Here is a 53414-nt window from a genome sequence, read left to right as displayed (position 1 = left end):
TGTTATCGGAGATGCCGTCGCTGGCGCCAATTTCGCGCGATCCGAGCCGCTTGCCGCGCACGCTCATATCCGCGCAAACGAGGAGAGCAAGGGATGAAGCTTCTGACGGCAAACCGGCTGATCGACGGCGAAGTCGTCTGGCTGGCGGCGGACGGCCGCTGGGCCGAGGACATCACCGAAGCCGAGATCGCCCGCGACGAGGAAGCCATCGAACGCCTGGAAAAGACCGGCCGCGAGGCCGCCGCGCGGAACGAGGTTGTCGACGTCAACCTCATCGATGTCGAGTTCGTCGACGGCGCCATCCACCCCATCCGCCTGCGCGAGCGCATCCGCGCGGCCGGGCCTTCCATCCATCCCGATCTTGGCAAGCAGGCGCGCCGCCGCGTGCTCGCGCCGGTCTGAAGAACATCAGGGAAGACCATGTATCGCTACGACGAGTTCGACCACGCCTTCGTCAAGGCCCGCGTCGCCGAGTTCCGCGACCAGGTGGAACGGCGGCTTTCCGGTGAGCTTACGGAAGACCAGTTCAAGCCGCTCAGGCTGATGAACGGCGTCTACCTGCAGCTCCACGCCTACATGCTGCGGATCGCCATCCCCTACGGCACGCTGTCATCGCGCCAGATGCGCATGCTGGGCCATATCGCCCGCACCTACGACAAGGGCTACGGCCACTTCACCACGCGCCAGAACCTGCAGTTCCACTGGCCGGCGCTCAAGGATATCCCGCAGATCCTGGAGGATCTCGCCACCGTCGAGATGCACGCCATCCAGACCAGCGGCAACTGCATCCGCAATGTTACGGCCGACCATTTCGCCGGCGCGGCCGCCGACGAGGTGGCCGACCCGCGCCCTTATGCCGAGATCCTGCGGCAGTGGTCGTCCCTGCACCCGGAATTCTCCTATCTCCCGCGCAAGTTCAAGATCGCGGTGACGGGGGCGGAGCGTGATCGCGCGGCGGTTCAGGTGCATGACATCGGCCTGCACCTCAGGAAGGATGCCTCGGGCCGGCTTGGCTTCACGGTCTATGTCGGCGGCGGGCTCGGCCGCACGCCCATGATCGGCAAGAAGATCCGCGACTTCCTGCCGGAGGAAGACCTCCTGTCATACACCACCGCTATCCTGCGCGTGTACAACCTCCATGGCCGCCGCGACAACAAGTACAAGGCGCGTATCAAGATCCTGGTGCACGAGACCGGCACCGAAGAATTGGCCGCCCAGGTGGAGAAGGAATTCGAGGCGCTGAAGGAAAGCGAACTGAAGCTGCCCGAGGCCGATATCCAGGCCATCGACGCCTACTTCGCGCCGCCCGCCCTGCCGGCGCGGCCCGAGGGTGATGCGGCACTTAAGGCTGCAACGGCCACCGACAGCGGCTTTGCCGACTGGCTGCGACGCAACCTCAACACGCACAAGAACCCGGACTATGCCTCCGTCACGATCTCGCTGAAGGGCATCGGCGAGGTGCCGGGCGATGCGTCGGCCGACCAAATGGACGCCGTGGCCGATCTCGCCGAGCGTTACGGCTTCGATGAAATCCGTGTCAGCCACGAGCAGAACCTCATCCTGCCGCACGTGGCGCGCGCCGACCTGAAGGCGGTGTTCGACCGGCTGGTGGAGATCGGCCTTGCCACCTCCAACGCCGGCCTCGTCACCGACATTATCGCCTGCCCGGGCCTCGACTACTGCGCGCTTGCCAACGCCCGCTCCATTCCGGTGGCCCAACAGATCTCCACCCGCTTCGCGAGCCAAGCGCGGCAGGAGGAAATCGGCGATCTCAAGATCAAGATTTCCGGCTGCATCAACGCCTGCGGCCACCACCATGTCGGCCATATCGGCATTCTCGGCGTCGAGAAGAAGGGCGCCGAGCTCTACCAGGTCACGCTCGGCGGCTCCGGCGACGAGAACACGTCGATCGGCGAGATCGTCGGCCGCGGCTTTGGGCCGGATGAGATCGTCGACGCGGTGGACACCATTGTCGAGACCTATCTGGCGCATCGCCAGGACAAGAATGAACCCTTCCTCGCCGCTTATCGCCGGCTTGGTTCCGCACCCTTCAAGGAGGCTCTTTATGGGCGCGAAGCCAAGGCTGCTTGAGCACGAGATGGACGCGCTGGAAATCGCGGCGTCGCTTGAAGCACGCTTCGGCCATCTCGATGCCGAGGCGATCATCGCGGTCGCCGTCGAGCGCTTCCGCAATGCTGGCGGGATCGCCACCGTTTCCTCGTTCGGAGCGGATTCGGCCGCCCTGCTGCACATGGTCGCGCGTCTCGACAACAGTCTTCCCGTACTGTTCCTCGACACGGGTCAGCATTTCGGGGAGACGCTGGAATACCGCGATCAGCTGGCGGACGATCTGGGTCTGAAGAACCTGCGTATCCTGCACCCCCGATCGGAGGCGCTCGCCGCAACGGACCCGGACGGCATCCTGCACAAGTCGAACACGGACCTGTGCTGCGAGATTCGCAAGGTGGAGCCGATGGCGCGCGCGGTCGAGCCCTATGCCGCATGGTTCACCGGCCGCAAGCGCCACCAGGCCGACACGCGCGCCGAGATGCCGGTGTTCGAGGCTGTCGGTCCGCGCATCCGTATCAACCCGCTCGCGCGCTGGACCACCGCCGACCAGGCCGCCTATATGCGTGCCCACGACCTTCGGGAAAACCCGCTGGTCGCCTACGGCTACCTGTCCATCGGCTGCTTCCCCTGCACCGAGCCGGTGAAGCCCGGCGAGGACGACCGCAGCGGCCGCTGGGCCGGCACCGCAAAGACCGAGTGCGGCATCCACCTGCCGGGGTTCGAGGCCCTGACCTCCTCCGCCGCTTAGGAACAAGACCATGAGTACAAGTGAAACGATAGCGATGACGAGGCTGTGGACCGAGGATGGCTTCCGCGACGACGATTGGAAGCGCGTCGAGGAAGCCGAGGCGCTGGCCGGCAACGGCAACCATATCCTGCCTCTGGAGGCTTTCCTCGCGCTCGAGCCGGCGGCGAGGGAAGATGCACTCCCCCGCCTCGGCGTCGAAATGCTGCCGGGAGAGACGGTGGATCCGCTTTTGCCCTTCCTCGACCGCCTGCCGCTGGTTGCATTGGCCTTTCCGGCCTTCAACGACGGGCGCAGCTATTCCAAGGCTGAGCTCCTGCGCACACGCCATGGTTACCGCGGCGAGCTGCGCGCCACGGGTGACGTGTTGATCGACCAGATCCCGCATATGCTGCGCTGCGGCTTCTCGAGCTTCGAGGTGACGAACGAAACTGCGCTTGCCCGCCTCGAAGCCGGCCGGCGCGGCGGCATTCCGCTCTACTACCAGCCGACCGCCACCGCCTCTCGCCCTGGTAAATACGCCTGGCGCCGGCTGGCTGGCTGAGCTCAGCCCCCGCAAATACGCCCCTTTCGCATTATATTTTGCCCCGAGGGGTGCATCTGGCGTGAATATGGGTATAATCCGCGCCTCTCCGAGTCGTCCGTTCCGGCGGCTTTAGATGCCGCCATCGCGCCCGCTCCCGGCGCCGATCGGATTCGGCCCTCGAAACGCCAACTGAAAGAAGGAAGAACATTGCAGGTTATTGTCCGCGACAACAATGTCGACCAAGCCCTCAAAGTGCTGAAGAAGAAGATGCAGCGCGAGGGTGTTTTCCGCGAGATGAAGGCTCGCCGCTCCTACGAGAAGCCGTCGGAAAAGCGTGCTCGTCAGCGCGCCGAAGCCATCCGCCGCGCCCGTAAGCTGGCGCGCAAGCAGGCTCAGCGCGAAGGTCTTCTGCCCGCCAAGAAGAAGCGCGCCGCTTAAGGCACCGTGCACTGCAGCGGCAGCCTCCAGCCTATTTGCTGCTGACGAAAATTTCCTTGCTTGACAGGTTAACGCTTGCTGGGCTTCCGCCCGGCAGCGGAGTGCTTGCCTCGGCGCTTTGGCTCTTTATCGCCGTCCTCTGCCCGATGCAGCTTGCCGAGGAGTTGCAGGAGCAGCGTCGGTAGCTCCCGATCCAGTTCGAAGCCCGGCAGATGGCGGAGAAACCGCAGATTTTCGACGGTATGAATCTGCTGGCGGATCTGCCTTGCCGCCTGCGATACATCGGCGCTCTTGTTGTTGCTCCGAGGCATCCGTGTCCTCTTGCAATCCTTCTTCCAGCTGGAGGGTAACACCGGCTGGCGAAAATCGTTCCGAAACAACAGGGTAAGCCAGGAAATGCCGTCGGCTAAGGTTAAAATTAGTTAAAATTCGACCGATCGGCGTGCAGCTGCCCCGCCGAGAGCGCACTCTCCCTCTTGCGTCAACTTTTAGTTAATTACGCTTGTAACAGGTCTGTTAACCGTAATTTGACGTTTCCAACACCATTGTTCCCCTGGGCAGCGGATTATCCGCGTGGATGGGGCGAGCAATGAATAAATCCCGCATCGTCATATTGGGGGTGGCCGTCGTCGCGGCCATCGGCGCGGGTTATATGGCCAAGAACCTGACGGCCCCGACACAACAGGTGGTTGTCGATACGGCGCCCGAGCCGCAAATCGATCTCGTCGACGTTATGGTGACTGCTCAGGACGTGCCGATGGGCGAGATGCTGGGCAGTGCCGTGCGCTGGCAGGCTTGGCCGACCGACGCCTTGAATGACAATTTCATCACCCGTGCCGAAGAACCGGACGCCGTGGAGAATCTGCGCAACTCCGTCGCGCGGCTGAACCTCTTTGCAGGCGAGCCCGTCAGGCGCAGCAGGCTCATCGGCGAAGGCCAGAGCTTCATGGCGGCGATCCTGCCGCCGGGAAAGCGGGCGGTGGCAACCCAGATCGCCGCCGACACCTCGGCCGGCGGCTTCATCCTGCCCAACGACCGCGTCGACGTCATCATGACGCGACGCTCCGAGGAAGCATCGGCTGCAGGCGGTTTCGTTACCGAAACGATCCTTGAGAATATTCGGGTTCTGGCAATCGACCAAACCATCCAGGAGGACGAGGAAGGGCGCCGCGTCAAGGTCGGCGAGACGGCCACACTCGAGCTCTCGCCCGAGCAAGCGGAGGTCATCACCGTCGCCCAGCAGATGGCGGACCGCCTTACCCTCGCATTGCGCTCCGTCGCCGATGCCAACGAGGACATCGGCGACAACGGGCTTTACCTCGTCAACGGGCTGGGCCGGGGCAACACCGTGCGCCTCATAAAGTCGGGTGAAGTGTCCGTCGTAGGTACCCGCAAATGAGCAGGAGCGAGAGCATGCCTATCAGCATCGACCGGCGGGCCACGAAAGGCGGCGTCGGGCTGTCCGCCGTCCTTGCAGCGCTCGCCTGTACGATGTTATCCGCAGCGATGCCCGCGGTCGTTTCCACCGCAGCCGCGCAAGCCACGGTCGGTATCGACGGCACGCGCGCCACACAGCGCGTCAAGCTCGGCCTCAACAAGTCCCTGGTCGTCGACCTGCCGCGCGACGCCTACGACATCCTTGTCGCCAACCCGGCCGTCGCCGACGCCATTACCCGCACGGCGCGGCGCATCTATCTGTTCGGCAAGCAGGTAGGAGAGACGAACATCTTCGTCTTCGGCCCGAGCGGCGAGCAGATCGCCAGCCTCGACGTCGCCGTCGAGCGCGATGTCGCCGGCCTTGAAGACTATCTGAAGCGCTATATCCCCAATTCCGACATCACCGTCGAGCTCATCAATGACAATGTGGTGCTCACCGGAACGGTGGAGACACCGCTCGATGCCTCGCGCGCCGCACAGCTTGCGCAGATCTTCGTCACCGGCGGCGAGGCGACCACGGGTCAGTATTCCCAGACGGCTGCCGCACCGACGGACGGGGGCGGCGTGACCATCAACAACCCGGACAGCCGGCGCCAGCAGAGCCAGATCGTCAACATGTTGCAGATCGTCGGCGAGGATCAGGTGACGCTGAAGGTCACCGTCGCCGAGGTCAGCCGCTCGGTGATGAAGCAGCTCGGCGTGAATATGATCGGCTCCGGCAATGTCGACGGGATAAGCTGGGGCGCCATCAGCGAAAACTCCTACGGGCTCGGCAAGCCCCTTTCTTCGTCGGGCTTGTCGCTCGCCGGATCGACACTCGCCGGATATCTCAATGCCATGGAGCAGTCGGGTGTCATGAAGACGCTTGCGGAGCCGACACTTACGGCGGTTTCCGGCGAAAAAGCCACGTTCAGGGTAGGCGGGGAATTCAACATCGTGACGGGACGGTCGAGCGCCGTCTCCGAAGAGAACCAAGACGGCCAACTAACCTACGACATAGAGCGCCTGGAATATGGCATCGGTCTCGAATTCCAGCCGACCGTCCTTTCGCCTGGCCGCATCAGCCTGAAGATGAGGACCTCGGTCTCCGAGCCGACAACCCAGGGATCGGCCACGCTTGAAGGTTCGGTGTCTCGGAGGCTTCCGGGAATGACCATGATTTCCATCCGCAAGCGCCTCGCCGACACCACGGTCGAGCTTCCTTCCGGTGGCTCCATGATGATCGCCGGGCTCGTACAGGATGACGTGCGGCAGGCCATCAACGGCCTGCCTGGCCTCTCCAAGCTGCCTGTTCTCGGCACGCTCTTCCGCAGTCGCGATTTCGTGCGCAACGAGACGGAGCTGGTCATCATCGTGACGCCCTATCTGGCGCGACCGACGGCGCGCATGGCGCTTGCCAAGCCGGATGACAATTTCAACCCGCCCAGCGACGGCGCGGGCATCTTTCTCGGCCGCGTCAACCGCGTCTACGGGACGATGAAGACCAACCTTCCCGACGGCCGCTACCACGGCGTCGTCGGCTACATCTACAAGTGATCGGAGGCCGGCTGCCATGTTCGATTTGCGGGTGAAGAGGGGGCTTTTGCCGCTGGTCGTCATCGCCGTGGCAGGCGTGCTCTCCGGCTGTGCCAAGCGCGATTCCGTCGTCGTGGGCGCGGTGCCGGACGACTACCGCACCAGGCACCCCATCGTGATCGAGGAAAAGGACGAGGTGCTGGATCTTCCCGTCGGCGCCTCCTCCCACCGCATGACGTGGCAGCAGAAGGCGGCGCTTGGAGGGTTCCTCGACCGCTACGAGGACAGCGGCGGCGCCGTGGTGACGATGCTAATCCCAGAAGGCGCGGCCAATTCCGCCGCCGCGCAAAGCGTCTCAAACGACTTTGCGGCCCTTCTGCACAGATACGGCGTGCCGAAGGGGCATGTTCAGATCCTGGCTTACCAGGCCGGGCCGAGCGAGACGCCGCCGATCCGCCTCGCCTATCCGGTGGTAAAGGCCACCGTCGGCCCGTGCGGACGCTGGCCGGAGGATCTGATGGACACCACGGAGAACCGAAACTACGCCAATTTCGGCTGCTCCTACCAAAACAACCTGGCCGCCCAGGTGGCCAATCCGGCCGATTTCCTCGGCCCCCGCAAGATGACGCCGATCGATGCGGAAAACAGGGATTCGGCCATCGGCGACTACAAGGCACGCGAGGTGGACGACAATTTCCGGGCGCGATCTGAAATCGACTACTAATCGCCTAATCGAGGGCACACGGATATGAGTAGCCTAGCCTACGAGACGAGCCATCCGGAGACGACGGCGGCGGAAGCCGACGCGGTGCTGCAGTCCCTGCGCCCGGTGCCGCGCATCTCCATCCAGGCCTTCTGCGAAACAGAGGCCGTGGCGAACCCGATCGAGCGCGCCGGCGAGGACCGGCGCATGGCCAAGGCCCATCTCAAGGTGCATATGGGCGGCCTTTCCACGGCGGTCGAGTTCTACCAGACAGCGGCCACGCCCAACCTGATCATCCTGGAATCGCGAGGCGAACCCAAGGACCTCCTGGCCTCGCTCACGGAGCTGGCAGAGGTTTGCGACGCGAGCACCAAGGTGGTGATCGTCGGCCACTACAACGACGTATGGCTCTACCGCGAGCTCACCCGCGCCGGCGTCTCCGAATATGTCGTGGCGCCCATCTCCATGGCCGACATCGTCAGTGTCATCGCCGGCATCTTCGTCGATCCGGAGGCAGAGCCGGTCGGCCGTTCGATCGCCTTCGTCGGCGCCAAGGGCGGCGTCGGCTCCTCCACGCTGGCGCACAATCTGGCCTGGACCATGTCGGCGCTGTTCGAGGGCGAGGTCGTCGTCGCCGACCTGGATCTGCCCTTCGGCACGGCCAACATCAATTTCGACCAGGATCCGGCGCAGGGGATCGCCGAGGCTGTCTTCTCTCCCGAGAGGATCGACGAAGTCTATCTCGACCGTCTTCTGGCACAGTGTGCCGAGCGCCTGTCGCTGCTCGCGGCTCCCTCGACGCTGGACCGTACCTACGATTTCGACGCCGAAGCCTTCGCCCAGATTATCGACACCGCGCAGCGCACGGCTCCGCTGGTGGTTCTCGACGTGCCACATCTGTGGACGAGCTGGTCACAGACCACGCTGGCGCGCGCCGATGAGGTGGTCATCACCGCGACGCCGGAGCTGGCCAACCTGCGCAATACAAAGAACCTTGTCGACACTTTAGCCAAGCTGCGCCCTAACGACGGGCCGCCAAAGCTCGTCATCAATCAGGCGAACGTGCCGAAGCGGCCGGAGATCAGCGCCGACGATTTCGCCGAGCCGCTCGGCATTGCGCCGCTGGCCGTCATTCCGTTCGAGCCGCAACTCTTCGGCAACGCCGCCAACAACGGGCGCATGCTGGGTGAAATGGACCACAATCACCCCATCGTGCAGACGATGAACGACATCGCCTACATCCTCACTGGCCGGCGCGAGATCAAAGTGAAGAAGAAGTCCGGCCTTGCCGGACTGCTCGACCGCCTGCACCTGAAGACGTAAAGCAAAACGGCAAAGGCACATGTTCGGCAAGAGAAGCTCCAACAGCACGGTCGGCGGATCGAGGGGACCGGTAGCGCCGGTTCCGCCCTCCCGTCCCGCCGAGGATGGCGACGCGCTGCTTGCGCCGGAGCGCCCGGAGCCGTCTGCCGTGCTTGCCACCGGCATCGATGGGCTTGCGAAACCGTCGCCGGGGCCGGTGCAGCCTGCTGCAACGCCGGCGCCGCGCGCACCGATGGCGCGCAGCGAAAGCTACTACGACACGAAAAGCCAGGTCTTCTCCGCACTGATAGACACCATCGACCTGTCGCAGCTCGCCAAGCTCGATGCCGACAGCGCGCGCGAAGAAATCCGCGATATCGTCAACGATATCATCGCCATAAAGAACTTCGCGATGTCGATCTCCGAGCAGGAAGAGCTGCTCGAGGACATCTGCAACGATGTGCTCGGCTTTGGCCCGCTGGAGCCGCTTCTGGCGCGCGACGAGATCGCCGACATCATGGTGAACGGCGCCAGAAAGGTCTATATCGAGGTGGACGGCAAGGTCGAACAGACCAACGTCCGCTTCCGCGACAACCAGCAGCTCTTGAACATCTGCCAGCGCATCGTCAGCCAGGTTGGCCGGCGTGTCGACGAGTCGAGCCCCATCTGCGATGCGCGCCTGCCCGACGGCTCGCGTGTTAACGTCATCGCCCCGCCACTGGCCATCGACGGCGCTTCGCTCACCATCCGCAAGTTCAAAAAGGACAAGCTGACGCTCGATCAGCTCGTCCGCTACGGCGCCATCTCGCCGGAGGGGGCGGAGGTCCTGAAGATCATGGGCCGCGTGCGCTGCAATATCGTCATCTCCGGAGGCACGGGCTCGGGCAAGACGACGCTTCTGAACTGCCTCACCAACTATATCGACCGCGACGAGCGCATAATCACCTGCGAGGATTCGGCCGAGCTGCAACTGCAGCAGCCGCACGTGGTGCGGCTGGAGACCCGCCCGCCTAACCTGGAAGGCGAGGGCGAAGTGACCATGCGCGACCTCGTCAGGAACTGCCTGCGCATGCGCCCCGAGCGCATCATCGTCGGTGAGGTGCGCGGGCCTGAGGTGTTCGATCTTTTGCAGGCGATGAACACCGGCCATGACGGCTCCATGGGCACCATCCACGCCAACAGCCCGCGCGAATGCTTGAACCGCATGGAGTCCATGGTGGCGATGGGGGGCTTTTCCCTGCCGCAAAAGACGGTGCGAGAGATCATTGTCGGCTCCGTCGACGTCATCATCCAGGCTGCGCGCCTGCGCGATGGCTCACGCCGCATCACGCACATCACGGAAGTGGTGGGCATGGAAGGCGATGTCATCATCACCCAAGATCTCGTTCTTTACGACATGAAGGGCGAGGATTCGGCCGGCCGTATCCATGGCCAGCACATATCCACCGGCATCGGACGGCCCGCCTTCTGGGATCGCGCCCGCTATTACGGCGAAGAGACGCGCCTGGCCGCCGCCCTGGAAGCCATGGAAAAGGCGGCCAGCTGATGTTCGGCCTGGACATCGCTACCCTGGCCTTCATTGTGCTCGCTACCTTCAGCGCGGGAGCGGTCGCCTATGCGCTGATGTTCACCGCCATCTCCAACGAGAAAAAGGCCGGTCGCAGACTGGAATCGGTGAAGAAGGCGGAGACCGATCGCGGCGCGGTCAGAGTTTCGCGCGACCGCTTGGCGGAGGCCGCGAAGCGGCGCAAGTCGGTCCAGGATTCGCTCAAGGATCTGGAGAACAAGCAGAAGAACCGCGACCGTTACACCACCCGGCCACCCATGAAGACCCGGCTGCGACAGGCCGGCCTGGCGATGAGCATCGAGCGGTTCTACCTCCTGTCTGCTGTCAGCGGACTGCTTCTCACATTCGTTGTCTTTCTGCTCGGCGCGCCGATGCTGGCGCTGCCTGGCGCTCTTCTGGTCGGTGCCCTCGGCCTGCCCCGGTGGATTGTCGCCTTCATACGCAAGCGCCGGGTCAAGGCGTTTCTGGCCGAGTTTCCCAACGCGCTCGATGTCATCGTGCGCGCGGTCAAGTCGGGCCTGCCGCTCAACGACGCGGTGCGCATGATCGCCGCCGAGGCCCAGGAGCCGGTGCGCACCGAGTTCCGCCGCATCGTCGAATCCCAGCAGCTTGGCCTACCCATGGCGGAAGCCACCATGCGCATGACCGAGACCATGCCCTGCCCCGAGGCGGGCTTCTTCGGCATCGTTATTCAGATCCAGAGCCAGGCCGGCGGCAACCTGTCGGAGGCGCTGGGCAATCTCTCGCGCGTCCTGCGCGACCGCAAGAAGATGAAGGCCAAGGTGCAGGCGCTTTCCATGGAGGCCAAGGCCTCCGCCGTCATCATCGGCGCCCTGCCCATCATCGTCGCCTTTCTCGTCTATCTTACGAGCCCCGGCTACATCATGCCGCTGTTCACCACCAGCACCGGCCATCTGATCCTCGGCGTCTCGGCGCTGTGGATGAGCATCGGCATCTTCGTGATGCGTCAGATGATGAATTTCGAGGTGTAAGCGATGGCGGACAATGTCGTCGACGCGATCACCGACCCCAGCTTCCTGATCGCTCTGCTGGTCTCCATCGCCGTGTTCGCTACCGTGTTCACGCTGCTGCCGGTGGTGGGCAGCGACAATCTGCGCTCGCGCATGAAGTCCGTCGCGCTGGAGCGCGAGGAACTGAGGGCCAGGCAGCGCGCACGCCTGGCCGCCGAGGCCGAGGCCAAGCGGCGTGGCGGCTTGCGCCAGACCGATGCATCGTCCATGCGCAGCATCGTCGACCGCCTGGACCTGCGCCGCGCCCTAGCCGACGAAGCGACGCTCGCCAAGCTACGGACGGCCGGCTTTCGCGGCCAAAACCCGCTGACAAAGTTCCTTTTCTTCCGCCTCATGTTGCCCTTCGTCGGCGTGGCGCTTGCCGGCTTCTATGTCTTCGTGCTGGGCGCGCTCGCCGAGCAGCCGCTTTTCATCAAGGTCTTCGTGTGCATCCTGGCCGCCTATGCCGGCTTCTACGCGCCGGTGCTCTACGTCTCCAACAAGGCGTCGAAACGCAAGCAGTCCATCCAGATGGCCTGGCCGGACGCGCTGGACCTCCTCCTGATCTGCGTGGAGTCCGGCATGTCGGTGGAGGCTGCCTTCCACCGCGTATCCCAGGAGATCGGCGCCCAGTCGGTGGCATTGGCCGAGGAATTCGTGCTCACCAATGCCGAGCTCTCCTTCCTGCAGGAACGTCGGCAGGCCTATGAGAACCTCGCCGCCCGCACGGGGCTGGAATCAGTGAAGAGTGTCTCGCAGGCGCTCATCCAGGCCGAGCGCTATGGCACGCCGGTGGGCCATGCGCTGCGCGTGCTCGCCGAAGAGAGCCGTGAGGCGCGCATGAACGCTGCGGAAAAGAAGGCCGCCGCCCTGCCGCCTAAGCTGACAGTGCCTATGATCCTGTTCTTCCTGCCGGTCCTCTTCGCCATCATTCTGGGCCCTGCCGGCATCCAGCTTTCCCAGAACGGGCTTGTCAATTAGAGCATGATCCCGAAAAGTGCGTCCTTCAGGCCGCTGCTCAGCCGGGATCGTGCGCGGCGCAATCCGCGCAATCGCCACTGATCTCGATAGTGGTCTTGACCGGCTTGAAGCGATGGGCGCGCACCCACTCACCCAGCCTCTCCTCCACTGCCGTATCGGAGAACTCGTCCACCTTTCCGCATGTCCGGCAGATGGCGAAGGCAGTCATCTCGTGCCTGTGTCCGTGGGGCTGGCAGCAGGCAACGAAGGCATTGATGCTCTCCAGCCGGTGGACGAGGCCGAACTCCTGCAATTTTCCGAGCGCGCGGTAGACCTGCAGCGGCGCGCGAAAGCCATCGTCGCGCAGCCTGTCGAGGATGGTGTAGGCGCTGAGCGGCGCTTCGGCCTTGTCCAAGGCTTTCAGCACCAGGGTCTGGTTCTTCGTCAGGTCGGGATGGGAAGTCATGAAGTCTCACCCGTTTGACCGGTGCCGCGCCGTTCCGGCAACCGCACGAGGCTCAAGAGAAAGAGAACGAGCGCCGCGACCACGATCGACGGTCCCGACGGCGTATCGAAATTGAGCGAAGCCGACAGCCCGCCGACCACCGCCAATACGCCGGCCAGCGAGGCGGCGATCGCCATGCCCTCGGGCGTGGCGGCGAAGCGGCGTCCGGCCGCCGCCGGTATGATGAGAAGCGAGGTGATCAGAAGGATACCGACGATCTTCATGGCGATAGCGATGATGGCGGCCATCAGGAGCATGAAGATGAAGCGCGCCCGCTCCGGCCGCAGGCCCTCGGCCTCGGCGATCTCGGTGTTGACGGTGGCCGCCAGGAGCGGCCGCCATAGCCAGGCGAGCACGCCGAGCACCAGAGCGCCGCCACCATAGATCATGGCGATGTCGAAGCGCGAGACGGCCAGGATATCGCCAAAGAGAAAGCCCATGAGGTCGATCCTGATCCAGCTCATGAAAGCGACCATGACCAGCCCCAGCGCCAGCGTGGAGTGGGAAAGGATGCCGAGCAGTGCGTCGGTCGACAGAGCGCCCCGCCGTTGCAGGAAGAGGAGCGCCACCGAGGCCAGCGTGGCGACGATGAAGACGCCGGCCATCAGGTTGATCTGGAACAGGAAGGCGAGCGCGACGCCGAGCAGGGCGGAATGAGCCATCGTATCGCCGAAATAGGCCATGCGCCGCCATACGACGAAACAGCCGAGCGGTCCCACCGTCAGCGCCAGGCCGATGCCGGCCACCATCGCCCGCGTGAAAAAGTCATCCAGCATCGTGCTTTTCCTTCGCCCCCTCAGGGTGATCGTGCACGTGATGCTCGGCGACCGTGCCGTCGGCCAGGCGCACGCGCCCGTCAGGTAGGTGCGTGTGATCGTGATGGTGGTGGTAGATCGCCAGGGTGTCACCCGCGCGCGCGCCGAACAGCCGCACATATTCCGGGCTTTTCAACACGTTCTCCGGCGTTCCGCGGCAGCACACGTGGCCGTTCAGACAGATGACTGTATCCGTCTCGGCCATCACCACGTGCAGGTCGTGGGAGATCAGAAGGATGCCGCATCCAGTGCGGTCGCGGATTTCGCGGATGAGCTGGTAAAGCGCGATCTCGCCGGAGAAATCTACTCCTTGCACCGGCTCGTCGAGCACCAGAAGATCCGGCTTGCGCACGAGCGCACGGGCCAACAGCGCGCGCTGGAACTCGCCGCCAGACAACGTCTGCACCTCGGCGCCCGCCAAGTGCGCGATTCCCGCCGCCTTCAGCGCATCTTCCATCTCGCCGCGTTCCAGCGGCCCGGTAAGCCGCATCAGCCGCTCGACGCTGAGCGGCAGCGTCCAGTCGATCGTCACCTTCTGAGGCACATAGCCGACCTTGAGCGCCGGCGCGCGCCGCACCGTGCCTTCGTCCGGCGCAGTGACGCCGATGGCGGCTTTCACAGTCGTGCTCTTGCCGGAGCCGTTCGGGCCGATAAGGGTGACGATCTCGCCGCGCCGCACGGTAAGGTCCACCCCGCGCACAAGCCAGCGCCCGCCGCGACGAACGCCGGCATTCTTCATCTCGACCAGCGGCTCGGCATCTCCGGCGGTAGATTGCAGCATTTCTTTTCCCGCACCTTCTTGCCAATGCATATGGCACACGTTATAGCGTTACGCAATCGGAATGTAATACCATAACATTCCCAAACCTCTTTCAAAGACTGCACAATGAGGGAAACCTGGATGATGAAGAAATCCCGCCTGCTCCTTCTCGCATCGGCGCTTGCCACTGTGTTCGCGGCTGCCCATGCCAACGCGGCCGAAGGCGTCGTCGCTTCCGTCAAGCCAGTGCATTCGCTGGTCGCCGCGGTGATGCAGGGCATCGGCGAGCCGCAGCTTCTGGTCAAGGGCGCCGGCTCCCCTCACACCTATACCATGCGCCCCTCTGAGGCCGGCACGCTGGAGGAGGCGAAGGTCGTTTTCTGGGTCGGCCCCGGCCTGGAGACTTTTTTGGAAAAGCCGCTGGAATCGCTTGCCGGCGACGCCATGACGGTCGAACTCTCCGAGGTGCCCGGCCTCACCCTGCTCGAGCCGCGCGAAGGCGGCGCCTTCGAGGCACACGCCCATGACGAGGATGACGATCACGAGGAGCACGCGGCGGAAGAGGACCACCACGAAGAGCATGGGGAGATGCATGACGAGGAGGGGGAAGAGCATGAGGACCATGCCCATGAGGAAGCGGACATGCATCTGTGGCTCGACCCGGAGAACGCGCGCGCAATGGTAAGGCGGATCGCCGACGCACTTTCGCAGGCCGACCCGGACAACAAGACGGCCTATGAAGAGAACGTCGCCGCGCTCGATGCCCGCTTCGATACGCTGATCGCGGAGACGAACGAGAAGCTCGCGGCCGTGCGTGGAAAGCCGTTTGTCGTCTTCCACGACGCCTACCAGTATTTCGAGCGGCGGTTCGACATCCCCGCCACCGGCTCCATCACAGTGAATCCCGATGTGCAGCCTGGCGCCCGCCGTATCGGCGAGATCCACGACAAGATCGCCGAATTGGACGCTGCCTGCGTCTTCAGCGAACCGCAGTTCGAGCCGAAGGTGGTTCAGGTAGTGGCCGAGGGCACCGGTGCCCGTTCCGGTGTGCTCGATCCGCTCGGCGCCGATATCGAGGATGGTCCCGAGCTCTACTTCACACTGATCGACAACATGACGACGGCACTCGCGGACTGCCTCTCCGGCGGGGAATGATACTTCGGGGCGATCCTGCAGCGACTTTCCGCTGCAGGATCAATTGATTAGTGGCGTGACAGCCACGCGTCGATTTCTCGCTCGGCCTCTTCCTTGGCCTTGCCGTAACGTTCCTGGATGCGGCCAGCCAGCTCGTGGCGGTTGCCCTTGACGACATCGAGATCGTCATTGGTGAGCTTGCCCCACTGTTGCTGCGCCTTGCCCTTGAATTGCTCCCAGTTCCCTTCGATCTGATCCCAGTTCATGGCTGTACTCCTCTGTCGGTGACATCCCGTCCCCAACATCGTGACGTGGTCCACGTTCCAGACGGCACCATCGCGATTGCACGTCCGCCCCCCAGGGCTTAGCTATATCGGCAGATGGGAACGCCGATGGACACCGCGACCGCCTCCTTCCGCCCGCCGGCGCCGAGCCCGCGGCAGAAGCCACCCTCGACGCTTCAGATGATGCGTATCGTCTACCGCAATCCGCTGGAGCTGTGGGGGGAGCCTTCCTACAACGAACCGTGGATCTCGATCAGCGGCGGCATCGGCGGGCCGCTGCTGATCGCCAACGATCCCGGCCTCATTCGCCACATCCTTGTAGACAATGCGAAGAACTACAAGATGGCGCGCGTGCGCCAAAAGATCCTCCGGCCCATCCTGCGCGACGGGCTGCTCACCGCAGAGGGCGAGGTGTGGCGGCGCTCGCGCAAGGCCATGGCCCCGGTCTTCACCCCACGTCATATCGCCGGCTTTGCAGGGCCCATGCTGAAGGAGGCCGAGGCGTTCGCCGAGCGCTACGAGGAGAGAATCGGCGGCACGACCGACGTCTCGCGCGACATGACCATGCTCACCTTCGACATACTCGCCGAGACTCTGTTCTCCGGCGAGATCGCCGGCGAGCCGGACAGCTTTGCCCACCAGGTCGACCGCCTGTTCGAGACCATGGGCCGTGTCGATCCGCTCGACCTTCTCGGCGCCCCCGACTGGCTGCCGCGCGTCACCCGGATTCTCGGCCGCAACTCGCTCGCCTTCTTCCGCGACATCGTCGCCCGCACCATGGAAATGCGAAAGGAGAAGCTGGCGCGGAAGGACGAAGCACCCGAAGACTTCCTGACCCTCCTGCTCCGCGCCGAAGGCCCGGACGGCCTCACCCGCCAGGAGATCGAAGACAACATCATCACCTTCATCGGCGCCGGTCACGAGACCACGGCACGGGCGCTCGGCTGGACCTTCTACTGCCTTGCCAACCTGCCGGAGGAACGGGCCCGCATAGAGGCCGAGATCGACGCGGTACTCGCCTCGGAGCCGGATCCGGTGAAATGGCTCGACCTGATGCCGCTCGCGCGTGCCGCCTTCGAGGAGGCGATGCGGCTTTATCCGCCGGCCCCCTCCATCAACCGCGAGGCCATCCACGGCGACACCTATGCGGATCTGGAGATTCCGAAAGGTATGCAGGTGCTCGTCATGCCGTGGACGGTGCACCGCCACCGCAAGCTGTGGGACGACCCGGAGGCCTACCGCCCTTCTCGTTTCCATCCCGAAAACCGCGAGCAGATCGGCCGTTTCCAGTATCTCCCTTTCGGCGCCGGCCCGCGCGTATGCATCGGTGCCACCTTCGCCATGCAGGAAGCGGTCATCGCCATGGCCACCCTGATGTCGCGCTATCGCTTCGACCTTCTGCCCGAGACCAAACCCTGGCCGGTGCAGAAGCTCACCACCCAGCCCCAGGGCGGCCTGCCCATGCAGGTGAGCCGCCGTTAGACCAGTTCATCGTTTCACGGAATCGATGAACTGGTCTAACTCTTTGTTTTGTCGCAATTCCGGACGGAAACCGGTTTCCACTTTTCCTGGAATTGCTCTAGTCGCCCGTCAAACCATCGCGAAGACGCGCGCCGGCCCGCCCGAACCACCCCGGACCTTCGGCGCACCGACGATCAGCGTCGCGCCGCTGGCCGGCAGGGACTCCAGATTGGCGATGCATTCCAGCCCCCAGCGCCCGGACGGCAGCCAGGCATAGTGCACCGCGAAATCCGGGGAGGGACCATGGTCGAGCGACAGCGTGTCGACCGCGATGCCCCTGGCACGGGCCTCTTCCATCAGCATCTCTACGGCTTCGATGTGGAAGCCGGGGAAATGCATCGTCTTGCCGTCGTCTCCGACGTTGCGGAACTTGTCGCTCGATACGTGCGCGCCCCAGCCCGACAGCATGGCCACACAGGCCCCGTCGGGAATTTCGCCACTGGCAGAGACCCACGCCTCGATGTCCTCGGGCGTCACCTGCGCGTCCGGGTCCGCCGATGCCTTCTCGCGGATATCGATGACGGCGAGCGGGCAGACGAGACCGCCCACCGGAATTTCCGCCACCGACAGGCCGTCCTCCGAGAAATGCAGCGGCGCATCCATGTGGGTCCCCGTATGTTCGTTGAGACGCCACTCGTTGATGTTGAACTTGTGATCCGCGTAGTTGAACTTCTGATCGAGGAAGAACTGCTGTTCCCCGAAGTAGGTGGGAAAGCCTTCGTGCAACTCATGGGTCATGTCTTCCACCCTGCTCGCGCTCTGCGCGAGCAAAGGTTTCGGAATGGACACCACCGCCGCGGCGGCGCCTGCGGCGGCGGACGTGCGGAAGAAATCACGACGGCTGAGCATGCGCGATTTAACGCTCTCGGTGACGCAATGATGGCACATGGCGCTCATTCCCCTGCTGGCTGTTTGAAGGGAAACAGAATGCGCCTGCGCAAAATCCCGCGCAAGGGCCGAGCAAGTCAGCTACTGGTGTAGATGTTCTCCACATGCACCGGCCAGCGCCGCGGCAGCACCGCCACGAGATCGTAGCGTAGGCTGAGACTGGCATAGTGCGGCTGGCGGGCAAGCCATAGGCTTGCGGCGGCATCGATCCGCCGTTGCGCCGTATATCCCACCGCCTCCATCGCCTGCTCCAGCGTCGGCCGCGCCTTCACCTCGACGATGGCGACAAGATTGCCGCGCCGCGCGATCAGATCGATCTCGCCCAGCGGGGTACGAAAGCGCCGGGCGACGATGCGATACCCCTTCAGAACCAGGGCAAGCGCGGCCAGCCACTCGCCGCGGTGGCCCTTGCGGTAGGCCCGCTGCCGCTTCTTCAGCCCGTCAGTCCCCACCCCGCCCCTCTTTCAATTCTAAGAGCCGCTGATAGAGCTCGGACTTCCTTCCGCCTGTCATGCGTGCTGCCTCGCCCGCCGCCTTCGCTGCCGGCATTTCAGCCGCAAGCGCCAGAAGCAGCCGATCCGTCTCCTCGGCATCCGCCGGTCCCGCCTCGCCGGGCGGCGCCACGCAGACCACCACTTCGCCCTTCGGCGCTCCGGCTTCCGCATAGTGCGCGGCAAGGGCGTCCAGCGTCCCTCGCCGTACCTCCTCGAAGGCCTTGGTCAGCTCCCGCGCCACCGCTGCCTGGCGCTTACCGAGCACCCCCTCCATAGCCCCCAGGCTCGCGGCCAGCCGGCGCGGCGACTCGAAAAACACCAGCGTCGCCGGTGCCGCCGCGAGAGCTTCGAGCCGATTCTCGCGCTGCCTTGTCTTGGCCGGAAGAAACCCGGCAAACAAAAAAGAATCCGTTGGCAGGCCGGAGGCTGTAAGCGCTGCCAGAACAGCCGAAGGTCCTGGCACCGGCACGACTCGCAGCCCCTTTTCCTGCGCCGCTTGCACCAATCGGAAACCAGGATCGGAGACGAGCGGCGTGCCGGCGTCGCTGGCGAGCGCCACGCTCTTTCCCTCCTCGATTGCCGCAATCAGCCGCGGCGCGGCCTCGGCCTCGTTGTGCTCGTGATAGGCTGTCATACGCCGGCGGATGCCGTAGCGTTGAAGCAGCACCCGTGTTACCCGCGTGTCCTCGCAGGCCAGCATATCGGCCCCGGCAAGCGTTTCCAGCGCGCGCAGCGTGATGTCGGAGAGGTTGCCGATCGGGGTGGCGACGAGATAGAGCGCCGGCTGAAGCGGCGGAGCGGCAATCTCCGCTCCACCGACAATGAAACTCTTCGGCTTTTCCGCTTCTCTAGGCTTCACGCCCGCCCGTCCTTGCGCGTCAGCTTTCCCATGCCAAATTCTTTGGCATGGCCGCCCGACGGTTGCAAACGCGCTACGGCGTAATAGCCGTCAGGCCCGCTGCGTTACAGGGAGCTAGGCGGGAGAGCCGCGGTCGGCCGCTTAGTGCAGGCTGACCGGCTGCAGGTCGTTCTCGAACGCTCCGGCAAGCGCGGCGTCGCGGGCGTCGGCCAAGAGGATGGGCTGTCCGTTGGCGGCGAACAGAGCCCACAGCTTGGTGCCCGGCGCCATATCCGGCACACCCGGGAACTTGCCCTTCAGGTCCTCGGCGTCCATCTCGCGCATATAGGCAACCGCGCCTTCGCCGATATGGGCCAGCTGCTGCTGGGTCACGGTGATCTTGCGTTCGTTCTCAGTCATGTCAGCCTCCTATTTTGCGGGCCGTCCATAGCGGCCCAACCCGCCAAGAGCCTCGTGGTTGCGTCGAAAACGCAGCTTCGCGGCCGTCAGTCCTTCACCGAAATGTCTATTTTCTGCACCAGCCGTTCCGGCTGAGGCCTGTCGAGATCGATGGCCAGAAGCCCGTTTTTGAGCTCTGCGTTCAGGACCCGCATGCCGTCGGCCAAGACGAAGACACGCTGGAATTGGCGAGCAGCGATGCCGCGATGCAGATACTCGCGCTCGGCGTCGTCGTTCTGTCGACCACGCACGACGAGCTGGTTTTCCTCGGTCGTGACCTCCAGGTCCTGCTCGGCAAAGCCGGCCACCGCCAGCGTGATGCGCAGGCGCTCGTTCCGCCCTTCCGAATTGCGGATGCGCTCAATATTGTACGGGGGATAGCTGTCGCCCGACTTGGCGATCCGCTCGAGCGTCTTTTCCATACTGTCGAACCCCAAAAGAAGCGGGTTCGAGAAAGGCGTCATGCGCGTCATCTGTTCCTGTCCTCAAAGAGCGACGTGGACAAGCAAAAACCCGAATGGCGTTTTTGCCCGTAGCCTTGATATGGTTGATTACTTTTGCGGATTCAAGAAGGATTGGAGAACCCGTGCGCCAGGCGCGAAAGATCATCATCGACACGGATCCCGGCCAGGACGACGCCGTGGCCATCCTGCTGGCGCTGGCAAGCCCAGAGCTCGACGTGCTTGGGATAACGGCGGTGGCCGGCAACGTGCCGCTGGCGCTGACGGAGAAGAACGCGCGCAAGGTGTGCGAGCTGGCCGGCCGGCCGGAGACCAGGGTCTATGCCGGCGCCATCCGCCCCATGGTGCGCGAGCTGGTGACCGCCGAGGAGGTGCACGGCAAGACAGGGCTCGACGGGCCGGATCTGCCGGAGCCGCAAATGCCGCTGATGAAAGCGCACGCGGTCGACTTTCTCATCGAGACGCTGATGGAGCACGCGGCTGGCGAGATCATCTTGTGTACACTGGGGCCGCTCACCAACGTCGCACTGGCGCTGGTGCGCGAACCGAAGATCGCACCGCGCGTCAAGGAGATCGTCATGATGGGCGGCGGCTTCTTCGAAGGCGGCAATGTCACGCCGACGGCCGAGTTCAATATCTATGTCGATCCGCACGCGGCCGACGTCGTGTTCCGCTCCGGTATTCCCGTCGTCATGATGCCGCTCGACGTCACCCACCAGGCGCTGACGATGCAAAAGCGCGTCGCCGCCATCCGCGATCTCGGCACGCGGGTAGGTGTCGCCACGGCCGAAATGCTCGAATTCTTCGAGCGCTTCGATGAGGAGAAATACGGTTCCGACGGTGGGCCGCTGCACGATCCTTGTGTGATCGCTTATCTGCTCGAACCCGGCCTCTTCAAAGGGCGCACATGCAATGTGAGCGTCGAGACGGGCTCGGAGCTGACCATGGGCATGACGGTGATCGACTGGTGGGGCGTGACCGAACGGCCGAAGAACGCCCTCGTCATGCGCGGCATCGACGACGACGGCTTCTTCGCGCTGCTGACGGAGCGGCTGGGACGGCTTTAGAAGCCTATCTTGCCCGTGCAAAGGCGAGCCACAGGCCGCCGCCGATGAGGAAGGTGCCGCCGACGCGCCCGATGCGGCGCATGGCATTTGCGCCGAGCCTGCGGCCGATGCTGCCGGAGGCGATGGCATAGCTGCCGTCGGAAAGCAGAGAGAATGCGAGCGCGGTGCCGCCGAGCACGGCGATTTGCAGCACGTGGTTGCCTGCCGGATCGATGAATTGCGGCAGCAGGGCACCGAAGAAGAGAAGCTGCTTGGGATTGCCGAGCGAGACGAGAAGCCCCTGCAGGAAAAAGCCGCGGCGCGGCTTTGATACCGCCGTGCTGCCCGCCGGCTCGCCGCTTGCGCGGATCATCTTCCAGCCGATCCAGCACAGATAGGCCGCACCGGCCAGTTTGACCCAGGTGAACCAATGGCCGGCCAACTCGATGAGCGACGTCAGCCCAACGCCGGCGACGGTGATCATGACCGTAAGGCCGGCCAATGTGCCGGCGACATTGAGAAGGCCCGCGCCGATGCCGTGGCGCATGCCGTTGGCGACGATCAGCATGTTCGTCGGGCCGGGAACGACGGTGGCAATGAGACAGACGACGACATAGGCGGTGTAGGTTTCGAGCGACATTACGGGCGCCTCCCTCTACCGCTCAGGATGCATAGCGGCGAGGTCTTGTCCAGCTTACTGCGCCGCTGCCGCATCCACGTCGGCGCGGATGGGAATGGCCGGTTGGGCGCCGGGCTCCAGGCAGGCGAGCGCGCCGGCAACGGCAGCCCGGCGCAATGCGTCCTTCAGCGGCAGCCCGTCGGCAAGGCCCGCCGCCAGATAGCCGCAGAAGGTGTCGCCCGCGCCCACCGTATCGACAGGTGTGATGGAAAGGGTGGGGACGCGGAGAAAGTCTTCCGGTGTGGCCGCCACGACGCCGTCCTTGCCAAGGGTTACGACGATTGTGCGGCCCGTGTCCTTGGCGAAGGCGCGCATCCGCGCCTCCCGGTCCTCGCCTTCGAGCGCCAGGGCTTCGGCGTAGAGGTCGAATTCCGTCTCGTTGGCGATGACATAGTCGGCGAGCGCGAGGAAACCCGCCGCTTCGGCATGGAATGGGGCGGTGTTGAGGAGAGAGACGGCGCCGGCTGCGCGCGCAGCCTCAAGGGCGGCTTTCACGGTTTCAAGGGGCACTTCGTGCTGCAGGAGAACGAATTCGCCTGGCCGGAAGGCGGCCTGCTCCACGTCTTGCGGCAGGACCTGCCCATTGGCGCCGGGTATGACGGCGATCATGTTCTCGCCGTCGCCGCCGACCAGGATGACTGCCGTGCCCGTGGCGGTGTCGCGTTCCTTCACCGCCCGGAGGTCGACGCCGGCCTCCTTGAGGAGCGCCACTGCCGCGCCGGCGAAGGCATCGCTGCCCACCGCGCCAACCATACGCACGGGGGCGCCGGCGCGGCGAGCGGCGAGCGCCTGGTTGGCGCCCTTACCGCCGGGAGCGGTGGAGAAGTCGTCTCCCGGCACGGTTTCGCCGGGTCCGGGCAGCCTTTTCACGCGGGCGATGAGATCGAGATTGATGGAACCGACGATGGTGATCACGCTTGAGCCTCCGGCAACTGTGCGCCGGAAGCTAGCCGCTTTGCTGCGAAGGTCAATCTCCGTTCACGCGATCGCCTGAAGCTGGCAGGCCTCCCAACCGAGGATGGCGCGCTTGCGCGTCAGGCCCCAGTGATAGCCCGTCAGCGCACCGGACTTGCCGAGCGCCCGGTGACACGGAACGACGAAGGACAGCGGGTTGGCGCCGACGGCAGCCCCCACGGCGCGCGAGGCACTGGGCCGGCCGATCTCGGCGGCGATATCGGAATAGGCGCGGGCGCGGCCCATCGGGATCTTCAAGAGCGCCTCCCACACGCGCACCTGGAAATCGGTGCCTATCAGGACGACGCGCAACGGCTCCTCCGCGCGCCAGCGCGCCGGGTCGAAGACACGGGCGGCATAAGGCGCGGTGGCGGACAGATCCTCCACGTAAGCGGCGTTCGGCCATCGGGCGCTCATGTCCTTGAAGGCAGCCTGCTCCTCGCCAAGATCGGCGAAAGCGAGGCCGGCCAGGCCGCGGTCCGTCACCATGACGAGAGCCAGGCCGAAGGGGGAGAGGTGATAGCCGTAGCGGATGACCAATCCCTCGCCGCGCGCCTTGTATTCGCCCGGTGAGATGGCCTCGTGGGTGACGAACAGGTCGTGCAGGCGGCCAGGGCCCGACATGCCCAGCTCCAGCGAAGCCTCCAGAAGCGGCATGCCGTCGTCGAGCAGGCGGCGGGCATGGTCGAGGGTGACGGCTTGCAGGAAGGTTTTCGGGGAAAGCCCCGCCCAGCGGGTGAAGAGCTTCTGCAGGCCAGTCGGTATCTCGCCGACATCGGCGGCCAGCACTTCAAGCGAGGGTTGGTCACGGTAGTCGAGGCTGATCTTCTCGACGACGCGGCGGACGACCTCATAGTCGTTGCCGGCCGGCGTGATGTCGCGCTCAAGAATGGCAAGTTCTGCGTTCATGGCATCTACTCCTTGAACGCCAATATGTGAGGAAGGCATGCGCGGCACCACCCGATTCTTGCCTGCTTAACGGCCCCTTGCCGTGGCGAGGGCGCGGCTGAAGGCCTGGGCGAAGCTCTCGCGCTCGTCCGGGTTCAGGAAACCGCCCAAAAGCACGCGCCTTTCCCGCGCCTCGACGGCCATGCCGGTGATGCCGATCTCGGTGTGCCTCTGCACCCTGAAGCGGGCCCAAAAGGGATTGAAGCTGTGCTCTTCGGAGCGGCCGGACGGCAGCACCTTGCGGATGTCGAGGCTCACCCGCGACAAGGACACTTCCTCGCGCGCACGGGCGGCGCGGTAGTTGACGCGGAAGGCGATGTAGAGGGCCAGGATGTCGAGGCCGAAGAAGCCGAAGACAGGCCAGGCGCCGATGCTCATGAAAAGCGCCCCGACGGTGAGCCAGATGAGGAAGAGAGCGACCATCAGCGCGGCAAACCCCGTACGGCCCAGCGAACGGTGGGGAACGAGCAGTGCCTTGAAGAAAGGCTGATCGGCGGCATTCTTTTCGTCCATCATTCGAATTATAGAGACAGGATGCAAAAGCCCAAGCCCGAAAATACCGCGCCCGCGAAGCCGAAGGCATCCCGGAAAATCACAAGCAAGAAAGCGCTCACCGCCTACAGCCCGCAGCAGATCGAGGAGATATTCCGCCGCTTCCGTGTGCAGCGGCCGGAGCCGAAGGGGGAACTGGAGCACGTGAACCCGTTCACGCTGCTGGTCGCCGTGGTGCTGTCGGCACAGGCGACGGACGTCGGGGTGAACAAGGCGACGCGGCCGCTCTTCAAGATCGCCGACACGCCGGAGAAGATGCTGGCGCTCGGCGAAGAGAAGCTGGGCGGCTATATCCGCACCATCGGGCTGTGGCGCAACAAGGCGAAGAACGTGATCGCGCTTTGCGAGGCGCTGATCCACGACCACGGCGGCGAGGTGCCGGGCGACCGAGAGGCGCTGACGAAGCTGCCTGGCGTGGGGCGCAAAACGGCCAACGTGGTGCTCAACATGGCCTTCGGCCAGCCGACCATGGCGGTCGACACGCACATCTTCCGCATCGCCAACCGCATCGGACTGGCGCCGGGGAAAACGCCGGAAGAGGTGGAGCGGAACCTGCTCTCCGTCATCCCGGACCAATTCCTGCGCCACGCCCATCACTGGCTGATTCTCCACGGGCGCTACGTCTGCAAGGCGCGCAAGCCCGACTGCCCCGCCTGCGTGATCGCCGATATCTGCAAGGCGCCGGAAAAGACGACCGACGTGCCGGCGCCGCTGGTGCCGATCGAGGCGAGGTGGGAGGCGGAGAAAGTTTAGCCCACGCCGCGCGCCATCATGGCGGCAAAGATGGGGATGAGGGCGAAGACGGCCACTTCCAACCTGAGAAAGCGGCGTGCGGCGGCGATCTCGGCATCCGGAACGGTGTAACCCTCGCCCGCGCGCGCCCATTTGAGGATGCGTATGGTGGGCTTCACGGAGAGGATGCCGACGGCGGCAAAGGCGGCCATCTTGGCCCAGAAGGCGCCGCTGGCGACGTAATATTCCCAGCCCTTCAGCCCGAGGACGACGCGGCAGACGCCCACCACGATGATGGCGAGTGCCGTCAGGCCGTACATGCGGTCGATATGGCCAAGCACCTTCAGATTGCGGCCCGAAAGCCCGGTGCGCACCAGCACGAGTTCTCCGGCGAGCACGCCGGCAAGCAGAAAAACGAGCAGGTGGTGCAGGATGGCGAGCAGAAGGTCTGTCAGCATGCTTCCCCCTTTTGCCGGCAGGCGTTCGATGACGTCGAAAGGAACAGGCGAATGCCGCGCACAGTCATGCACCCTTTCGATTGCGCCACAAGGCCGGATTTGCCAATCTTCCCGCCATGGCCCTGCAACGTCCACTCAACCCCATGCCCGACGACGTGCGGGCCGAGCTGGAAACGAGAGGCCTCATGGCCGCCTACGAGGCGCGGCCGCCCTATTAGCGCAACGATTATCTTGGCTGGATCGCCCGCGCCAAGCGGCCGGAGATGCGGCAAAAGCGGCTTGACCAGATGCTGGACGAATTGGAACGCGGGGGCGTCTACATGCGCATGCGGTGGAACGGCTAGCGTTCAGGCCGTGTTCTCCCGCGCCGAGATCATCTTGTGCAGATGCACCATCATGGCCGCTGCGAAAAGCGGCGTCAGCAGGTTGAGGAGCGGCACCGCGAGGAAGGCGGCGATGACGAAGCCAGCGAGGAAGATGGTGCCGGCGTGGTGGCGGCGGAGCCGCTTCGCCTCGGCCTCGCTGCGGAAGCGCATGGCGGCGAACTCGAAGAACTCGCGGCCAAGCAGATAAGCGTTGACGACGAAGAAGATGACGATGTTCACCCCCGGCACCAGCAAGAGCAAAAGCGCGGCAAGGTTGGCCAGAACGACGACGCCGAAAAATTTGAGCGACAGCCAGACGGCGGGCACCAGGGGCACCGCCTCGCCCGGCGGATCCTGGGGGTAGCTCACCGTCTCCACCGCCTCGGCCACGTCGTCGAGGAAGAGACCGGCAACGACCGCCGTGATCGGGGCGATGAGAAGCGCCAGGGCAAGCGCCAGGCCGATGCCCGCCGTCACCGCCGCCAATACGCCGAGCCAGCCCGCCCAGGCCGGCAGGCCCGGCAGCAGCGCGTCGAGCCAGGGCATGGCGTAGACCTCGAACAATTCCTTGAATGCAAGCCACAAGCCGGCCAGGAGGAGGAGCGTGAGGCCGAGCGACTTGAAGAACGCGCCGCGGAAGGCAGGTGTGAAAAGCTGGCTGGCGGCAGCGCGCGCGGCGTCGAAAATCATGGAGAAGCCTTCATCGAAACGCGAGGTGAGCCCGCGAGATAGGCGGCGACGGCGACCGGCGCAAGCGGTACATGGATATGCGCCGGTCTTGCAAATCCCGGACGAGACGGTAAACCCGCCGAAACCTCCCGCCGTTCCGGCTTGTCTTTTCGGAGATTTAAATGAGTTCGTTCGACGTTTTGTGCATCGGCAATGCCATCGTGGACATCATTGCCCGGTGCGACGAGCGGTTTCTGACCGAGAACGGCATCATCAGGGGCGCGATGAACCTGATCGACGTCGAGCGCTCGGCCCTGCTCTACGAGCGCATGGGGCCGGCTATCGAGACCTCGGGGGGAAGCGCCGGCAACACGGCGGCGGGCGTGGCGGGGCTCGGCGGCCAGGCAGCGTTCTTCGGCAAGGTTTCGAGCGACCAGCTTGGCGAGATCTACACGCACGATATCCGTGCCCAGGGCGTGGCCTTCGACACGCGGCCGCTTCCCGGCCACCCGCCGACGGCGCGCTCCATGATCTTCGTCACGCCGGACGGCGAGCGCTCCATGAACACCTATCTCGGCGCCTGCCTCGAACTGGGGCCGGAGGATGTGGAGGAAGACAAGGCGAAGGGCGCCAAGGTCAGCTATTTCGAGGGCTATCTGTGGGACCCGCCGCGCGCCAAGGAAGCGATCCGCATGACGGCGGAAATCGCCCATGCGGCCGGCCGCGAGATGGCCATGTCGCTTTCCGACCCCTTCTGCGTCGATCGGTACCGCGATGAGTTCCTGGAGCTGATGCGCTCGGGCACGGTGAACATCGTCTTCGCCAACGAGCATGAGTTGATGTCGCTCTATCAGACGGCCTCTTTCGAGACGGCGCTGGAGGCCATCCGCGGCGATTGCCGGCTGGCCATCGTCACGCGCTCGGAGCGCGGCTCGATCGCCATGACGCGGGAAGAGAATGTGGCGGTGGATGCGGTGCCGGTGGACAACGTGGTGGATACCACCGGGGCGGGGGATCTCTACGCCGCCGGTTTCCTGTTCGGCTACACCCGCGGGCGCAGCATTGCCGACTGCGCCCGGCTCGGCTCGTTGGCGGCGGCACTGGTGATCCAGCAGATCGGGCCGCGCCTGCAGGTGAGCCTCAAGGAGAAGGCGCAGGAGGCGGGACTGCTTTAGCGCTGGAACGAGGACGCAGGACAATGGCCGAAGGCGGTCTCACCATTCAGCCGGGGGTCTATGTCGCCGAGGACGAGTTGGAGGAGCAGTTCATCCGCTCCTCGGGGCCTGGCGGGCAGAACGTCAACAAGGTGGCGACGGCGGTACAGCTGCGCTTCGATGCCGCCCATGCACGCCACCTGCCGGAGCGCGTGCGGCTGCAGGCGCTGAAGCTCGCGGGGAACCGAGCGACCAAGGAAGGCCACATCGTCATCGAGGCAGGGCGCTACCGCACGCAGGAGCAGAACCGCGCCGATGCGCGGGCGCGCCTTACCGAGCTCCTGAAAAAGGCCGCCGAGCCGCCGCCCAAGCCGCGCAAGAAGACGAAACCCTCGAAAGGCGCGGTCGAACGGCGGCTGAAGGCGAAGGCGGGACGGGCGCAGGTGAAGAAGATGCGCGGCAAGATTCCACCGGAATGAACCACACTGCCAACCCGGCGTTTACCATCGGACGTTTTGCGATTGAAATATTCGTCGGTTACACATCTCATGGGGGTGCAATTCGAACGGAGAGATTCCCATGGGCATTTTCGACTTCGTGAAATCGGTCGGCACCAAGCTGGGCATGGTGGACGAGGACCCACCGGCGGCGGACGCAGTGAAAAAGGAACTCGATTCGCACAAGCTCGGCACCGACAAGGTGGATGTCGAGCTACAGGGCGACAAGGTGGTGCTGAAGGGCGAGGTGAAAGATCAGTCAGCGTTTGAGAAGGCGGTGATCGCCGTCGGCAACACGCTGGGCATCTCCAAGGTGGAGGCCACCGAATTGAAGGTGGGCGGCACGGCGGCCAAGGATCCCGTCTTCTACACGGTCAAGAAGGGCGACAACCTTTGGAAGATTGCCGAGGCGCAGTATGGCAAAGGCAATGGCGCCAAGCACACGGTCATCTTCGAAGCCAATACGCCGATGCTCAAGCATCCCGACAAGATCTACCCCGGCCAGGTGCTGCGCATTCCCGAACTTTAAGAAGGCGCCCGCGGGCACCATATTGGCACCGGTATGACTTGCCTTGGCGCGGCTTTTGCGGTCTGCGCCGGGGAACGCTTTGAGAGGAGCCATGCTCGTTCTTCCAAGCGGCGTGCGGCATTTTCCCGGGTTCCTCGGCGGAGACGAGCAGGAAGCGCTCGTCGCCGACATCCGCGCCGTGGTGACTGCAGCCCCCCTCTATGTGCCGGCCATGCCGAAGACCGGCAAGCCGATGAGCGTGCGCATGACCAATTGCGGGCCTCTCGGCTGGGTGACGGACAAGGAGCGCGGCTACCGTTACCAGGACACCCACCCCGTGACCGGCAAGCCGTGGCCGCCGATGCCTGAGCGCCTGCTTGCCCTGTGGGAGGCGGTGGCGGAGTACCCGTATCCGCCAGAGGCCTGCCTGGTCAACCACTACACGGACACAGCGAAGATGGGCCTGCACCAGGACCGCGACGAGAAGGACTTCGCGGCCCCCGTCGTCTCCATCTCGCTGGGGAACGCCTGCCTGTTCCGCGTCGGCGGCACCAGCCGCTCCGCCAAGACGGTCTCCTTCCGGCTGGAAAGCGGCGACGTGGTGGTGCTCGGCGGCGAGGGGCGGCTTTGCTACCACGGGGTGGACAGGATTTATCCCGATACCTCGCCGCTTCTGAAAAATGGCGAGCGCATCAACCTCACTCTCCGACGCGTCAATCCACCTACAGCTTCCTGAGCGCCACCTCCTCGACCAGGTGGTTCGTCCCCTTGCGCAGGATCAAGTCGGCGCGCGGGCGGGTGGGCAGGATGTTCTCGCGCAGGTTCTTCAGGTTGATGTTCGCCCAGAGCTGCTCGGCGATCGCGTGGGCCGAATTCGCCGCCAGCTTGGAGTAGCGGTGGAAGAAGGACTGCGGGTCCTGGAACGCCGTCTCGCGCAGGCGCATGAAGCGGTCGACATACCACTGGTGGATCAGCTCTTCCGGGGCGTCGATATAGATCGAGAAATCGAAGAAATCCGACACGAACGGCACCGCCTTGCCGTCTTCCGGCAGGTCGCGGGTCTGCAGGACGTTGATGCCCTCGAAGATGAGGATGTCCGGGCGGTCGATGGTGACGAACTCGCCGGGCAGGACGTCGTAGGTGAAGTGCGAGTAAAGCGGCGCCCGCACGTTGGGCAGGCCCGCCTTGATGGCAGACAAAAACCGCAGGATGGCGCGGATGTCGTAGCTTTCGGGAAAGCCCTTGCGGTCCATCAGGTTCTCGCGCCGCAAGGTCTCGTTGGGGTAGAGAAAGCCGTCGGTCGTCACCAAGTCGACCTTGGGGCTCGAAGGCCAGCGGGCGAGGAGCTCCTTCAACACGCGCGCGGTCGTCGATTTGCCCACGGCGACCGAACCGGCAATGCCGATGACGAAAGGCGCCTTCACCGCGTCGTCGGCGGCGAAGAAGACCTGGCGCTGGCGGAACAGAAGCTGGTTGGCCTCCACATGCGCCGAAAGCAGCCGGGACATGGAGAGGTAGACGCGCCGCACCTCCTCCAGATCGACCGGGTCGTTGAGGGAGCGCAGGCGCCGCACCTCGTCTTCCGTCAGGGTGAGCGGCGTGTCGTCGCGGAAGGCCGCCCATTCCTCTGCGGTGAAGATACGGTAGGGAGAGTAGCGTTCGCCCGATACAAGCTGATCCATCAGAGCCTTTTCCGTTCCACGGGCAAGGTCAGCCACGCCGCTTGTCCGACGATTTTCCGCGTGCGGCCTTCTCAGCGACACCGGAGCGCCCGGTGCGGCTTTCAAGCTCCGCCATCACCTCGTCCAGCGGGATGCCGGCGAGGGCAAGCACGACGAGCCAATGATACAAAAGATCCGCACTTTCCGAAACGATCGCCTTGCGGTCGCCTGAGACGGCGGCGATGACTGTTTCCACCGCCTCCTCGCCGAACTTCTGCGCCGCCTTCTCCATGCCGCCTTCGAGGAGGCGCGCCGTCCAGGAATCCGAATCGCCCGAGCGGGCGCGCTCGGCGATGGTGGCCTCGAGAGAGGAAATATCGAACCGGCTCATGTGCGCGCCTCCTGGTCTGCAGGGTCGAGCCGCATGGGAATTCCCGCATCGGCCATATGCTGCTTCGCCTGGCCAATCGTATAGGTTCCGAAATGGAAGATCGAGGCGGCGAGCACGGCCGTCGCGTGGCCATCGCGGATACCTTCGACCAGGTGATCCAGCGTGCCGACGCCGCCCGAGGCGATCACCGGTGCGCGCACGGTATCGGCGATCGCGCGCGTCAGCGCGACGTCGTAGCCGGCCTTGGTGCCGTCGCGGTCCATCGAGGTGAGCAGGATTTCGCCGGCGCCCAGCGCCACCACGCGCTCGGCAAAGGCGACGGCGTCGATGCCGGTGGCGTTGCGCCCGCCATGGGTGAAGATTTCCCAGCGATCCGCCTCCCCTTCGGCCGATACCCTCTTGGCGTCGATAGCGACGACGATGCACTGGTTGCCGAACTTGTCGGCAGCGCGGGCGACGAATTCGGGATCGTTCACCGCGGCGGTGTTGATCGACACCTTGTCGGCGCCGGCCAGAAGCAATTTGCGGATGTCGGCAACCTGCCGCACACCGCCGCCCACCGTCAGCGGCATGAAGCACTGCTCCGCCGTGCGCGCCACCACGTCGAAGATGGTCTCGCGATTCTCATGGCTCGCCGTGATGTCGAGGAAGCACAGCTCGTCGGCGCCCGCCGCATCATAAGCCTTTGCCGCTTCCACCGGATCGCCGGCGTCGACGAGATCGACGAAATTGACGCCCTTGACGACGCGACCGTTGTGCACGTCGAGGCAGGGTATGACGCGGGCCTTGAGGGTCATGCGCGCGCCTCCTGCAATACCTTCAGCGCTTCCTTTGCATCGATACGCCCGTCATAGAGCGCCCGACCGGAGATGGCGCCTTCCAGCTTTGCGGCGTCGGGTCGCATCATGCGCTCGATGTCGGCCATGGAAGCGAGGCCGCCGGAGGCGATGACGGGGATGGAGACGGCGTCGGCGAGCGCGATGGTGGCGTCCCAGTTGATGCCGGCCAGCACGCCATCGCGGTCGATATCCGTATAGATGATGGCGGCCACACCGGCGCCCTCGAAGCGCTTTGCAAGTTCGGTAGCCGACAGGTCCGACGTCTCGGCCCAGCCTTCCACGGCCACCTTGCCGCCGCGCGCGTCGATGCCGACGGCGATCCTGCCAGGGAACTTTTCGCACGCCTCGCGCACCAGCGCCGGGTCGCGCACGGCCACCGTGCCGAGGATGACGCGGGCGAGTCCCTTGTCGAGCCAGGCTTCGATCTGCTCAAGCGAGCGGATGCCGCCGCCCAGCTGCACCGGGTTCCTCGTGGCGCGCAGGATGGCCTCGACGGCAGCGCCGTTGCGGCTTTCGCCGGCGAAGGCGCCGTTGAGGTCGACCACGTGCAGCCACTCGAACCCCGCGTCCTCGAAGGCCTTCGCCTGGGCCGCCGGGTCGGCATTGTAGACCGTCGCCTCGCTCATCTCGCCGAGCTTCAGGCGCACGCACTCGCCGTCCTTCAGGTCGATGGCGGGGAAAAGAATCTTGTCTCTCATCGTTATGCAGACAGCCTCTGGCCCAACGGCATGGACAGTCTCAGCAGGTATCCGTCCGGATCCTGCACCAGAAACTGCCGCACACCGGTCTCGACATTGCCAGCCGAATACCACTTTTCCTCCACTTCCATGAAGAGCGGCCATCCCGCCTGCTTCAAATGCCACAGCGGCCGATCGAGGTCGGGGACTTTGATCTGGAAGTTTACACCCCGGCCCAACGGCGACGTGAGCTCTCCGGTAATCCAGTGCCGCTCACCGGTGCCTTGCTCCTCGAGCATGACCTGCGCGCCGTCGAGATGAAGATAAGCGAAACGTTCGGCACTTCTTTCGTAGGCGACCGTAAAGCCGATCAATTCACACCAAAAGGACAGACTCGCGTCGAGGTTCGAAACAAGAAGCTCCGGCACCAGGCACGCCCAGCGGAAACTCTCGGAGATCACGGCTGCCACCTCAGGAAATTGGCGATGAGGGCAAGACCCAGCGTCTGGCTCTTTTCGGGGTGGAACTGGGTGCCGGCGAGGTTGTCGCGGGCGACGGCGGCGGTGACTTCGCCGCCATAGTCCGCCACGGCCAGCACGTCCTCGGCGCGCGTCGCGTCGAGGTGGTAGGAGTGCACGAAATAGGCGTGCAGGCCCTCCGGGCCGGTGTGGATGCCCGTAAAGAGCGGGTGGGGCCGGTTTACGCGGATCGTGTTCCAGCCGATCTGCGGGATCTTCAATGTCGGGTCGGTGGGCGTCATCTCCTTCACGTCGCCGGAGATCCAGCCGAAGCCCTGCGTCACCGTCTTTTCCAGGCCGCGGTCGGACATGAGCTGCATGCCGACGCAGATGCCGAGGAAGGGGCGTGCCTTGGCGATGGCGACTTCCTCGACGGCCTCGGTCATCCCCGGCACCTCGTCGAGGCCGGCGCGGCAGTCGGCATAGGCGCCGACGCCGGGCAGCACGATGCGATCCGCCGTCCGCACGCGCTCGGCGTCGGCGGTCAGCTCGATCTCGGCGGCGATGCCGGCTTCGCGCGCGGCGCGCTCGAAGGCCTTGGTGGCAGAGCGCAGGTTGCCGGAACCGTAGTCGATGATGGCGACGCGCATGCTCAACCTCCGCGCGGATAGTCGAGAAGGTCGAAGGAGGAGCCCTTCGCCGGGCCGGCACCGGCGCGGGGCGGGACCTTGACGGCGAGCGGCGCGGCGGGCGGGGCAGCCTCCGAGACGTAGCGCATCTCGGCCTCGTTGTGGCTCCCCGCCTCCACGACGCCCCAGAGGATCCAGCCACGCCTGCCTAAGGCGGCGACGCGCAGGGACCGCGCCTCCAGCCCGATGAGGGCGGACAGGAGCAGCGAGAGGCCGAGCGAAAGCACCGCGTATCCCGGCTGGGCTCCCAGTGCGCCCAACATCAGGCCGAATGCCAGCGCGGCCAGCGCCTCCAGCCACATGCGGTGCCACAGGAACCAGAAGAACGGCACGAGGAAGGCCAGGAAGGCGAAGCCATCACGCACGACGACGGCCTTCTCCGCCTTTTCCTGCGATGCGCCGCCGGGCTCCAGAACGAGATAAGTTGCCATCGCCCGACCTCAGCCCTTGAGCGTGCCCTTGGTGGAGGGCACCGCCTCCGGCTGGCGCGGATCGGCCTCGCACGCCACGCGCAGCACCCGCGCCACCGCCTTGAAGCAGGTCTCGGCGATGTGGTGGCTGTTGGCGCCGTAGTGGTTCGTCACGTGCAGGGTGATGCCGGCGTTCTGGGAGAGCGCCTGGAAGAACTCGCGCACCAGTTCGGTGTCGAAGGTGCCGATCTTGGGCGAGGGGAAAGCCACCTGCCAGACGAGAAAGGGCCTGCCGGAAACGTCCACCGCCGCGCGCGTCAGCGTCTCGTCCATGGCGAGATCCAGCGAGGCGTAGCGCGTGATGCCGCGCCGCTCGCCAAGGGCGGCGGCGATGGCCTGACCGATGGCGATGCCGCAATCCTCCACCGTGTGGTGGTCGTCGATGTGCAGGTCGCCCTTCGCCTTCACCGTCAGATCGATGAGGGAATGGCGCGAAAGCTGCTCCAGCATATGGTCGAAGAAGCCGACGCCGGTGGCGATGTCGAAACGGCCCTCACCGTCGAGGTCGACTGTCACGGCGATCTCGGTCTCGTTCGTCTTGCGGCCGATCTCCGCCCGGCGCGGTTTGCTGGCAGCCATGGGTTGTTTCCTTCGCCAAGTCAGAAGGCCAGCCTTCTAGCAGCATGTCCGGGGGAACGCCAGACGGACGGCTGTCGTCCCGGGCGCGGACATGGGTTAGCGGCCATCGTGTTTGCTCCTTCGGATTTCTCCTGCCCTTCGACAGGCTCACCCTTCGACAAGCTCAGGGTGGGAAGCGGGGCGCGTCTTCGGCACCGCACGAGGCGCTTTGGGGGCGCCTCAATTAGGCGCGTCCAACGCGCCCCACCGGAGTCTGTCCCGACGGTCGGCCGGTCACTCGGGCCTTTCTCCTTCCCGGCCGCACCCAATTGGGGGTGGTATCAGCCGGGCCGAACAAAAGCCCTGGCGGCTTCTCCGCAATGCCGGCAACGCAGGCTGTCGCCCAGCGCTCCCGGCACCGCCGGCCTGTCGCGGGCCCTCAGGCCTCCGGGTGCCGAGCCCGAAGGGAGAGGTCTCCGCCGCTCTCCCGAACACCCGGTGCGCATCCGGTTCCCGCGAGAGCGATGGGGAGAATTGTAGGGGCAGGCTGGGCAGGGGGGAGTATTTTCCTGCGAAAAAAGTTGGGGAAATTATTCCGAAGCGAAGGAAAACAATGGGTTGGCGGGGAAGAAAAAATCTTTGTCGCCATATTTTATCCCCGCGCAGGCGAGGCATCGCCGGCTGAGGTGAAGGGCGCCCGCCGCCTTTCCAACGCGCGTCATCCCACCCGCGCGCGTCATCCCGGAAGTCGGAGCGAAGCGGAGACTGTCCGGGACCCATTCCGGAAGGTGGACGAGTCACGGAATGGGTCCCGGACAAGCCTTCGGCTTTCCGGGATGACGCGCGCGCGGGTGGGGTGGGGATGGGCAACGTAGTACGCACATGTCGCCGCGGCGGGGATGACGCGCGCGCGGGTGGGTGGTTGGTGAGTTTCTTGAAATGGGGGGCGTGAAGAGGTGCGGGCTTGTCCGAAGGCTGCACAACTCTTCCAAACGCGTGTCATGCCGCCGAAGCGTTTCGCTGGTCCATCTCCGCAGGCCCGGGCCGCCGTTTGCATTCTCGCCTTCGGGCCTTACATATGCGCTCTGAACGGCACCCTTAGGGGCGGGGTGCGCTGAAGGAGTGCACCGATGAGCGAAATGGAATCCATGCACGCCACGACCATCGTGACCGTGCGCAAGGGCGGCAAGGTGGTGATCGCCGGCGACGGCCAGGTGAGCTTCGGCCAGACCGTCATGAAGGGCAACGCCCGCAAGGTGCGCCGCCTCGGCAAGGGCAACGTGATCGCCGGCTTCGCCGGTGCGACGGCCGATGCCTTCACGCTGCTCGAACGCCTGGAGGCCAAGCTGGAGCAATATCCCGACCAACTCATGCGCGCCTGCGTGGAGCTGGCCAAGGACTGGCGCACGGACCGCTATCTGCGGCGGCTGGAAGCCATGATGCTGGTGGCCGACCCGGGCGTCACCCTGGCTTTGACCGGCAACGGCGACGTTCTGGAACCGGAACAGGGGGTGATGGCGATCGGCTCCGGCGGCAACTACGCGCTGGCCGCAGCGCGTGCCCTGCTCGACACGGACAAGGACGCCGAGGCGATCGCCCGGCGCGCCATGGAGATCGCCGCCAGCATCTGCATCTACACCAACGACAACATCATTCTGGAAACGCTGGATGAAGGCTGAGGGCGCAACGCTGCGTTTCGAGCCGGTCGCGGAGCAACATTTTCCTCTGCTACGCCGCTGGCTGGAAATGCCGCATGTGCGCGAATGGTGGGGAGAGCCGGAGAAGGAGCTGGGCCATATCCGCGACATGGTGGCCGGGCGGGATACGACGCGGCCTTTTCTCATCGTGCTCGACGAGGAACGGGTGGGCTATATCCAATGCTGGTTCATCGGCCATCACCAGAACAAGGAATGGGTGGATGATAACCCGTGGCTCATGGAACTGCCGGCCGAGACCGTCGGCGTCGACCTATCGATCGGCGATCCGGAGAAGCTGTCGAAGGGGATCGGCACCGCAGCACTCGGCGCCTTTGTGCGAAAGCTGCTGAATGAAGGGTATACCACCATCATCATCGACCCCGATCCGCAGAACACGCGCGCCGTGCGCGCCTATACGAAGGCCGGATTCCGCCCCATCCCGCATCTCGCGGGGCGGACGGGAGGTTCACTGATCATGCAATACCAGACACACGCACACGAGACGACGATATGACCAATTTTTCGCCGCGCGAGATCGTTTCCGAGCTCGACCGCTACATCATCGGCCAGAACGACGCCAAGCGCGCCGTGGCCATCGCCCTTCGCAACCGCTGGCGCCGCCAGCAGCTCGAACCGGAGCTGCGCGAGGAGGTGATGCCGAAGAACATCCTGATGATCGGCCCCACAGGCGTCGGCAAGACGGAGATCTCGCGCCGGCTCGCCAGGCTGGCGGGGGCGCCCTTCATCAAGGTGGAGGCCACCAAGTTCACCGAGGTGGGCTATGTCGGCCGCGACGTGGAGCAGATCGTGCGCGACCTCGTGGAAGTGTCGATCGGGCTGACGCGCGACAAGATGCGCGAGAACGTGAAAGCGCGGGCGCACATGAACGCGGAGGAGCGGGTGCTGGAGGCGCTGGTGGGCAAGACGGCGAGCCCCGCCACGCGCGGCAGCTTCCGCCAGAAGCTCCGGAGCGGCGAGCTCGACGACAAGGAGATCGAGATCGAGGTTTCCGACGCCGGCGGCGGCATGCCCGGCTTCGAGATACCCGGCATGCCGGGCGCCAATATCGGCGTGCTCAACATCAACGATATGCTGCAGAAGGCCATGGGCGGCGGGCGCACCAAGACGCGCAAGACCTCTGTCAAGGATTCCTACAAGCACCTGATCAACGACGAGTCGGACAAGCTGCTCGACCAGGAAGAGGTGGTGCAGCGGGCGATGGAGGCGGCGGAGAACGACGGCATCGTCTTCCTCGACGAGATCGACAAGATCGCCGCGCGCGAGGGCGGCATGGGCGCCGGCGTTTCACGCGAGGGCGTGCAGCGCGATCTCCTGCCGCTGGTGGAGGGCACGACGGTGGCCACCAAATACGGGCCCATGAAGACGGACCACATCCTGTTCATCGCCTCCGGCGCCTTCCACGTGTCGAAGCCGTCGGACCTTCTGCCGGAGCTGCAGGGCCGGCTGCCGATCCGCGTCGAGCTCAGGGCGCTGGAGAAGGATGATTTCCGACGCATTCTGACGGAGACCGAGGCGAGCCTCATCAAGCAGTATGTGGCCTTGATGCAGACGGAGGGCGTGGAGCTCGAATTCACCGACGACGCCATCGACCGGCTGGCGGCGATCGCCGTCGATCTGAATGCCAGCGTCGAGAACATCGGCGCCCGCCGGCTGCAGACGGTGATGGAGCGCGTGCTGGACGACATCTCGTACAACGCGCCGGACCGCTCCGGCTCGAAGATGACCATCGACGCCGCGTTCGTGGACAAGAATGTGGGCGACATGGCCAAGAACACGGACCTCTCGCGCTTTATCCTGTGAGGTAACGGCCACACCCGGCGGACAACCGCCCCAGCACCTGCGGATTTCCCTCGACTTGAACGGGGGCTTTCCATAGGTTGCGGCCAATCAAAAAAGCGTTCGGCAAAAAAGCGTTTGGGTGGCGGATGGCGCTGAGGCACAGCATCCTCTTGGGCATATTCCTGGGCATGACGGCCGCCTCTTCGGGAGCCGCCGAACTTGTGCCGCCGGGCAACCGCAGCGTCGAGCAGCCGCCGGTGCCCGGCGCCTCCGCGCGGCGCACGGGTGCCGGGCGGACGACCTTCGAGGCCAAATACGCCAAAGTCTACCAACTCCTCAAGAACGACGCGGCGCTGCGTGTGAAGATCCGCGAGGCGGCGGACGCCTACGACATCGCGCCGATTCACATCCTCGGCGCCGTCGTCGGCGAGCACACCTACAATGTGGACGCCTACGACCACCTGCAGACCTATTACGTGAAGGCGGTGTCGTACCTGAAAGGCTCCTTTTCCTTCTCCCATGCGGGAGAAAGCCTGGAGGTGTTTCTCAAGCGTCCGGAATTCGCCGGCTGCGAAGGCAAGAAGAGCAGCTACGACCTTTGGAGCTGCCGCGAGAAGGTGTGGGATACCGCGTTCCGCGGGCGCCGTGTCGAGGGGCAGCGCTTTCCCGACGACCGCTTCAGCGCCGTATTCTTCCAGCCGTTCTATGCCGGGCAGACCTTCGGTATCGGTCAGCTCAACCCGCTGACGGCGCTGCAGATGACGGATATCGTGAACGAGGTCTCCGGGCTGGAGAAGCTGGACTACCGCGACCCGCAGAGGGTCTACCGGACCATCATGAACCCCGACATCACGCTCGCCTATGTGGCGGCGACGCTGAGGAAGTCCATCGACGCCTACACCCAGATCGCCGACTTCGACATCAGCAGGAACCCGGGCATCACGGCCACCCTCTACAATCTCGGGAACCCGGAAACCCGCGCCGCCAAGCTCGCCGCCGAGAACCGCCTGCGCCGCAAGCAGGGCCGCTCGCCCATGCTGCCGAGGGAGAACTACTACGGCTGGCTTGTGAACGAGAAGCTGGAGGAGCTGGAGGCGTTGATCGCCGAATCGTGAGGACCGAGCGCCCTCGTGGTTCGACAAGCTCACCATGAGGGCTACTGCGACCTTGGTGCCGCTTCAACGTCGCAGAGTAGGTGCAGCGAGACCTGAACCCTCATGGCGAACCTGTCGAGCCCACGATCGTTCGGGTCTCTATTCCGTCTTCTTCCGCTTCTTCTCCAAAATTCCCTCTAGCTCGTCAAAAAGGCGCGCCAGTTCCTTCTCATCAAGCTCGGCTATATGACGGGCGACCAGGTTGGCGAGGGCGGTGGCCTTGTCCGAGAGACCGGCGGTGTCGACCACGACACGGGGATGCGAGAGCGTGGCAAGGCGCTGCAGTTCGTCCGCCTCGTCCCATATGACGTTGAAAAAGCCGATGATCTTCTGGACCATGGCCCAGTTGGGTGGGCTGCGCCGACCGTGCTCGAGGGCGGAAAGGTAGGCCGGGCTCACGCCGAGGGCGGCCGCCATCTCCTTCTGGGTGAGGCCGCGCGCACGGCGCATCTGGCGTATCTTTGCGGCGAAAGGCGTCATCGCCCGCCTCCCCGGCGGCGCAGGCGCACGTAGAGCGCGCCGCCGCCGCCATGGTGCCTGGCCGCCTCCTCGTAGCCGCCGACGATGGCGCGGAAGGGCGGCGTTGCGAGCCATTGCGGCACGGCGCGGCGCAGCACGCCTTCACCGGACGAGCCTTTGCCGGTGATGACCAGCACGTAGCGGCGGTCGGCCTGATAGGCCCGGCGCAGGAAGGACAGGAGGAGGATATGCGCCTCCCCCTGCGTCATGCCGTGCAGGTCGACCCGACCGGCGATGTCGAGACGGCCCTTGGCCAGCTTTTCGCGGGTCGGCGCATCCAGCCTGCGCGGGTGTCGTTCCGGGCCCGCGGACATATCCGCATTCGGCTCCGCCGCCGGTGCGAGGGGGCGCTGGCGCTTGCCGGCCAACGCCGGAGGCGGCTCAAGCGCCTCGTCGGGAAACGCCTTTCCTTTCATCGGGACCGCCGTGCGGGCGACGCGGCTCCACAGGATGCGGTCTTCGTCGGTCAGGCGCTTGCGTTTCATGGCCGCCGTCCCTCGGCAAGCGCGCGCGGCAGGAGGGCGTAGAAATCCGCCGGGTGGCGGATCTTTCCGGCGACAGCGCCGGCGGCCTTGCCGGTGCCGATGAAAAGGTCGCCGCGCGCCGCCCCGGTGATGGCGGACCCCGTGTCCTGGGCAATCATAAGCCGGCGGAACGGCTTATCGAAACCTTCGCGCAGGCTCGGAGCGTCGATGAGGAAGGGGGTGCCGAACGTGTGCAAGAGGCGGTCGACGGCGATGGAATGCCCCGGCTCCAGCTGCACCTTGGCGGCGGCGACCGGCCCAAGGGCGGGGTCTCCGAGCGGCGTCTCGCGGAAGAAGATGTAGGACCTGTTGTGCCACAGGATCTCATCCACGCGGTGCGGGTTGCCGGCGAGCCAGGCGCGGATCGACTGCATGGTCACCTCTTCGAGCGGGATCTCTCCGAGGTTTGCCAGCACACGGCCGATGCCGGTGAAGGGGTGGCCGGTCTTGGCCGCGTAGGTGACGCGCTTCCGGCTGCCGTCGGTCATCTTCAGCCGGGCGGCGCCCTGGACGTGGATGTAGAACGCCTCCACCCGATCGGCCAGCCAGCACAGCTCCAGGCCGCGGCCGGCAAGGGCGCCGCGGTCGATCGCCTGGCGGTCGTGATAGTCGAGAAACTTCTCCCCGTCGCGCCGGGCGAAGGCGAAGGACGGGTCGAGGCCGGCGGGCCGGTTCTTTTGATCGATGTCGACGAGATCGTCGGGCCGGCGATAGAGCGGCACGTGGAAACGCCCGGTCCGCACCGGCGAGGCCTCGGTCTCCGGCTCGTAATAGCCGGTGACGAAGCCGCTTCCGGCTGTCTCCGGCCGGATGCGGAAGGGAAGGAAATGTTGCTCGAAGAAGGCGCGCGCCGCGGCGTCTGCCGGCTGCGGCGTGTTGCGGGCGCGGGCATAGGCATCCGCGAAGGCTTCCGCAGCGACGCCGAGGCTGCCGGTGCGGTAAGGCCGGGTTTCGGCGTGGCGGGCGCAGCGGGCGAAGGCCGCGAATGCGGCCGAGGCGCCATCGTCGCCCCAGCCGGGCAGATCGCTATAGGTGGCGGGAGTGAATACGGCGGAAAGGCTCAAGAAAACCTCTCCTCACATCCGCCGCCCGCGCGCTTGCAACCGGTTCATTCCTCAGCTTCGGTGGCCACCAGCTTCCAGTTGGGATCGCGCGAGCGGGTGTCGCGGGCGAAGGTCCACACGTCCTTCACCTCGGCCACGGTCTCCGGATCGCCGTCGATGATGGTGCCGGCGCTATCGCGCGTGGCCGAGATCAACTCGCTGACGATGCGCAGCGTGACATGGGCCTCGCTGCCTTTCATCTCGGCGCCGAGGAGGGCCGCCTTGTCGATGCCGACAAAGGAGGACTCGATCTTCTCCGAGCGCTTCTCGCGATCGTCGATGGCCGAGACAAAGCCCTCGTAGACCTCGCGCGACAGAAGGTTCTTCAGCGTGCGCCGGTCGCCGTCGGCATAAGCCATGACGATCATCTCGTAGGCCATCTTGGCGCCTTCCACGAAGGCGGCGGGATCGAAGGAGGGATCGGCGTCCTTGATGGAGCGCAGACCCTTGTTGAGCGGAGTGCCAGGATCGGCGACGGCGTCGACCGCCGCATAGCCGTCCTCGGCCTCCACGCCGCCCTTGCGCCGCGGCAGGGAGACCACGTTGTCGGACTTGTCCGCCTTGGCCTCACCGGTGCGGCGGGCGCGGCCGGCCGTATAGGGATCGAAGGGCGGCCTCTCGTTGCCCGTGCGGCGCCCGAGAACGTTGCGCAGCTGGAAGAAGATCACGACCGCCGCGACCAAGAAGAAAATCGTGCCGAAATCGAAGAATTCCATGTTGTATAGCCAAGTCGCTCTGTCGTCTCGCACCCGCCGCGAGGCGCCGTGCCGGGGACGGCGGCACATGCCGCCGCGTTACCGATGCATATAGAACGCGCATGCCGATCATTCAAATTATCGGCGAGCGTTCCTATCTCCGGGGTTCGGCGGACTTTGCCGCCGACGCCATCTAGCGAGGTTAGACCAAAAACGTGCCCTTCTCCATCGTTCCATTTCTCTTACTTAGCATTCCGCTTCTTGAAATCGCCGTTTTTGTGGTGATCGGCGGACAAATCGGTGTTTTGCCCACTCTTGCACTGGTTCTGGCGACTGCGGTGGCCGGCTCCATCCTCCTGCGCATCCAGGGTTTCGGCGTGCTTTCCCGCGTCCAGAAGACGCTGAACGAAGGCCGCGTGCCGGGCCGAGAGCTGGTGCATGGCGTGATGATCCTCATCGCCGGCATCCTTCTCCTAACGCCCGGGTTCGTCACCGATACACTAGGATTCCTGCTTTTCATTCCCGCCGTGCGCGACATCGGCTGGGCCTTCCTGCGCGACCGCATCGTTGTCGTGGGCGCCGGGGCGCCGCCGGGAGGCGGCCAGGACCGCAGACAGCCGCGTGACAAGGTCATCGATCTCGACATGGACGACTATTCCAGCTCCGAACCCGGAAAGTCGCCCTGGCGCGGACCCGACCGCCCGCAAGACTGACGGCTGCGACGGCGCAGCCTTGTTTTGCCGCCATGCCCATGCTAGCAGCGCCGCAACCGATGGGAACGCGCTTCAGCGCATTTGACAAGGACTTGAGGCGGATGGCCAACAAACCGCAGGAAAAAGAAAGAGCCAAGGGAACCGAGGCCAAGACGGAAGGCAACGGCGCGCAACCCAGCCTGAACGTGCTGACGCAGTATATCAAGGACCTCTCCTTCGAGAGCCCCGGCGCTCCGCGCTCGCTGACCCAGCGCGAGAAGGCGCCGGCCATCAACATCAACGTCAACGTGAACGCCAACCCGCTGGGCGGCGCCGACTACGACGTTCTCCTGACGCTCACGGCGCGTGCGGAGGCCGACAAGAACGTGCTGTTCAACGTCGAGCTCATCTATGGCGGCGTGTTCCGCATCCAGAACTTCCCACAGGAGCATATACTCCCGCTTCTGTTCGTCGAGTGCCCGCGCCTGCTCTTCCCCTTCGCGCGGCAGATCATCGCGGATGCCACGCGCGGCGGCGGCTTCCCGCCGCTGATGATCGACCCGATCGACTTCGCCCGCATGTTCCAGCAGCGCATCGCCGAGGAGCAGGCGAAGAGCAAGGTGCAGGTTTCGTAGGGCAGCCCGCGCATACGCGAGCAGGAAAGAACGGGAGAGCCAGGCGGGACCGTCTGGCTCTTTTCTTTGCTGAATGCGGTACCTGCGGCCCTCCTGACCGTTGGCTGGGTGTCGACGTCCAGGCGATCAAAACGGGTAAATTAAAGGGCCGTTGAGCCCCACTTCTACCCCGGCGACATACCGCGCAGGCGCTCGTTGCGCCGGCGGATCAGCTCCAGCGTGGTCAGAAGGATGATCGAGAGCGCGACCAGGAGGCTTGCGAGCGCCAGGATCGTCGGGCTGATCTCCTCGCGCAGGCCGGAGAACATGCGCACCGTCATCGGCGTCTGGGCCGGACCCGCCATGAAGTTGACGATCACCACCTCGTCGAGGGAGGTGACGAAGGCGAACAGCGCGCCCGCTATGACACCGGGAAGGAGCAGCGGCAGGATGACCTTAAAGAAGGTGCGCGACTGATTGGCGCCGAGGCTCTGCGAGGCACGGATCAGCGTCTCGTCGAAGCCGGCGAGCGAGGCGGTCACGGTGAGGACGACGAACGGCGTGCCGAGCACCACGTGGCTGAGAATGATCCCCGGAAAGGTGTTCGCCAGCCCGGCGCGCGCGAAGAATGAAAACAGCGCGGCGGCGGTGATGATGAGCGGGACGATCATCGGCGAGATCAGGATCGCCGTGATGAGCCCGCGCGCCGGCATGTTGCGCCGGTTAAGGCCGAGGGCGGCCAGCGTGCCGAGAGCGGTGGCGATGATGGTGGACGAGATCGAGATGATGAAGGAATTGCGGATCGAGCCCATCCACTCCGACGAGCCGAGCAGGGCCCGGAACCAGCGCAGCGAATATCCCTCCGGATCGAGCGCCAGCATCTCGCGCGTGAAGGTGAAGTAAGGCTCCGCGTTGAAGGCGAGCGGCACGATGACGATGATCGGCGCGATCAGGAAGAAGAAGATGAGCCCGCAGATGACGCGGAACGCATAGTACCAGATGCGTTCGGCCGGCGTTGCATATGATGGCGCTGCCATTGCCGCCCCCTTATCCGAATTTCAGCTTGTCGACGCCGATGAGCTTGTTGAAGACCCAGTAGACGACAAGCACGGCGACCAGGAGGATCGTGGCAAGCGCGGCGGCCAGTTTTAGCTGGGCGCTCGATCCCTGCATGTTCTGGGCGATCAGGTTGGAGATGAATATGCCGCTGTCGCCGCCTACCAGCGCCGGCGTGATGTAGTAGCCGATCGCCAGGATGAAGACGAGGATGCAGCCCGCCGCCAGCCCCGGGATCGTCAGCGGGAAATAGACCCGCCACCAGGCACGGAAGGGGTGCGCGCCGAGCGATTTGGCGGCGCGCAGGTAGCTCGGCGGGATCGTCTTCATCACCGAATAGAGCGGCAGCACCATGAAAGGCAGAAGGATGTGCGTCATGGCGATGATGGTGCCGGTGCGGTTGTAGATCATCCGCAGCCTGCCTCCTTCATCGATAACGTTGAGCGCGACGAGAAGCTCGTTGACGACGCCCTGCTGCTGCAAGAGGACGATCCAGGCGGACGTTCTGACCAGAAGCGAGGTCCAGAACGGCAATAGGACCAGGATGAGGAGCAGGTTGGCGAGGCGGGTCGGCTGCGTGGCCATCAGGTAGGAGATCGGGTAGGCAAGCAGGATGCAGATTCCGGTGATCAGCATGCTCATCCACGCGGTGCGCCAGAACAATGCCTTGTAGATCCGGTAAACCTCGGGGCGCGGCCTGATCTCGCCGTCGGCTGTGTATTCGTAGTCGAGCGCCAAGAGGTAATAGGCAGGGGTGACGAGGCGGGTCTCGCGCTTCAGGAGGCGCCAGAAGTCGAGGTCGGACCAGCGCTCATCGGTCTCGAGGAACTTCTCGCGGTAGGGCGCCGACCACTCGTCGACCTCCCGCGCCGTGCGCATCATGCGGCTGCGCGCCCCTGGGATCTCGCGGTTGATGCGAGCGGCGGCACGACCGATCGTCCTTTTTTCGACGCCGACGATCATGTCGGCGGCCATGGCCTGGAACACCGGCTCCGGCGGCACGTCCTCGCCGTCCCATTCCTGCAGGGCGGCGGCCGTCTGCGGCAGGAAGTTGCGGACTTCGGGGTTGTATACGGAGCGCCAGATCATGCTGGCGATCGGCACGGCGAAGACGATCAGTATGAACAGGAGAAGCGGCGCTACCAGCAAAAACGCGGCTCGGCGCTCGCGCGCCTGCGAGCGCCGCAGGGCCTGTTTCAGCGGCGTGCCGTCCGCCGCAAGAATCGGTTCTTTTATTGCCCCGTCCGTCGATGCCATGGCTGCCGTCCGTCTCCCCTCGGTTCGCCGGGAATCGGCGGGGCGCCGAGGCGCCCCGCCGCAATCTCCGTCGTCAGCCCGCGACCCAGGCGTTGAAGCGCTCTTCGAGCGCGTCGCCATAGTCGGTCCAGAACTGGACATCGAAGGTGACGGCTGTCTCCAGGTTCTCCGGATTGGTCGGCATGTGTGGCTTCATGTCGATATCCGTATCCTCGAACGTGCCGACGAGCGGCGCCGAGGAGGAACGGGCCGGGCCGTAGGAGATGTACTTGGCCTGGTCGGCGAGGCGCTGCGTGTCGGTGGCGAAAAAGAGGTAGTCCCTGATGAGCTCCATCTTGTCGTCATTGCCGACGGGCACCACCCAGCCGTCGGACTCGAGCATCTGGCGGTCCCAGACGATCTCGAACGGCTGATCCTCGTTGACCTGGGCGTTGAAGATACGACCATTATAGGCGGTGGCGATCACCGCCTCCTTGTCGGCCAGCATCTGCGGCGGCTGCGCACCCTCCGACCACCAGATCACGTGATCCTTGATCTCGTCGAGCTTGGCGAATGCACGGTCCTGGCCCTCGGGCGTGGCGAGCACCTCGTAGACCTCGTCGTCCGGCACGCCGTCGGCGATCAGCGCCCATTCGAGGTTCTTCTGCGGAATCTGCTGCAGCGCCCGCGTGCCCGGAAACTTCTCGACGTCCCAGATGTCCTCGATCGTTTGCGGACCACCGTCCGGGAACGCTTCGGTGTTGTAGGCGAACATGGTCGCGTAGAGGATCTGCGGGATGTAGCAATCGCCGAGCTGGCCTTCGATGAAGTCCTCCGAGGCCGGCGTGCCGTCCGGCGCAGGGGCAAGCCATTCGTTGTGATCGACGATCTCCAGCAGGCCTTCGTCGCAGGCGCGCTGGGCATCGGCCTGCAACATGTCGACGATGTCCCAGGTCACGTTGTCGGCCTCGACCTGCGCGCGGATGCCCGCAAGCGCGTTGGCCGACTTGTCCTCGTTGACGATCTTGACGCCGGTCTTCTCGGTGTAAGGCTCATGATAGGCCTTGATCTGGGAGTTGCTGTAGGCACCGCCCCAGGAGACGATTGTCAGCTGCTGATCCTGCGCCACCGCGCCTCCCAGCGCGATTGCGGCGACAGAGCCGGTCAAGATAAGAACGCGTTTCATACTGGCACCTTCCTCTTAAAGTTTCTGGCCTTTTGCAGTTTTTTGGCCTTTTGCAGTTTTGGTTTTTCCTGCGGTTTGAAAAACACGCGGGAAACGTGGCCGGCATTGTTCTTCGTTCGTTAAGGCCGCCGGCTGACCTCGTCCGCGCAGTGCGCCACAGCGCTCTGCTGGCCGTCACTCGTGATCGAGCGCGCGGCAGTCTTCCGTCGCCCAGCCGACCCGCACACTAGCACCGGGATCGAGACGGCGGGCGCCCAGCCGGTTGCGGGTCTTGACGACGAAATCGCTGTTGCCGGCCACCGTCATCCGCGTGCGGATATGGTCGCCGAGATAGATCACCTCTTCGACACGCGCCGTGACCGTGTGATCGGAGACGCTTTCGTCGGGGTCGATCTCCACCCGTTCCGGGCGGATCGAAAGCTGCGTGCGCTCGCCGGGGCCGGCATTGACAGCCAGCGCCTCGACGACCTCACCGTCTGGTAGCTCGACCCGGGCGATGCCCTCGTTTATGGCCTTGACCTTGCCGAGCAGCGTGTTGTTCTCGCCGATGAACTGCGCGACGAAGCTGTTCTCCGGCTTTTCATAAAGCACCTCGGGGGCGGCAAGCTGCTGGACCACGCCGTCGTTGAACACGGCGATGCGGTCCGACATGGTCAGCGCTTCGCCCTGGTCGTGCGTAACGTAGATGACCGTGACGCCGAGCGATTCGTGGATGTGCTTGATCTCCAACTGCATATGCTCGCGCAGCTGCTTGTCGAGCGCGCCCAGCGGCTCGTCCATCAGCACCAGCTTCGGTTCGAACACAAGCGCGCGGGCAAGCGCAACTCGCTGCTGCTGGCCGCCCGAAAGCTGCGCAGGGCGGCGGCCGTGAAAGCTGCCGTCGCCCATCTGCACCATGTCGAGGGCGCGCTGGACCTTCTTTTCCGCTTCCGCCTTGCCGATGCCGCGGACATCGAGCGGGAACGCCAGGTTCTCGGCGATCGTCATATGCGGAAACAGCGCGTAGTTCTGGAAGACCATGCCGATGCCGCGCTTGTGCGGCGGCACACTGTTGATCGGCTGGCCGTCGAGATAAATCTCGCCGTGGGTCGCCGGCTCGAACCCCGCCACCATCATCAGGCAGGTGGTCTTGCCGGAGCCGGAAGGACCGAGCATGGTAAGGAACTCGCCCTTTCGGATCTCCAGATTGAAGTTCTTCACGACGAGCGTTTCGCCGTCATAGGACTTCTGCACCTTGTCGAAGTGAACCATCGGGCGGTTCGAACGCACATCGCCCGAAGATACGCGCGGTAAGCCCGCTGGCTCCGCGTCTTTCACATCACTCAATAGATAACTCTCCCCTTTGGTTTCGCCCATTCGAGCTTATTTGGTCTTGCCGTTCGAGCTTAGACTCAGTGAGGGCATTGAGCAATGCCGCCGGGGGTTGTGCCGTGATGGCGAGTGGTGGGCGGATCGTTCCGATATCCCACAACCGGGAGTATCAGGCGGTCTCGGCCTGGTCGGGGGCCGGGCGTTTCGCCGCCTTCAGCCATAGGGCCTTCTCGCCCAACTCAGTCACCAGCGCCTCGTGCGCGTCACGCTCGGCCGCGGTCAGCCGTGGAGTGAGCGGGCGCTCGCGCTTGAGAGGAACAACAGGCTTGCCGGGTGCCAACGAGCGCGCGGTGCTTTCCTGAGGGGCGACTTCCAGGCCGAACGTCGCCTGCTTGCCGCCGATGAGCTCGATATAGACCTCGGCCAACAGTTCGGCGTCGAGCAGGGCGCCGTGCTTCGTGCGGCGCGAATTGTCGATGCCGTAGCGGCGGCACAGGGCGTCGAGCGAGTTCGGCCCCATGGGATGCTTGCGGCGGGCGATCGCCAGCGTGTCGACGACGCGCCCGGGGTCGACCACCGGCTGGCCAAGGCGGCTGAACTCGGCGTTGACGAAGCCAATGTCGAAATTGGCGTTGTGGGCGACCAGCTTGGCGCCTTCAACGAACTCCAGGAACGAATCCGCGATTGCCGCGAAGAGGGGCTTATCGGCAAGATCGGCGTCGGAGATGCCGTGCACGGCCTGAGCTTCCGGGTGCACGGAGCGCCCGTCGGGATTGATGAAACAATGCAGCGTGCGGCCTGTCGGGAAGCGGTTTACCAGCTCAACGCAGCCGAGCTCGATGATGCGGTCGTCGCGCGGATCGAGGCCGGTGGTTTCCGTGTCGAAGATGATTTCACGCATCGAATCACTCCCCGCACGGAGCATGAACAACGGCGGCGGCAGCCGCAAGACGCGCGGAGCAGAAAGCTGTCAACCTTGTGTCAGTTTGGCTTGTGTCAGTTTGCTTCTGTCAGCTGGGCTATAATGTCGCACACGGCCTGTCGCGCGGCTTCCATGCCATGGCTGGTGTCGACGATGAAATCCGCGCGCTGCCGCTTTTCGGCGTCCGGCACCTGGCGGGCGAGGATTGCGGCGAATTTTTCCTCCGTCATGCCGGGGCGGGCAAGCACGCGCTGGCGCTGCACCTCTTGAGGAGCGGTGACGACCACGATCCTGTCCACGCGGCCTGTGCCGGCGGTCTCAAACAGCAGCGGGATGTCGAGGAGGACCAGAGGCGTGCCTTTTTTCCGGTGCTCCTCCACGAAGCGGTCGGCATCGCGGCGCACCATCGGGTGGATGAGCGCTTCCAGCTTTGCGAGCGCATCCGGCCTGCCGACCACCGCCTCGGCAAGGCGCTCGCGGTCGACGGCGCAGCCGACCACGGTGCCGGGGAAGAGCGCTTCCACCGCGGGGGCTGCCTCGCCAGCGTAAAGCCTGTGCACGGCAGCATCGGAATCATGCACCGGCACGCCCTCCTCCGCGAACATGCGCGCCGTCGTCGTCTTGCCCATGCCGATGGAGCCCGTGAGGCCGAGGACGATCACGCCTTCGCCTCCAGATCGGCGACCACGAGCGCGCGCAGGCGGGCCGTCACCTCCGGGCGCACGCCGAACCAGCGCTCGAAGCCGGGCACGGCCTGGTGCAAAAGCATGCCGAGCCCATCCACCGTGCGTAGGCCGCGCCGCTTTGCTGCGGCCAGAAGCGGGGTTTCAAGCGGCACGTAGACGATGTCGGCAACGACGGCCGACGACGGCAGCGATGCCAGGTCGAGCGTCAGCGCCGCCACGCCGTCCATGCCGAGCGACGTCGTGTTGACGAGGAGCGCCGTGTCGGCGAGCAGCTCCGGCAGCGCGTCCCAGCCGTGGGCGCTGGTGGGGCCCGCGAAGCGGTAGGCGAGTTCTTCGGCGCGGGCAAGCGTGCGGTTGACGATGCGGATCTCCCGCATGCCACGCTCCCTGAGCGCGTGCACAACGGCGCGGGCCGCGCCGCCGGCGCCGAGCACGGTGGCGACGCCGCCTTCCGCCCAGCCGGGGGCCGCGGCGTCGAGATTGGCGGCGAAGCCGTAGGCGTCCGTGTTGCCGCCGCACAGGCTGCCGTCCTCGAACCACAGCGTGTTCACCGCGCCGATGATCTCCGCTGCCTCGTCGCGCCGGTCGACCAGCCGATGGGCGCTTTCCTTGTGCGGGATGGTGACGTTGCCGCCGACGTAAGGGCTGCGGGCGAGGCCGCGCAGGAAGGTTTCGAATGCCTCCGGCGCCACGTCCCGGCGCTCGTAGATGCCGGCGATGCCATGCTCTTGCAGCCAATAGCCGTGGATGAGCGGCGAGCGGGAATGGGCGACGGGATGACCGCACACGAAGGCGCGCGGGGTTTCTTCAGCCATCGATCGCTCCGATTTCGCGCAGCTTTGCAAGGAGCGGCAGGAGGGGCACGCCAACGATGGTAAAATAGTCGCCTTCGATCTTCTCGAAGAGCTGGATCCCCTCGCCCTCGACCTGATAGGCGCCGACGCTCGACAGCGCCTTGTCGCCGACGCGCGAAAGATGCCGGCCGATGAAGCCGGGGTCGAGCGGGCGCATGGTCATCCGCGCCACGGCGACGTGCCGCCACACCGCCTCGCCGCCACGCGCCAGGACGATGGCGCTGTTGAGCTGGTGCGTTCTTCCGGAAAGTGCCAGAAGATGGCGGCGGGCGCCTTCCATGTCCTGCGGCTTGTGGAAGATCCGGTCCTCAAGCGACAGCGTCTGGTCGCCGCCGACCACCCATTCTTCGGGACGACGCTCCGAAACGTCGACGGCCTTCGCCTCGGCAAGGATGCGGGCGACGTCCTCGGCACTGGCACCGGAACCTTCCAGCGGCGCCTCCAGCGCGCGCTCGTCCACCTCGGGTGCTACGGGCTTCACAGCCAGCCCGGCGTTCTCTAGGAGCTGCCGCCGAAAGGGGCTGGTCGATGCTAGGACGATTGTCTGATTTAGCATGGTTCCTGCTCTCTATGCTCACCACGGCTTTCCACGTAACGCCAGGATGGCGGCAGCGGTTTCCTCGATCGAGCGGCGCGTGACGTCGATCAGCGGCCAACTGTGCCGGCTGCAGAGCTGACGCGCATAGGCGAGCTCGCGGGCGATGGTGGAGCGGTCCGCATAGGTGTCGAAATCACTGGCCGCGGCAGCGCTCGACAAGAGGCGGTTCTGCCGTACCTGGGCGATGCGCTCGGCGGAAGCGACGAGGCCGACGATGAGCGGACGCCTGGCCCGCGCCAGGCTTTCGGGCAAAGGCACGTCGAGGACAATCGGCACATTAGCCGTCTTGATACCTCGGTTGGCGAGATAGATGCTTGTCGGCGTCTTCGAGGTGCGCGAGACGCCGACCAGCACGATATCCGCCTCGTCCACGTCATGCGGAAGCTGCCCGTCGTCGTGTTCCATCGTGAAGTTCAGCGCGTCAATGCGGCGGAAATATTCCGCGTCTAGGACATGCTGGGCGCCGACCCGGCGGCCGGCGGGCGTACCGAGATAGGACTGGAAGACGGAAAGCACCGGCTCCAGCACGGAGACGCTGGGCAGGCCCATGGCCGCGCAGCGCTCCTCGATCTGTCGCGCCACCTTCTGGTCGACGATTGTGTAGAGCACGATGCCGGGCTCCTCGTCGATCTCCGCGAACACCTTTTCGAGCTGCTTTTCGGTGCGGATCAAGGGATAGATGTGCTCGATTGCGCGCGCATCCTTATATTGCGCGGCCGCGGCACGCCCCGCCGCGAGCAGCGTCTCGCCCGTGGCGTCTGAAATCAGGTGCAGGTGAAAGAAGCTCTGGGTTTTTTGCACACTGGCGGTCCCGCATCTGTGGAGAAGTGTTGATAGCGCGGAAGGTTTTGGAAGGCGAGGCGCGTGGAGTGGAAAAACCCATCGTTCATCCACAATTCGCGCCAATGCGGATTTGGTTTTGCGCTTGTAGAAAACTGTGTGGAGAGAAAATACTGTCCACATGGAGGAGGCAATGCAGAGGAACCTCCCTGCCGATGCAGCGAATTGATTCCATTGCGAAAATTCGAAAGTGCCCACAAAGATATCCCCATGGTATCGTATGCCGGCGCGGCAAAATGCGCACCCTTTCGAGGGCAGGAATCGTGGACAGGCTTTAATCCACACTCCAAACAGACTCTTAGAATCAGAAGATTCCTAAATCTTGGATTCTTTATTTTTGAATCTTTGGAGGCCTCTCACGTGACGGAGCGGAAATTCCTCGAAGCGTTGAGCGGGCGAACCGTCTTCCCGCCTCCTATCTGGATGATGCGCCAGGCGGGGCGCTATCTGCCGGAATACCGGGATATCCGGAAGAAAGCCGGAAGCTTTCTCAACCTGTGCTACAATCCCGACTTCGCCGTCGAGGTTACGCTGCAGCCGATCCGACGCTTCAGCTTCGACGCGGCTATCCTTTTCTCCGACATCCTTGTGGTGCCGCATGCGCTCGGCCGCGACCTTCGCTTTGAAGAGGGTACGGGTCCTTTGATGACGCCGCTTGGCAAGGACGATATCGATGCTCTCGAAACAGCGGGCTTTCACGAAAGGCTGGCGCCGGTCTACGAGACGGTGAGGCAGCTGCGCAGCAAATTGCCACGCGAGACGGCGCTGATCGGCTTTTGCGGTGCGCCGTGGACCGTCGCCACCTATATGATCGCCGGGCGGGGTACGCCGGACCAGGCGCCGGCGCGGCTGTTCGGGCATTCTTCGCCAGAAGCCTTCGCCCGCCTTCTCGATCGGCTTGCCGCCTGCTCGGCCGACTATCTCATCCGCCAGATCGATGCGGGTGCCGATGCGGTGCAGATATTCGATTCCTGGGCCGGCGTTCTGGACGAGGCAAGTTTTCGCGCCTGGTGCGAACGGCCGGTTGCGGCGATCGTGCGCCGGGTGCGCGAGCGGCATCCGACGGTGCCGATCATCGGCTTTCCAAAGGGTGCTGGAACGCTCTATGCGGGTTACCGGCAGGCCACCGGAGTGACCGCGCTCGGGCTCGATTGGGCCGTGCCACTGACGGCAGCTCGGCGTCTGCAGGC

At 64.8% G+C, this 53414-nt stretch carries 66 protein-coding genes and 1 pseudogene (2 of these 67 only partly in view); 30 read left to right on the top strand and 37 right to left on the bottom strand.

The genetic code is table 11. The features are described 5' to 3' along the window. The 6 genes from cysG to rpsU all read left to right on the top strand — a co-directional run. Nucleotides 1–97, top strand: the 3' portion of a protein-coding gene (gene cysG / locus GM910_RS08045; protein ID WP_159587000.1) for a siroheme synthase CysG. It extends 1343 nt beyond the left edge of the window; only the last 97 of its 1440 coding nucleotides appear in the window; the start codon falls outside the window, past its left edge; it ends in the stop codon at nt 95–97. Next, nucleotides 94–402: a DUF2849 domain-containing protein gene (locus GM910_RS08040; protein WP_159586999.1), complete on the top strand. Its 309-nt coding sequence runs from the start codon at nt 94–96 to the stop codon at nt 400–402. Before cysG ends, GM910_RS08040 begins: the two co-directional genes overlap by 4 nt. An 18-nt stretch (nt 403–420) precedes the next feature. Continuing rightward, the gene (locus GM910_RS08035; protein ID WP_159586998.1) at nt 421–2091 is read left to right on the top strand and encodes a nitrite/sulfite reductase; all 1671 of its coding nucleotides are present in this window, start codon (nt 421–423) and stop codon (nt 2089–2091) included. Next, on the top strand, nt 2066–2818 hold the full coding sequence (locus tag GM910_RS08030) for a phosphoadenylyl-sulfate reductase (RefSeq protein WP_159586997.1): 753 nt from the start codon (nt 2066–2068) through the stop codon (nt 2816–2818). The genes GM910_RS08035 and GM910_RS08030 overlap by 26 nt, the downstream gene beginning before the upstream one ends. Nucleotides 2819–2828: 10 nt before the next feature. Continuing rightward, nucleotides 2829–3359, top strand: coding sequence for a DUF934 domain-containing protein (locus GM910_RS08025; RefSeq protein WP_159586996.1), 531 nt, complete (start codon nt 2829–2831; stop codon nt 3357–3359). A gap of 189 nt (nt 3360–3548) precedes the next feature. Beyond that, nucleotides 3549–3779 carry a 30S ribosomal protein S21 gene (gene rpsU, locus GM910_RS08020; protein WP_159586995.1) on the top strand — a complete coding sequence of 77 codons (231 nt, stop codon included), beginning with the start codon at nt 3549–3551 and terminating at the stop codon, nt 3777–3779. A gap of 68 nt (nt 3780–3847) precedes the next feature. On the opposite strand, the gene GM910_RS08015 is transcribed toward rpsU, so the two are convergent. Further along, on the bottom strand, nt 3848–4090 hold the full coding sequence (locus tag GM910_RS08015; protein ID WP_159586994.1) for a hypothetical protein: 243 nt from the start codon (nt 4088–4090) through the stop codon (nt 3848–3850). A 278-nt stretch (nt 4091–4368) separates the two neighbouring features. Here GM910_RS08015 and cpaB point away from each other — a divergent pair, with 278 nt between their 5' ends. The 7 genes from cpaB to GM910_RS07980 all read left to right on the top strand — a co-directional run bounded on the left by cpaB (nt 4369) and on the right by GM910_RS07980 (nt 12294). Beyond that, nucleotides 4369–5178, top strand: coding sequence for a Flp pilus assembly protein CpaB (cpaB, locus tag GM910_RS08010; protein WP_159586993.1), 810 nt, complete (start codon nt 4369–4371; stop codon nt 5176–5178). 107 nt (nt 5179–5285) lie between these two features. Next, nucleotides 5286–6752 (top strand): type II and III secretion system protein family protein, encoded by a 1467-nt coding sequence (locus GM910_RS08005; RefSeq protein WP_246225914.1) that lies wholly within the window; start codon nt 5286–5288, stop codon nt 6750–6752. A 16-nt stretch (nt 6753–6768) separates the two neighbouring features. Next, nucleotides 6769–7455, top strand: a complete 687-nt coding sequence (locus GM910_RS08000) for a CpaD family pilus assembly protein (protein ID WP_159586992.1) — start codon at nt 6769–6771, stop codon at nt 7453–7455. Between the two features lie 24 nt (nt 7456–7479). Then, nucleotides 7480–8757, top strand: coding sequence for a CpaE/TadZ family protein (locus GM910_RS07995; protein WP_159586991.1), 1278 nt, complete (start codon nt 7480–7482; stop codon nt 8755–8757). A 19-nt stretch (nt 8758–8776) separates the two neighbouring features. Further along, nucleotides 8777–10282 (top strand): TadA family conjugal transfer-associated ATPase, encoded by a 1506-nt coding sequence (locus tag GM910_RS07990; RefSeq protein WP_159586990.1) that lies wholly within the window; start codon nt 8777–8779, stop codon nt 10280–10282. Beyond that, complete coding sequence (locus GM910_RS07985) at nt 10282–11295, top strand: type II secretion system F family protein (RefSeq protein ID WP_159586989.1); 1014 nt, start codon at nt 10282–10284, stop codon at nt 11293–11295. Before GM910_RS07990 ends, GM910_RS07985 begins: the two co-directional genes overlap by 1 nt. A 3-nt stretch (nt 11296–11298) precedes the next feature. Next, nucleotides 11299–12294 (top strand): type II secretion system F family protein, encoded by a 996-nt coding sequence (locus GM910_RS07980; RefSeq protein WP_159586988.1) that lies wholly within the window; start codon nt 11299–11301, stop codon nt 12292–12294. Nucleotides 12295–12331: 37 nt separating this feature from the next. On the opposite strand, the gene GM910_RS07975 is transcribed toward GM910_RS07980, so the two are convergent. From GM910_RS07975 to GM910_RS07965, 3 genes are read right to left on the bottom strand one after another with little or no spacing between them, the layout of a single operon-like run. After that, a complete protein-coding gene (locus tag GM910_RS07975; protein ID WP_159586987.1) occupies nt 12332–12739 on the bottom strand; it encodes a Fur family transcriptional regulator in 408 nt (135 codons plus the stop codon). After that, complete coding sequence (gene znuB, locus GM910_RS07970) at nt 12736–13554, bottom strand: zinc ABC transporter permease subunit ZnuB (protein ID WP_159586986.1); 819 nt, start codon at nt 13552–13554, stop codon at nt 12736–12738. Before znuB ends, GM910_RS07975 begins: the two co-directional genes overlap by 4 nt. Continuing rightward, nucleotides 13544–14374: an ATP-binding cassette domain-containing protein gene (locus GM910_RS07965; protein WP_159586985.1), complete on the bottom strand. Its 831-nt coding sequence runs from the start codon at nt 14372–14374 to the stop codon at nt 13544–13546. The genes znuB and GM910_RS07965 overlap by 11 nt, the downstream gene beginning before the upstream one ends. 123 nt (nt 14375–14497) lie before the next feature. Here GM910_RS07965 and znuA point away from each other — a divergent pair, with 123 nt between their 5' ends. Then, entirely contained in the window at nt 14498–15508 is a 1011-nt protein-coding gene (gene znuA, locus GM910_RS07960) for a zinc ABC transporter substrate-binding protein ZnuA (RefSeq protein ID WP_159587030.1), read from the top strand. 47 nt (nt 15509–15555) lie between these two features. Here znuA and GM910_RS07955 read toward each other — a convergent pair whose 3' ends face one another. Then, on the bottom strand, nt 15556–15753 hold the full coding sequence (locus GM910_RS07955) for a CsbD family protein (protein ID WP_159586984.1): 198 nt from the start codon (nt 15751–15753) through the stop codon (nt 15556–15558). Nucleotides 15754–15879: 126 nt separating this feature from the next. Here GM910_RS07955 and GM910_RS07950 point away from each other — a divergent pair, with 126 nt between their 5' ends. Further along, nucleotides 15880–17253 (top strand): cytochrome P450, encoded by a 1374-nt coding sequence (locus tag GM910_RS07950; RefSeq protein WP_159586983.1) that lies wholly within the window; start codon nt 15880–15882, stop codon nt 17251–17253. Nucleotides 17254–17361: 108 nt separating this feature from the next. On the opposite strand, the gene GM910_RS07945 is transcribed toward GM910_RS07950, so the two are convergent. From GM910_RS07945 to GM910_RS07925, 5 genes are all read right to left on the bottom strand, one after another. Then, nucleotides 17362–18180 (bottom strand): cyclase family protein, encoded by an 819-nt coding sequence (locus GM910_RS07945; RefSeq protein ID WP_159587029.1) that lies wholly within the window; start codon nt 18178–18180, stop codon nt 17362–17364. Between the two features lie 77 nt (nt 18181–18257). Next, nucleotides 18258–18632, bottom strand: a complete 375-nt coding sequence (locus GM910_RS07940; RefSeq protein WP_159586982.1) for a YraN family protein — start codon at nt 18630–18632, stop codon at nt 18258–18260. Further along, nucleotides 18622–19533: a 16S rRNA (cytidine(1402)-2'-O)-methyltransferase gene (rsmI, locus tag GM910_RS07935; RefSeq protein ID WP_159586981.1), complete on the bottom strand. Its 912-nt coding sequence runs from the start codon at nt 19531–19533 to the stop codon at nt 18622–18624. Before rsmI ends, GM910_RS07940 begins: the two co-directional genes overlap by 11 nt. Before the next feature lie 141 nt (nt 19534–19674). Continuing rightward, the gene (locus GM910_RS07930; protein WP_159586980.1) at nt 19675–19932 is read right to left on the bottom strand and encodes a BQ00720 family protein; all 258 of its coding nucleotides are present in this window, start codon (nt 19930–19932) and stop codon (nt 19675–19677) included. A gap of 86 nt (nt 19933–20018) precedes the next feature. Next, nucleotides 20019–20444: an Hsp20 family protein gene (locus GM910_RS07925; protein ID WP_159586979.1), complete on the bottom strand. Its 426-nt coding sequence runs from the start codon at nt 20442–20444 to the stop codon at nt 20019–20021. A gap of 113 nt (nt 20445–20557) precedes the next feature. On the opposite strand from GM910_RS07925, the gene GM910_RS07920 reads away from it, so the two are divergent. Further along, on the top strand, nt 20558–21499 hold the full coding sequence (locus GM910_RS07920; protein WP_159586978.1) for a nucleoside hydrolase: 942 nt from the start codon (nt 20558–20560) through the stop codon (nt 21497–21499). Nucleotides 21500–21503: 4 nt separating this feature from the next. Here GM910_RS07920 and GM910_RS07915 read toward each other — a convergent pair whose 3' ends face one another. The 4 genes from GM910_RS07915 to GM910_RS07900 all read right to left on the bottom strand — a co-directional run bounded on the left by GM910_RS07915 (nt 21504) and on the right by GM910_RS07900 (nt 24572). Beyond that, on the bottom strand, nt 21504–22118 hold the full coding sequence (locus tag GM910_RS07915) for a LysE family translocator (RefSeq protein ID WP_159586977.1): 615 nt from the start codon (nt 22116–22118) through the stop codon (nt 21504–21506). A 54-nt stretch (nt 22119–22172) separates the two neighbouring features. Continuing rightward, the gene (locus GM910_RS07910; protein WP_159586976.1) at nt 22173–23072 is read right to left on the bottom strand and encodes a ribokinase; all 900 of its coding nucleotides are present in this window, start codon (nt 23070–23072) and stop codon (nt 22173–22175) included. A gap of 63 nt (nt 23073–23135) precedes the next feature. Next, entirely contained in the window at nt 23136–24020 is an 885-nt protein-coding gene (locus GM910_RS07905) for a methylated-DNA--[protein]-cysteine S-methyltransferase (RefSeq protein WP_159586975.1), read from the bottom strand. Nucleotides 24021–24086: 66 nt separating this feature from the next. Further along, on the bottom strand, nt 24087–24572 hold the full coding sequence (locus GM910_RS07900; RefSeq protein WP_159586974.1) for a DUF2244 domain-containing protein: 486 nt from the start codon (nt 24570–24572) through the stop codon (nt 24087–24089). 21 nt (nt 24573–24593) lie between these two features. Between GM910_RS07900 and nth the strand changes: the two genes are divergently transcribed. Continuing rightward, on the top strand, nt 24594–25364 hold the full coding sequence (gene nth / locus GM910_RS07895) for an endonuclease III (RefSeq protein ID WP_159586973.1): 771 nt from the start codon (nt 24594–24596) through the stop codon (nt 25362–25364). On the opposite strand, the gene GM910_RS07890 is transcribed toward nth, so the two are convergent. Further along, nucleotides 25361–25801, bottom strand: a complete 441-nt coding sequence (locus GM910_RS07890; protein WP_159586972.1) for a DUF2214 family protein — start codon at nt 25799–25801, stop codon at nt 25361–25363. The two genes, nth and GM910_RS07890, sit on opposite strands and share 4 nt — an antisense overlap. Nucleotides 25802–25881: 80 nt before the next feature. On the opposite strand from GM910_RS07890, the gene GM910_RS27160 reads away from it, so the two are divergent. Further along, nucleotides 25882–26019, top strand: coding sequence for a hypothetical protein (locus GM910_RS27160; RefSeq protein ID WP_246225910.1), 138 nt, complete (start codon nt 25882–25884; stop codon nt 26017–26019). A 12-nt stretch (nt 26020–26031) separates the two neighbouring features. Beyond that, a pseudogene (locus GM910_RS27590) lies at nt 26032–26145 on the top strand (YdeI/OmpD-associated family protein); the annotation flags it as partial. A gap of 3 nt (nt 26146–26148) precedes the next feature. Here the strand turns inward: GM910_RS27590 and GM910_RS07880 are convergent. Then, nucleotides 26149–26856: a sulfate transporter family protein gene (locus GM910_RS07880; protein WP_159586971.1), complete on the bottom strand. Its 708-nt coding sequence runs from the start codon at nt 26854–26856 to the stop codon at nt 26149–26151. Nucleotides 26857–27017: 161 nt separating this feature from the next. Between GM910_RS07880 and GM910_RS07875 the strand changes: the two genes are divergently transcribed. The 4 genes from GM910_RS07875 (at nt 27018) to GM910_RS07860 (ending at nt 29730) form a co-directional block, all read left to right on the top strand. Continuing rightward, the gene (locus GM910_RS07875; RefSeq protein ID WP_159586970.1) at nt 27018–28010 is read left to right on the top strand and encodes an adenosine kinase; all 993 of its coding nucleotides are present in this window, start codon (nt 27018–27020) and stop codon (nt 28008–28010) included. Between the two features lie 23 nt (nt 28011–28033). Then, nucleotides 28034–28468 carry an alternative ribosome rescue aminoacyl-tRNA hydrolase ArfB gene (gene arfB, locus GM910_RS07870; protein ID WP_159586969.1) on the top strand — a complete coding sequence of 145 codons (435 nt, stop codon included), beginning with the start codon at nt 28034–28036 and terminating at the stop codon, nt 28466–28468. Between the two features lie 100 nt (nt 28469–28568). Then, complete coding sequence (gene lysM, locus GM910_RS07865) at nt 28569–29015, top strand: peptidoglycan-binding protein LysM (protein WP_159586968.1); 447 nt, start codon at nt 28569–28571, stop codon at nt 29013–29015. Nucleotides 29016–29106: 91 nt separating this feature from the next. Next, entirely contained in the window at nt 29107–29730 is a 624-nt protein-coding gene (locus tag GM910_RS07860) for an alpha-ketoglutarate-dependent dioxygenase AlkB family protein (protein WP_159586967.1), read from the top strand. Here the strand turns inward: GM910_RS07860 and coaA are convergent. The 8 genes from coaA to hisB are packed head-to-tail and all read right to left on the bottom strand — an operon-like array spanning nt 29717 to nt 34758. Next, entirely contained in the window at nt 29717–30676 is a 960-nt protein-coding gene (gene coaA, locus GM910_RS07855) for a type I pantothenate kinase (RefSeq protein WP_159586966.1), read from the bottom strand. The genes GM910_RS07860 and coaA overlap by 14 nt on opposite strands. Nucleotides 30677–30704: 28 nt before the next feature. After that, nucleotides 30705–31046 (bottom strand): phosphoribosyl-ATP diphosphatase, encoded by a 342-nt coding sequence (locus GM910_RS07850; protein ID WP_159586965.1) that lies wholly within the window; start codon nt 31044–31046, stop codon nt 30705–30707. Further along, a complete protein-coding gene (gene hisF / locus GM910_RS07845) occupies nt 31043–31843 on the bottom strand; it encodes an imidazole glycerol phosphate synthase subunit HisF (protein ID WP_159586964.1) in 801 nt (266 codons plus the stop codon). The genes GM910_RS07850 and hisF overlap by 4 nt, the downstream gene beginning before the upstream one ends. Next, nucleotides 31840–32583 carry a 1-(5-phosphoribosyl)-5-[(5-phosphoribosylamino)methylideneamino]imidazole-4-carboxamide isomerase gene (gene hisA, locus GM910_RS07840; protein WP_159586963.1) on the bottom strand — a complete coding sequence of 248 codons (744 nt, stop codon included), beginning with the start codon at nt 32581–32583 and terminating at the stop codon, nt 31840–31842. Before hisA ends, hisF begins: the two co-directional genes overlap by 4 nt. A 2-nt stretch (nt 32584–32585) precedes the next feature. Then, entirely contained in the window at nt 32586–33023 is a 438-nt protein-coding gene (locus GM910_RS07835) for a bleomycin resistance protein (protein WP_159586962.1), read from the bottom strand. Beyond that, nucleotides 33020–33670 (bottom strand): imidazole glycerol phosphate synthase subunit HisH, encoded by a 651-nt coding sequence (gene hisH, locus GM910_RS07830; protein ID WP_159586961.1) that lies wholly within the window; start codon nt 33668–33670, stop codon nt 33020–33022. The genes GM910_RS07835 and hisH overlap by 4 nt, the downstream gene beginning before the upstream one ends. 2 nt (nt 33671–33672) lie before the next feature. Beyond that, nucleotides 33673–34140, bottom strand: a complete 468-nt coding sequence (locus GM910_RS07825) for a DUF2628 domain-containing protein (RefSeq protein ID WP_159586960.1) — start codon at nt 34138–34140, stop codon at nt 33673–33675. Nucleotides 34141–34149: 9 nt separating this feature from the next. Beyond that, nucleotides 34150–34758, bottom strand: coding sequence for an imidazoleglycerol-phosphate dehydratase HisB (gene hisB, locus GM910_RS07820; protein ID WP_159586959.1), 609 nt, complete (start codon nt 34756–34758; stop codon nt 34150–34152). Between the two features lie 1109 nt (nt 34759–35867). Between hisB and hslV the strand changes: the two genes are divergently transcribed. The 4 genes from hslV (at nt 35868) to GM910_RS07800 (ending at nt 39349) form a co-directional block, all read left to right on the top strand. Further along, nucleotides 35868–36416, top strand: a complete 549-nt coding sequence (gene hslV, locus GM910_RS07815) for an ATP-dependent protease subunit HslV (protein WP_159586958.1) — start codon at nt 35868–35870, stop codon at nt 36414–36416. Then, nucleotides 36406–36948, top strand: coding sequence for a GNAT family N-acetyltransferase (locus tag GM910_RS07810; protein ID WP_159586957.1), 543 nt, complete (start codon nt 36406–36408; stop codon nt 36946–36948). Before hslV ends, GM910_RS07810 begins: the two co-directional genes overlap by 11 nt. Then, nucleotides 36945–38255 (top strand): ATP-dependent protease ATPase subunit HslU, encoded by a 1311-nt coding sequence (gene hslU / locus GM910_RS07805; protein ID WP_159586956.1) that lies wholly within the window; start codon nt 36945–36947, stop codon nt 38253–38255. The genes GM910_RS07810 and hslU overlap by 4 nt, the downstream gene beginning before the upstream one ends. Before the next feature lie 125 nt (nt 38256–38380). Continuing rightward, nucleotides 38381–39349: a DUF1402 family protein gene (locus GM910_RS07800; protein WP_159586955.1), complete on the top strand. Its 969-nt coding sequence runs from the start codon at nt 38381–38383 to the stop codon at nt 39347–39349. Between the two features lie 138 nt (nt 39350–39487). Here the strand turns inward: GM910_RS07800 and GM910_RS07795 are convergent, their stop codons facing one another. The 4 genes from GM910_RS07795 to GM910_RS07780 are packed head-to-tail and all read right to left on the bottom strand — an operon-like array spanning nt 39488 to nt 42250. After that, nucleotides 39488–39868 (bottom strand): helix-turn-helix domain-containing protein, encoded by a 381-nt coding sequence (locus GM910_RS07795; protein WP_159586954.1) that lies wholly within the window; start codon nt 39866–39868, stop codon nt 39488–39490. Then, nucleotides 39865–40392, bottom strand: coding sequence for a Smr/MutS family protein (locus GM910_RS07790; protein WP_159586953.1), 528 nt, complete (start codon nt 40390–40392; stop codon nt 39865–39867). The genes GM910_RS07795 and GM910_RS07790 overlap by 4 nt, the downstream gene beginning before the upstream one ends. Further along, a complete protein-coding gene (gene mltA, locus GM910_RS07785; RefSeq protein ID WP_159586952.1) occupies nt 40389–41495 on the bottom strand; it encodes a murein transglycosylase A in 1107 nt (368 codons plus the stop codon). Before mltA ends, GM910_RS07790 begins: the two co-directional genes overlap by 4 nt. A 44-nt stretch (nt 41496–41539) precedes the next feature. Then, nucleotides 41540–42250 (bottom strand): Tim44/TimA family putative adaptor protein, encoded by a 711-nt coding sequence (locus tag GM910_RS07780; RefSeq protein WP_159586951.1) that lies wholly within the window; start codon nt 42248–42250, stop codon nt 41540–41542. Between the two features lie 194 nt (nt 42251–42444). Here GM910_RS07780 and GM910_RS07775 point away from each other — a divergent pair, with 194 nt between their 5' ends. Together GM910_RS07775 and secB are read left to right on the top strand one after the other, a co-directional pair. Beyond that, on the top strand, nt 42445–42942 hold the full coding sequence (locus GM910_RS07775) for an FxsA family protein (protein WP_159586950.1): 498 nt from the start codon (nt 42445–42447) through the stop codon (nt 42940–42942). Nucleotides 42943–43043: 101 nt separating this feature from the next. Continuing rightward, the gene (gene secB, locus GM910_RS07770) at nt 43044–43556 is read left to right on the top strand and encodes a protein-export chaperone SecB (RefSeq protein WP_159586949.1); all 513 of its coding nucleotides are present in this window, start codon (nt 43044–43046) and stop codon (nt 43554–43556) included. Between the two features lie 164 nt (nt 43557–43720). Here the strand turns inward: secB and GM910_RS07765 are convergent, their stop codons facing one another. The 9 genes from GM910_RS07765 to GM910_RS07725 form a co-directional block, all read right to left on the bottom strand. Continuing rightward, entirely contained in the window at nt 43721–44572 is an 852-nt protein-coding gene (locus tag GM910_RS07765) for an ABC transporter permease (RefSeq protein WP_159586948.1), read from the bottom strand. A gap of 10 nt (nt 44573–44582) precedes the next feature. Then, entirely contained in the window at nt 44583–45848 is a 1266-nt protein-coding gene (locus GM910_RS07760) for an ABC transporter permease (RefSeq protein WP_159586947.1), read from the bottom strand. A gap of 73 nt (nt 45849–45921) precedes the next feature. Next, nucleotides 45922–47013, bottom strand: coding sequence for an ABC transporter substrate-binding protein (locus GM910_RS07755; RefSeq protein ID WP_159586946.1), 1092 nt, complete (start codon nt 47011–47013; stop codon nt 45922–45924). Nucleotides 47014–47187: 174 nt separating this feature from the next. Then, a complete protein-coding gene (locus GM910_RS07750) occupies nt 47188–48264 on the bottom strand; it encodes an ABC transporter ATP-binding protein (protein ID WP_159586945.1) in 1077 nt (358 codons plus the stop codon). Between the two features lie 229 nt (nt 48265–48493). Then, nucleotides 48494–49225 (bottom strand): DNA polymerase III subunit epsilon, encoded by a 732-nt coding sequence (gene dnaQ / locus GM910_RS07745; protein WP_159586944.1) that lies wholly within the window; start codon nt 49223–49225, stop codon nt 48494–48496. Nucleotides 49226–49320: 95 nt separating this feature from the next. Further along, nucleotides 49321–49908, bottom strand: a complete 588-nt coding sequence (coaE, locus tag GM910_RS07740) for a dephospho-CoA kinase (RefSeq protein WP_159586943.1) — start codon at nt 49906–49908, stop codon at nt 49321–49323. Continuing rightward, nucleotides 49905–50747, bottom strand: a complete 843-nt coding sequence (locus tag GM910_RS07735) for a shikimate dehydrogenase (protein ID WP_159586942.1) — start codon at nt 50745–50747, stop codon at nt 49905–49907. Before GM910_RS07735 ends, coaE begins: the two co-directional genes overlap by 4 nt. Beyond that, on the bottom strand, nt 50740–51342 hold the full coding sequence (locus GM910_RS07730) for a Maf-like protein (RefSeq protein WP_159586941.1): 603 nt from the start codon (nt 51340–51342) through the stop codon (nt 50740–50742). Before GM910_RS07730 ends, GM910_RS07735 begins: the two co-directional genes overlap by 8 nt. Nucleotides 51343–51360: 18 nt before the next feature. Continuing rightward, entirely contained in the window at nt 51361–52185 is an 825-nt protein-coding gene (locus tag GM910_RS07725; protein ID WP_159586940.1) for a pyruvate, water dikinase regulatory protein, read from the bottom strand. 399 nt (nt 52186–52584) lie between these two features. On the opposite strand from GM910_RS07725, the gene hemE reads away from it, so the two are divergent. Continuing rightward, nucleotides 52585–53414: the 5' portion of a uroporphyrinogen decarboxylase gene (gene hemE, locus GM910_RS07720; RefSeq protein WP_159586939.1), read on the top strand. It continues 199 nt past the right edge of the window; 830 of the gene's 1029 nt are visible here — the first part of the coding sequence; it begins with the start codon at nt 52585–52587; the stop codon falls past the right edge of the window.

It is taken from the genome of Chelativorans xinjiangensis (assembly GCF_009812055.1).
GTDB lineage: Bacteria > Pseudomonadota > Alphaproteobacteria > Rhizobiales > Rhizobiaceae > Chelativorans > Chelativorans xinjiangense.
Note: the sequence above shows the minus strand (reverse complement) of the source record. Positions and strands in the feature narration are given on the sequence as shown.

Excerpts from the sequence above, each read along its gene's own strand:
- GM910_RS08040 (WP_159586999.1), top strand. The coding sequence starts at position 94 with ATGAAGCTTCTGACGGCAAACCGGCTGATCGACGGCGAAGTCGTCTGG.
- GM910_RS08035 (WP_159586998.1), top strand. The coding sequence starts at position 421 with ATGTATCGCTACGACGAGTTCGACCACGCCTTCGTCAAGGCCCGCGTC.
- GM910_RS08030 (WP_159586997.1), top strand. The coding sequence starts at position 2,066 with ATGGGCGCGAAGCCAAGGCTGCTTGAGCACGAGATGGACGCGCTGGAA.
- GM910_RS08025 (WP_159586996.1), top strand. The coding sequence starts at position 2,829 with ATGAGTACAAGTGAAACGATAGCGATGACGAGGCTGTGGACCGAGGAT.
- GM910_RS08015 (WP_159586994.1), bottom strand. The coding sequence starts at position 4,090 with ATGCCTCGGAGCAACAACAAGAGCGCCGATGTATCGCAGGCGGCAAGG.
- cpaB (WP_159586993.1), top strand. The coding sequence starts at position 4,369 with ATGAATAAATCCCGCATCGTCATATTGGGGGTGGCCGTCGTCGCGGCC.
- GM910_RS08005 (WP_246225914.1), top strand. The coding sequence starts at position 5,286 with ATGCCCGCGGTCGTTTCCACCGCAGCCGCGCAAGCCACGGTCGGTATC.
- GM910_RS08000 (WP_159586992.1), top strand. The coding sequence starts at position 6,769 with ATGTTCGATTTGCGGGTGAAGAGGGGGCTTTTGCCGCTGGTCGTCATC.
- GM910_RS07995 (WP_159586991.1), top strand. The coding sequence starts at position 7,480 with ATGAGTAGCCTAGCCTACGAGACGAGCCATCCGGAGACGACGGCGGCG.
- GM910_RS07990 (WP_159586990.1), top strand. The coding sequence starts at position 8,777 with ATGTTCGGCAAGAGAAGCTCCAACAGCACGGTCGGCGGATCGAGGGGA.
- GM910_RS07985 (WP_159586989.1), top strand. The coding sequence starts at position 10,282 with ATGTTCGGCCTGGACATCGCTACCCTGGCCTTCATTGTGCTCGCTACC.
- GM910_RS07980 (WP_159586988.1), top strand. The coding sequence starts at position 11,299 with ATGGCGGACAATGTCGTCGACGCGATCACCGACCCCAGCTTCCTGATC.
- GM910_RS07975 (WP_159586987.1), bottom strand. The coding sequence starts at position 12,739 with ATGACTTCCCATCCCGACCTGACGAAGAACCAGACCCTGGTGCTGAAA.
- znuB (WP_159586986.1), bottom strand. The coding sequence starts at position 13,554 with ATGCTGGATGACTTTTTCACGCGGGCGATGGTGGCCGGCATCGGCCTG.
- GM910_RS07965 (WP_159586985.1), bottom strand. The coding sequence starts at position 14,374 with ATGCTGCAATCTACCGCCGGAGATGCCGAGCCGCTGGTCGAGATGAAG.
- znuA (WP_159587030.1), top strand. The coding sequence starts at position 14,498 with ATGAAGAAATCCCGCCTGCTCCTTCTCGCATCGGCGCTTGCCACTGTG.
- GM910_RS07955 (WP_159586984.1), bottom strand. The coding sequence starts at position 15,753 with ATGAACTGGGATCAGATCGAAGGGAACTGGGAGCAATTCAAGGGCAAG.
- GM910_RS07950 (WP_159586983.1), top strand. The coding sequence starts at position 15,880 with ATGGACACCGCGACCGCCTCCTTCCGCCCGCCGGCGCCGAGCCCGCGG.
- GM910_RS07945 (WP_159587029.1), bottom strand. The coding sequence starts at position 18,180 with ATGTGCCATCATTGCGTCACCGAGAGCGTTAAATCGCGCATGCTCAGC.
- GM910_RS07930 (WP_159586980.1), bottom strand. The coding sequence starts at position 19,932 with ATGACTGAGAACGAACGCAAGATCACCGTGACCCAGCAGCAGCTGGCC.
- GM910_RS07925 (WP_159586979.1), bottom strand. The coding sequence starts at position 20,444 with ATGACGCGCATGACGCCTTTCTCGAACCCGCTTCTTTTGGGGTTCGAC.
- GM910_RS07915 (WP_159586977.1), bottom strand. The coding sequence starts at position 22,118 with ATGTCGCTCGAAACCTACACCGCCTATGTCGTCGTCTGTCTCATTGCC.
- GM910_RS07905 (WP_159586975.1), bottom strand. The coding sequence starts at position 24,020 with ATGAACGCAGAACTTGCCATTCTTGAGCGCGACATCACGCCGGCCGGC.
- GM910_RS07900 (WP_159586974.1), bottom strand. The coding sequence starts at position 24,572 with ATGGACGAAAAGAATGCCGCCGATCAGCCTTTCTTCAAGGCACTGCTC.
- nth (WP_159586973.1), top strand. The coding sequence starts at position 24,594 with ATGCAAAAGCCCAAGCCCGAAAATACCGCGCCCGCGAAGCCGAAGGCA.
- GM910_RS07890 (WP_159586972.1), bottom strand. The coding sequence starts at position 25,801 with ATGCTGACAGACCTTCTGCTCGCCATCCTGCACCACCTGCTCGTTTTT.
- GM910_RS07880 (WP_159586971.1), bottom strand. The coding sequence starts at position 26,856 with ATGATTTTCGACGCCGCGCGCGCTGCCGCCAGCCAGCTTTTCACACCT.
- GM910_RS07875 (WP_159586970.1), top strand. The coding sequence starts at position 27,018 with ATGAGTTCGTTCGACGTTTTGTGCATCGGCAATGCCATCGTGGACATC.
- arfB (WP_159586969.1), top strand. The coding sequence starts at position 28,034 with ATGGCCGAAGGCGGTCTCACCATTCAGCCGGGGGTCTATGTCGCCGAG.
- lysM (WP_159586968.1), top strand. The coding sequence starts at position 28,569 with ATGGGCATTTTCGACTTCGTGAAATCGGTCGGCACCAAGCTGGGCATG.
- GM910_RS07860 (WP_159586967.1), top strand. The coding sequence starts at position 29,107 with ATGCTCGTTCTTCCAAGCGGCGTGCGGCATTTTCCCGGGTTCCTCGGC.
- coaA (WP_159586966.1), bottom strand. The coding sequence starts at position 30,676 with ATGGATCAGCTTGTATCGGGCGAACGCTACTCTCCCTACCGTATCTTC.
- GM910_RS07850 (WP_159586965.1), bottom strand. The coding sequence starts at position 31,046 with ATGAGCCGGTTCGATATTTCCTCTCTCGAGGCCACCATCGCCGAGCGC.
- hisF (WP_159586964.1), bottom strand. The coding sequence starts at position 31,843 with ATGACCCTCAAGGCCCGCGTCATACCCTGCCTCGACGTGCACAACGGT.
- hisA (WP_159586963.1), bottom strand. The coding sequence starts at position 32,583 with ATGAGAGACAAGATTCTTTTCCCCGCCATCGACCTGAAGGACGGCGAG.
- hisH (WP_159586961.1), bottom strand. The coding sequence starts at position 33,670 with ATGCGCGTCGCCATCATCGACTACGGTTCCGGCAACCTGCGCTCTGCC.
- GM910_RS07825 (WP_159586960.1), bottom strand. The coding sequence starts at position 34,140 with ATGGCAACTTATCTCGTTCTGGAGCCCGGCGGCGCATCGCAGGAAAAG.
- hisB (WP_159586959.1), bottom strand. The coding sequence starts at position 34,758 with ATGGCTGCCAGCAAACCGCGCCGGGCGGAGATCGGCCGCAAGACGAAC.
- hslV (WP_159586958.1), top strand. The coding sequence starts at position 35,868 with ATGAGCGAAATGGAATCCATGCACGCCACGACCATCGTGACCGTGCGC.
- GM910_RS07810 (WP_159586957.1), top strand. The coding sequence starts at position 36,406 with ATGAAGGCTGAGGGCGCAACGCTGCGTTTCGAGCCGGTCGCGGAGCAA.
- hslU (WP_159586956.1), top strand. The coding sequence starts at position 36,945 with ATGACCAATTTTTCGCCGCGCGAGATCGTTTCCGAGCTCGACCGCTAC.
- GM910_RS07800 (WP_159586955.1), top strand. The coding sequence starts at position 38,381 with ATGGCGCTGAGGCACAGCATCCTCTTGGGCATATTCCTGGGCATGACG.
- GM910_RS07795 (WP_159586954.1), bottom strand. The coding sequence starts at position 39,868 with ATGACGCCTTTCGCCGCAAAGATACGCCAGATGCGCCGTGCGCGCGGC.
- GM910_RS07790 (WP_159586953.1), bottom strand. The coding sequence starts at position 40,392 with ATGAAACGCAAGCGCCTGACCGACGAAGACCGCATCCTGTGGAGCCGC.
- GM910_RS07780 (WP_159586951.1), bottom strand. The coding sequence starts at position 42,250 with ATGGAATTCTTCGATTTCGGCACGATTTTCTTCTTGGTCGCGGCGGTC.
- secB (WP_159586949.1), top strand. The coding sequence starts at position 43,044 with ATGGCCAACAAACCGCAGGAAAAAGAAAGAGCCAAGGGAACCGAGGCC.
- GM910_RS07765 (WP_159586948.1), bottom strand. The coding sequence starts at position 44,572 with ATGGCAGCGCCATCATATGCAACGCCGGCCGAACGCATCTGGTACTAT.
- GM910_RS07760 (WP_159586947.1), bottom strand. The coding sequence starts at position 45,848 with ATGGCATCGACGGACGGGGCAATAAAAGAACCGATTCTTGCGGCGGAC.
- GM910_RS07755 (WP_159586946.1), bottom strand. The coding sequence starts at position 47,013 with ATGAAACGCGTTCTTATCTTGACCGGCTCTGTCGCCGCAATCGCGCTG.
- GM910_RS07750 (WP_159586945.1), bottom strand. The coding sequence starts at position 48,264 with ATGGTTCACTTCGACAAGGTGCAGAAGTCCTATGACGGCGAAACGCTC.
- dnaQ (WP_159586944.1), bottom strand. The coding sequence starts at position 49,225 with ATGCGTGAAATCATCTTCGACACGGAAACCACCGGCCTCGATCCGCGC.
- GM910_RS07735 (WP_159586942.1), bottom strand. The coding sequence starts at position 50,747 with ATGGCTGAAGAAACCCCGCGCGCCTTCGTGTGCGGTCATCCCGTCGCC.
- GM910_RS07730 (WP_159586941.1), bottom strand. The coding sequence starts at position 51,342 with ATGCTAAATCAGACAATCGTCCTAGCATCGACCAGCCCCTTTCGGCGG.